Source organism: Mesorhizobium sp. (assembly GCF_017306585.1).
Taxonomy (GTDB): Bacteria; Pseudomonadota; Alphaproteobacteria; order Rhizobiales; family Rhizobiaceae; genus Mesorhizobium.
Genome location: NZ_JAFKIC010000108.1, coordinates 56477 through 104833 on the forward strand (window position 1 = coordinate 56477; position 48357 = coordinate 104833).

The window sequence follows — 48357 nt, forward strand, 5'->3', positions numbered from 1 at the left end:
TCGGCCTGCTCGTGCCCGACAACGCCAATCCCTTCTTCGCCAGCGTGGCGCGCCAGATCGAGGATGCGGGCTTCGTCGCCGGCTACACGGTGATCCTGTGCAACTCCGACGGCAGCGCCGAGAAGGAGGAACGTTATCTCCAGGTGCTGATGGCCAAGCAGATCGATGGGCTGATCTTCGCCGGTTCGTCCGATCACGCTCGCGTGTTCTCGAGCCTGTTGCCCAACGTGCCGGCGGTGCTGCTCGACCGTGAGATCCACTCGGTCAACGTCGATTCGGTGCTCGTCGATCACGATCATGGCGGCTATCTCGCCGGACGGCATCTGGTTGGCCTTGGCCACAGAAAATTCGGCGTCATCGGCGGACCGCGGGATTCGAGCTCCAGCCCCGCCCGCCTGCAGGGCTTCGTCCGGGCGCTCGAAGAAGCCGGCCTCGACCTGCCAGGGTCGTCGGTGGTCGATTCCGACTATCATTTCGTCGGCGGCCGTGTCGCGATGGAGCAGTTGATGGCGCAGGCGCCCGATATCACTGCGCTTTTTGCCTGCAACGACCTGATGGCGATGGGCGCGCTGACGGTGCTGCGCGGCCGCGGGCTGCGCGTTCCCGATGAGATGTCTATCGTCGGCTTCGACGACATACCCTATGCCGTGACGACGTGGCCGCCATTGACGACGATCGCACAGCCGGTGGAGAAGATCGGTACGCTTGCGGTGAGCCTGCTCATGCAGCGTCTCGGAGAGCCGGAAGCGCCCTCGCGCCGCGAGATCCTGGCGCCCGCGCTTGTCGAACGCGAAAGCTGCGCGCCGGCACGCAAGTAACGTCACGCACGAGCGCAAATCCTTAACGCGATTTTTATCTCGCTGCCCTAACCACTATGCCATGGCACGGCATTTCGAGCTGCGGGTGGCAGGCTCCATTCTCGAGGGGCAGGGCGGAGCCGTCGAAGCCGGTATTCTGCGCGATCAACTGGCCGATCTGAGGAAGGGTGTCTTCATCTCCATGCCGATCGGCACGGTGCTGTCGGCGCTGATCCTGGCCGTGCAGATGCTGTCGGGTGGCGGTATCGCGGCGGTGTTATGGTTCGCGGCGGTCAGCACGCTGAATTGCGCGCGCATTGCGTTGGCCCTTGCCCGATTGGGCGCGCCCGACAGCAGGCCGAAGGCAGTCCGCAACCGGCTTTCTCTTTATGGAATGCTGGCCTTTGGCTCGGGCATCGCCTGGTCTTGCCTGGCCCTGCTGACGAACGGCTACACCACGCCCCAGGCATCGCTTTACCTGATCGTGCTTGCCGGCACGTCGGCGGGTTCGGTGACATACGGAACCTCCTACGCACCGGCTTCGATAAACTTCATAACGCTGCCGCTTCTGATCGCGGTCGGATGCATCGCGGCGAAGGGCGGCATTGAGAACTACGTCCTGGCCTTCACCGTACTCCTCTTTCTTGCCGGTATGGTGAGAAGCGCGATGCTCGGGCAATCCCGTTTCAGGGAAACGAGCCGCCTCAAATACGAGGCGAGGGCCTTCGCCGCCGAGATGGAACAAAACTCCAGGCGCGATCCGCTGACGAACCTGCTCAACAGGCACGGGCTCGAACACGCAATATCCCGGCTGGGCTCTTCCGACGGCCCGTTCGTGGCCATGCTCATCGACCTCGACGGCTTCAAATCCGTCAACGATACCTATGGCCACAACATTGGCGATGGCCTGCTGGTCAAGGTCGCGCTCAGAATAGAGGACCATGCGCCGAAGGGAGCCGTCATCGCGCGTATCGGCGGCGACGAGTTCGTCCTGCTTTTTCCAGCCGGCGCCTCTCTGCATTCACCCGAGGCACTTGCAGCCGCCATCATCGCGGCCATTGCGAACCCCGACCCGGACCTGGCTTCGGTGCGTGTCGGCGCATCGATCGGAATCTACCAGTCGGACAAGCCGAAACTGACCGACATGCTGCTCCGGGCGGACTTCGCGCTTTACGCGGCCAAGCGCAGCGGCAGGAACGAATACTGTCTCTTCGATGCAGAACTCGACGAAGCGCTCGAACGCAAGCACTGCATCGAACGGGATCTGCGCAGCGCTATCGAAGCCGGCACGCTTTGCTCATGGTTCCAGCCCCTGGTTCGGCTGGACAATTATGCGGTGGTAGGATTCGAGGCCCTGCTGCGCTGGCGGCACGCGATCCACGGAGCCATCTCCCCGCCCGAGATCGTCACCGCCGCACGCGAGACCGGTCTGCTGTCGCTGCTGACCGAGACGGTGTTCCGCAATAGCTGCGCCATGATCGAGGATCTGGCGAAGGCCGGACGTAACGATGTCCGGGTCGCCATGAACCTGTCGCCCCGCGAGCTCGAGGCCGGCAATGTCGACGACATGATACTGGACATCGTCAAGGCCAGGAACGTTCCCACGGCAATGCTCGAGATCGAGATCACCGAGGAAGCACCGGTCGATCGCGACAGGGTCGACGAGAAGGTCGGGCGTCTCGCGGATGCGGGCATATCGATCGTGCTCGATGATTTCGGCACCGGCTTCTCGACCCTGGTCTCGCTGAAGGACAGCCGCATCCGCAAGATCAAGATCGACAAGGACTTCGTGCGCGACCTCGCCAAGTCCGTGGAGGATCAGGCGCTGGTCAAGGCCGTGATCGATCTCGGGCGCACGCTGGGCATAGAAGTCATGGCGGAGGGCGTCGAGACGGACGCCGATCGCATGATCCTGCGATCGCTCGGCTGCACGGTCGCCCAGGGCTTTCTCTTCTCCGCCGCGCTTCCCAGGCATGAAGCGCTTGCCTTCGACGCGCGGCTTTCCAGCACGTCCGTCGCCGCGGAAGCCCTGTTCGATCCCGCGCAGATCGCGCTGCGCAATCCGCACAGCGGCAGCGCGGCTTGACCGCGGCCGCGATCGCTGCTCAGTCGGCTGCCCGATCGCCCACGGAACGCTTTCCGTCGATCCAGAGCGCAAGCAAGGTGCAGGCAGCGCCCGACAGCAGATAGGCGCCGGCGGCGATCAGGCCGAAATTGCCTGCCAGCAGGAGTGCCGCGAGCGGCGCGAAGCCGGCGCCGAACATCCAGGCCAGGTCCGAGGTTATCGCCGAGCCCGTATAGCGATGGTGCCGCGAGAAGCTCGACGCCACAACGCCTGACGATTGGCCGAAGCTCAGCCCCAGCAGGATGAAGCCCAGCACCATGAACAACGCTTCGCCCACCGTGCCGCCGTTCAGAAGCTGCGGGGCGAAGCCGCTGAATGTAGCGATGGCAATGGCCGAACCGCCGAGCAGGGCGCGGCGTCCAACGCGATCGGCCAGCGGGCCGGATGCGACGATGGCCGCGATGCCGAACAGGGCGCTCACCGCCTCGATCAGCAGGAAGCGCGCCGGCCCCTCATTGGTGAACAGGAACACCCAGGAGAGCGGAAACACCGTCACCATGTGGAACAGGGCGAAGCTTGCCAGCGGCGCGAAGGCGCCGATGACGACGTTGCGGCCCTCGGTCTTGACAGTTTCGCGGATGCGCGTCGGCTGCAGGTCGCCGCTCTCGTACAATTTCGAGAATTCCGGCGTCACCACGATGCGCAGCCTGGCGAACAGGGCCACCACATTGATGGCGAAGGCGACAAAGAAGGGATAGCGCCAGCCCCACGAGAAGAAGTCGTCGGCCGACAGGTTGGCGACGAAGAAGGCAAAGAGCAGGCTGGCCACGATGAGGCCGATCGGGGCGCCGAGCTGCGGGATCATGGCGTAGATGCCGCGCCGGTTATGCGGTGCGTTGAGCGCCAGCAGCGAGGGCAGGCCGTCCCAGGTGCCGCCGAGCGCCAGGCCCTGTCCGATACGGGCAAGCGCCAGAAGCCAGACCGCTACGGCGCCGATTTCTCCGGAGGCGGGAAGAAACGCGATGGCGACCGTCGATGTGCCGAGCAGGAACAGGGCGATCGTCAGCTTCGCCCCACGGCCATAGGCACGGTCGACCGCCATGAACAGAACCGTGCCGAACGGGCGCGCGATGAAGGCCAGCGCGAAGATGGCGAATGAGTAAAGCGTGCCGGCCAGCGGGTCGTGGGTGGGAAACACCAGCTTGGGGAAAACGATGACGGACGCGATCGCGTAGACGAAGAAGTCGAAGAACTCCGACGTCCTGCCGACGATCACGCCGACCGCGATGTCGCCCGCGCTGACCTGGCCATGATGCGAGCCGATCAGCTCGCTGTTCGTTTCGGCAGTCGAAGTCTGAGCCATCTTGTCCGTTGCCAACGCGTGGAATGAAATCTCCGGGACGCAATTCCAGCCATCCCATTGTGCGCTGCACACTGCGCCAAAGCCAGGCCGACTGGGCATTGGACAAATTGTCCAATGTCACCGCGCCGCCGGCGGCAGTAGCCCTTTGATCGATACCGCACTGCAACATTCACCATAGGGTTGCCGCGGTCGACCGAGGGCAGCGTCTGATGAAACGATTTGGAGCCTTGCTTCTGTTCCCCCTGGCCGGGCTGCTGAGCGGTTGCGACCTGGTCGTGCTCGCGCCGGCGGGCGACGTCGCGGCCCAGCAGCGTGACCTGCTCGTGGTCTCGACCCTCTTGATGCTGATCATCATCGTGCCGGTGATGGCGCTGACCGTCTTCTTCGCCTGGCGCTACCGGCAGTCCAATGCCTCCGCGACCTATGCGCCGGACTGGGACCATTCGACGAAACTGGAACTGGTGATCTGGGCTGCCCCCCTGCTCATCATCATCTGCCTTGGCGCGCTGACCTGGCTCGGCACGCACCTGCTCGATCCCTATCGCCGCATCGACCGCATCGAGCCCGGCCAGCCCGTCACCCAGAACCATAAGCCGCTCAGGGTCGAGGTCGTGGCGCTCGACTGGAAATGGCTCTTCATCTATCCCGACTACGGCATTGCGTCCGTCAACGAGCTCGCCGCTCCGGTCAACCAGCCGATCGATTTCCGCATCACCTCGTCGGCGGTGATGAATTCCTTCTACATTCCCGCCCTTGCCGGGCAGATCTACGCCATGCCCGGCATGGAAACGAAGCTGCACGCCGTCATCAATCAGGCTGGCACCTATAGTGGCTTCTCGGCCAACTACAGCGGCGCCGGTTTTTCCGGCATGCGCTTCGCCTTCCATGGCATGTCCGATGATGCCTTCGGCCAGTGGGTGGCGCAGACCAGGACCGCCTCGGCCAAGCTTGATCGCGACAGCTATCTCGACCTGGAAAAACCGAGCGAGAACGAACCCGTCCGCCACTATGCCTCCGTCGATCCCGACCTCTACGGCGCCATCCTCAATCTGTGCGTCGAGCGCGGCAAGATGTGCATGAGCGAGATGATGTCGATCGACGCCAAAGGCGGCCTCGGCCTGGCGGGTGTGCGCAACACGCTGCCGCTGCAATATGACAAGGTCGCCCGACGCGGCGCCATCTTCGGAAACGACCCGTCCTATGTCGCCAGCATCTGCACGGCGGAAGAGGCCGCCGCCGTTTCTCGCGCGTCGCGCGAGGACTGGCCGACATACTGGCCGGCCAAGAACCTGTCGCCGCTGCGCGGGGCGGGTTTGCTGCGGCCGGGAACAGACAGCCGGAGCGCCGAGGCGGATACGTCGCCGCTCGGCATGCTGCGGCGTGAATTGTGAGAGATAGCCGATGCCCGATACGCTGACCAAGTTCATTTTCGGCCGCCTCACGCTCGAGTCGCTGCCGCTGCACGAGCCGATCGTGGTGGCCACCTTCATCGCGGTGGCGCTCGGCGGCATCGCCCTGCTTGCCGCGATCACCTATTTCAAGCTCTGGACCTATCTCTGGCGCGAGTGGTTCACCAGCGTCGACCATAAGAAGATCGGCATCATGTACATGGTGCTGGGCCTCGTCATGCTTTTGCGCGGCTTCTCCGACGCCATCATGATGCGGCTCCAGCAGGCGATCGCCTTCAACGGCTCCGAGGGTTATCTCAACTCGCACCATTACGACCAGATCTTCACCGCGCATGGCGTGATCATGATCTTCTTCGTGGCGATGCCTTTCGTCACCGGCTTGATGAACTTCGTCGTGCCGCTGCAGATCGGGGCGCGCGACGTGTCGTTCCCCTTCCTCAACAATTTCTCCTTCTGGATGACGGTCGGCGGCGCCGTTCTGGTCATGGCCTCGCTGTTCGTGGGCGAGTTCGCCCGCACCGGCTGGCTCGCCTATCCGCCGCTCTCCGGCATCGGCTACAGTCCTGACGTCGGTGTCGATTATTACATCTGGGCGCTGCAGGTGGCGGGCGTCGGCACGACGCTGTCCGGCATCAACCTGATCTGTACCATCATCAAGATGCGCGCGCCCGGCATGACGATGATGCGCATGCCCGTCTTCACCTGGACATCGCTCTGCACCAACGTGCTGATCGTGGCGTCCTTCCCGGTGCTGACGGCCGTGCTCGCCATGCTGTCGCTCGACCGCTATGTCGGCACCAACTTCTTCACCAACGACTTCGGCGGCAACCCGATGATGTATGTGAACCTCATCTGGATATGGGGTCACCCGGAAGTCTACATCCTCATCCTGCCGCTGTTCGGCGTCTTTTCCGAGGTCACCTCGACCTTCTCCGGCAAGCGCCTGTTCGGCTACACCTCGATGGTCTACGCCACGGTGGTCATCACCATCCTGTCGTATCTGGTCTGGCTGCACCATTTCTTCACCATGGGCTCCGGCGCCAGCGTCAATTCCTTCTTCGGCATTACCACGATGATCATCTCGATCCCGACAGGGGCGAAGATATTCAACTGGCTGTTCACGATGTATCGCGGTCGCATCCGCTTCGAACTGCCGATGATGTGGACGGTGGCATTCATGCTGACCTTCACCGTCGGCGGCATGACCGGCGTGCTGCTTGCGGTGCCGCCGGCCGATTTCGTGCTGCACAACAGCCTGTTCCTGATCGCGCATTTCCACAATGTGATCATCGGCGGCGTGCTGTTCGGCCTGTTCGCCGGCATAGCCTACTGGTGGCCGAAAGCCTTCGGCTTCAAGCTCGATCCGTTCTGGGGCAAGGTCTCCTTCTGGTGCTGGGTGGTCGGCTTCTGGTTCGCCTTCATGCCGCTCTATATCCTCGGCCTGATGGGTGTGACGCGCCGCATGCGTGTCTTCGACGATCCCTCGCTGCAGATATGGTTCGTCATCGCCGCCTTCGGCGCGGTGCTGATCGCCGCCGGCATCGCCGCCTTCCTGATCCAGATCTTCGTCTCCATCCGCAAGCGCGAGGCCCTGACCGATCCGACCGGCGATCCCTGGGATGGCCGCACGCTCGAATGGGCCACCTCTTCGCCGCCGCCCGCCTACAACTTCGCCTTCACGCCGGTCGTGCGCGACAACGACGCCTGGTGGGACATGAAGAAGGCCGGCTACGTCAGGCCGCTCTCCGGCTTCAAGCCGATCCATATGCCCAGCAACACCGGCACCGGCATCATCCTGGCGGGCTTCAGCGTCGCGCTCGGCTTCGCCATGATCTGGTACATCTGGTGGCTGGCGGCGCTGAGCTTCGTCTGCCTCATCGCCACCGCCATCGGCCACACCTTCAACTATAACAGGGACTTCCACATTCCGGCGGCTGAAGTCACGCGCACCGAAGAGGCCAGGACCGCGCTCCTCGCCGCTCAGGGTTAGGGGTTGAGCATGGCATCGACGGCAACAATGGCCGGCACCGAACCGGTCTTCCACCTGGAAGAAGAGCATGCGCATGCCGAGGGCAGCAGCACCATGCTCGGCTTCTGGCTCTACCTGATGAGCGACTGCCTGATCTTCGCGATGCTGTTCGCCGCCTATGGCGTGCTCGGCGGCAATTACGCGGCCGGCCCCGCGCCCAAGGACCTGTTCGACCTCAATCTGGTGGCGGTCAACACCGCCATGCTGCTGTTCTCCTCGATTACCTATGGCTTTGCCATGCTGACCATGGACAAGGGCCGCGTGGCGGCAACGCAGGCCTGGCTTGCCGTGACCGGCCTGTTCGGCCTGGCGTTCCTGTCCATCGAGCTCTACGAATTCGCGCACATGATCCATGAGGGCGCCACGCCACAGCGCAGCGCCTTCCTGTCGTCCTTCTTCACCCTGGTCGGCACGCACGGCCTGCACGTCACCTTCGGCATCGTCTGGCTGGTGACGCTGATGGTGCAGGTCGCGAGATTCGGCCTGATCGAAGCGAACCGCCGCCGGCTGATGTGCCTCTCGATGTTCTGGCACTTCCTCGACGTCATCTGGATCGGCGTCTTCACCTTCGTCTATCTGATGGGAATGTTGCGATGAGCACTCACGATCATGCCGCCGATCACGGCCACGCGCATGGCGGCGCCGCGCACGGATCGCTGAAAACCTATCTGATCGGTTTCGTCCTGTCGGTAATCCTGACCGCCATTCCATTCTGGCTGGTCATGACCGGCGCCATCGACAACAAGCAGGCCACGGCGATCGTCGTCATGGCCTTCGCGGCGGTGCAGATCGTCGTTCACATGGTCTTCTTCCTGCACATGAACACCGCCTCGGAAGGCGGATGGTCGATGCTGGCGCTGATCTTCACGCTGATCCTGGTGGTCATCGTGCTGACCGGCTCGCTCTGGGTGATGTACCACCTCAACGCCAACATGATGCCGGGCCTTCACGACATGCGCGAAATGCCATGAGCCCCGCGCCGGGCACCGGGAGGATTGTCGCGGGAGAGATCGCGCAGGGTGCTTCCGCGTCGCCCAAGGATGCCGGCAGATCACCGGCAACGCGCCTTGCTTTCGTCCTGCTCGGGCTCTTCGGCGTGCTGGTCTTTGTCGGGCTCGGTATCTGGCAGTTGGAAAGGCGGATCTGGAAACTCGACCTGATCGCCCGTGTCGACCAACGCATCCATGCTCCGGTCGTCGATGCGCCGGGTCCGCGGGACTGGTCGGGCATCACCGCCGCCGGTTACGAATACAGCCATGTACGATTGGCCGGGCAGTTCATGGGCGGCGCCGACACTCTGGTGCAGGCGGTGACCGAGCTCGGCGGCGGCTATTGGGTGCTGACGCCGATGCGAACCGACCGCGGCTTTATCGTGCTGGTCAATCGCGGCTTCATTCCCCAGGAGCGCAAGGCGGAGTTCGAGCGCGGGAACGGCACTCCCGCCGTGCCGGTCGTCATCGACGGCCTGTTGCGGATCAGCGAGCCCGGCGGTGGCTTCCTGCGCAACAACTACGCCGCGGGCAATCGCTGGTATTCGCGCGACGTTGCCGCCATCGCGGCAGCGCGTGGCCTGACTGATATCGCGCCTTACTTTGTCGATGCCGAGGCCGCCGGTGTGGACAATTGGCCGCGCGGAGGCCTGACCGTCGTGACTTTCCGCAACAGCCACCTCGTCTATGCTTTGACCTGGTTCACGCTCGCTGCCATGCTCGCCATCGCCCTGGCCCGGCCGGCGATCGGTGGCCCCAGGCGGCAAGGACCGGCAGGATGAGCGTCTCGACGCCAACGCTTCACAACGAGAAATCCTTCGTCGCGGCATCCCTTGCGGCCAAGGGCGGCGCGGCGGCTGACCCGGACGCGGCGAACCGCAAGAACCTGCTCCTGCTCATCCAGCTGCGCTGGCTAGCGGTGGCCGGCCAGGTGTTCACCATCCTGGCGACGGAGTACTGGTTCGAAATTCCGCTGCCGCTGGCGGAAATGGCCGGCGTCGTGATTTTCCTCGTAGGGCTGAACATCTTCAGCCTGCTGGCCTTGCGCGGCCAGCGCCCGATCAGCAATGCGCAGTTGTTCGTCGCGCTCATCTTCGACATGGCGGCGCTGACGACGCAGCTTTACCTCAGCGGCGGCGCTTCCAACCCCTTCGTGTCGCTCTATCTCCTGCAGATCACACTGGGCGCCGCGCTGCTGACGCCGTGGTCCACCTGGATCCTGGTGGTGGCCGCGTCGGCCTGCTTTGTCTTCCTCATCTTCCAGTCCCTGCCGATCGCCATTCCGCACCACGGCGGCAGCGATCTTCTGGCCCTGCATATCCAGGGCATGTTCATCTGCTTCGTGCTGGCGGCGGGCCTGATCGTGATCTTCATGACGCGCATCAACCGCAATCTGCGCGAGCGCGATGCCTATCTCGCCGATTTGCGACAGCGCTCCGCCGAGGAGGACCATATCGTGCGCATGGGCCTTCTGGCGTCGGGCGCCGCGCATGAGCTGGGCACACCGCTTTCGACCATCTCCGTCATCCTGTCCGACTGGCGCCAGATGCGCTCCGTCACCCGCAACCGCGAACTGGCCGGCGACATGGCCGAAATGCAGGCGCAGATCGAGCGCTGCAAGAGCATCGTTTCGGGCATTCTCATGTCTTCGGGCCAGGCAAGGGGCGAAGGCACGATCCGCACCAGCATTCGCCATTTCCTCGACGATCTTGTCCAGGAGTGGCGTGTCAGCCGCCAGCCGGCCAATCTGGACTACAGGAACGGTTTCGATCCCGACGAACAGATCGTGTCCGACACGGCGCTGAAGCAGGTCATCTTCAACGTCTTCGACAATGCGCTTGAAGCATCGCAGCACTGGGTCGGCGTGTCAGCCGAAAGGCAGGGCGAGAAACTGGTGATTTCGGTGCGCGACCGCGGGCCGGGTTTTGATGCGGGTGTTCTGGCCGCGCTTGGCCAGCCCTATATGTCGAGCAAGGGACGGCCGGGCGGTGGCCTCGGCCTGTTCCTCGTTGTCAACGTCGTGCGGAAACTGGGAGGAGATTTTTCGGCACGCAACATGGAGCAGGGCGCCCGTGTTACCCTTTCGCTGCCTTTGGCGGCACTGACCGATGGAGATGATCATGAGACCTGATCGATCCCTGTTCATCGTCGAGGACGACGACACTTTCGCCCGAACGCTCAAACGTTCGTTCGAGAAGCGCGACTATGACGTTGTGGTCTGTCACGGCCGGGAAGAACTGCTCAGTGCCCTCGAGAGAGCCGTTCCGGCCTATGCTGTGGTCGATCTCAAACTTGGCGCCGGCGGATCCGGGCTGGAATGCGTCAAGTTGCTCAGCGCCCGCGATGCGTCCGTGAAGATCGTCGTGCTGACCGGCTTCGCCAGCATCGCCACCGCCGTCGAGGCGATCAAGCTCGGCGCGAGCCATTATCTGGCGAAGCCCGCCAACACAGACGACATCGAAGCCGCCTTCGGCCGCAGCGAGGGCGATGTTTCCGTGCCGGTCTCCAGCCGTCCGACCTCGATCAAGAACCTCGAATGGGAGCGTATCCACGAAACCCTGGTCGAGACCGGCTTCAACATTTCCGAAACCGCGCGCCGGCTCGGGCTGCACCGGCGCACCTTGGCGCGCAAGCTCGAGAAGCGCGTGATCAGGTAGCCGGCGGCATCGCGAACCTATCGGATCGGCCTTGCCGCTTGCTGGCTCGGCACCTGAGCATTCGAAGGCTTTCCCAGGCGGCCCCGGATGCCTATCTGTCTGGGCAGGCACGGGAACAGGAAACAGGCGTGGCGCAACGATCGGGCAGTGCTGATCTCCCCCTTCATGGCGGGCGCGTGCCGAAATGGCTGGGCGAACGCATGACGCGTCTTGGCGCCGTCATGTGCGAGGCTGTTATCCACCACTATGGCCGCGACGAATTGCTGCGGCGGCTGGCGCATCCGTTCTGGTTCCAGTCCTTCGGCTCCGTCATGGGTATGGACTGGCATTCTTCCGGCATCACCACCAGCGTCATCGGCGCTCTGAAGCGCGGGCTGACGCCGCTCTCCGGCGAACTCGGCATCCATGTCTGCGGCGGCCGTGGCGCGCATTCGCGCCGGACGCCGCACGAACTGACGGCGATCGGCGAGCGCATCGGCTTCGACGGAGCGCGGCTGGCGACCGTCAGCAGGCTTGTCGCCAAGGTCGACAGCGCCGCCGTGCAGGACGGGTTCGACCTCTATCTGCATGGCTTCATCGTTACCGACGACGGCGACTGGGTCGTGGTGCAGCAGGGCATGAACGGTGACAGCAAGGTGGCCCGCCGCTACCACTGGCTGTCCGAAGGCCTGAAGAGCTTCGTCGACCAGCCTCACGCCGCGATCGAGGGCGCCAACCAGGGCGAGATCGTCAACCTGACCGATCACCGCGCCGAGGCTTCGAGACAGGGACAGTTGAGCCTGCTGCAGGACCTTGGCCCCGACCGCATCCTGCGGGAGTTCGCCGCGCTGGATGCCGATGGAGCCGCACCGGCGCCCGCGCAGCCCTTGCTGCCGCATCTCGTCATGCCGGCTCACCATGATGTGCGCGAAAGCGATATCGTCATGCGCCGCCTGCACGGAAACATGGCGGCTGCCGCCGAACGCGGTCCGGAGGATTTCTCGGACCTGCTGCTGGTGCCAGGGGTTGGCGCTCGGACCGTGCGGGCGCTGGCGCTCGTCGCCGAGGTCGTCCATGGCGCGCCTTGCCGGTTCTCCGATCCCGGCCGTTTCTCGATCGCCCATGGCGGCAAGGACAGGCATCCCTTTCCGGTGCCGCTCAAGGTCTATGACGAGACAATCGGCGTCATGAAGTCGGCCGTGCGGAAGGCAAAGCTTGGCCGCGAGGAGGAAATCGGCGCCTTGAAACGCCTCGACGATCAATCGCGGCAGGTCGAGAAATACGTCACCGGCCCGAGCCTGAAGGAAATCGTCGCCGGCGAATTCGACCAGTCGCATCTGCTCGGCGGCCGCAGCGTCTTCGGTTGGGAGCCGCCGCCGGATCAGGCGGCGGGCGCGCAAGGCAAGAAGGCCTGAGAGTTCGCTCAAGCCGGAGCCCGGTCTTCACGCTCTACTTCACGCCGATACCGGCGGTCAGGCCACCATCGATCCTGTAGTCCGCGCCGGTGCAGAAGCTGGCCTTCGACGAGCAGAGGAACGCGATCAGTTCGGCAACTTCCTCCGGTTCGCCGATGCGTCCCAGCGGATGCGCCGCGCCGAAGCGCCTGTATGCCTCCTCGATATCGACTTCACTGCCCCCGTCGCCACGTGCTGCCCTTTCGAGGATCGGCGTGCGGATCGAACCCGGACTGACCGAATTGACGCGGATGCCCGACGCCGCGTAATCGAGAGCCAGGGAGCGCGTGAGCGTGTGGATCGCGCCCTTGGTCGTCGCATAGGCCGCGACGTTCTGCTGGCAGGCGAAACCTTGCACCGAAGCGACGTTGACGATGGCTCCGCCGCCGCGCTTGATCATTTCCGGGATGCCGAAATGCGCGGTGAGGTAGATCGACCCGACATTCACGGTCATTGCCCGATTCCAGGTCTGCCAATCCGTCGTCGTTGCTGTTCCGTAGGGATGGACGGCCGCCGAATTGACGATGACGTCGATGCCGCCGAAACGCGCGACACCCGCCGCGACCGCATCACGCACCTGATCCGAAACCGAGACGTCGACCGTGCGCACCAAAGCGTCTGCTCCCGCTCTGGCCAGGCTTTCCTGCATCGCGGCGTTCGCCCCCTTGTCGATGCCGCAGGCGATGATCGCGGCGCCTCCGGCCGCAAGGCGGCTCGCGGTTGCCAGGCCAATGCCCGTGGTTCCCGTCACCAATGCCACCTTGCCTTCGAAATCCTTCATCGCGGCATCTCCTTCATTCGCCATCGCGGGCCTGCTCTTTGTTTGACACTCGTCTTGCTCGACCAATAAGTTGCCGGTCTTACGCAAAAAGGAAAGTGGTAATGGAACAGTGTTGGCGCTGGTATGGTCCGGATGATCCGGTCACCCTCGATCATGTCAGGCAGGCCGGCGCCACGGGCGTGGTCTCGGCTCTCCACCACATCTACGACGGCAGGGCCTGGCCGGAGGCCGACGTGCTCGAGCGCAAGCGGGTCATTGAAGACGCCGGCCTGACATGGTCCGTCGTCGAAAGCATACCGGTGCACAATTCATTCAAGATCGGAACGCCGGACCGCGAACGCTACGCCGGCTATTACCGCGACAGCATCCGCACGCTTGCCAAAGCGGGCATCCACACGGTCTGCTACAATTTCATGCCGGTCGTGGACTGGACGCGCACCGACCTGATGTATCGCCTCCCGACCACCGGCTATGCGTTGCGCTTCGATGCCGTCGATTTTGCCGCCTACGATCTCTTCGTGTTGAAGCGCAGGAACGGCGAGGCGAGCTATACACCCGCACGCGTTGCCGAGGCCGAGCAACGCTTCAAGGAATTGACGTCAGAGCAGGTCGAGCGGATCGAGCGCAATCTGATCGCCGGCCTGCCGGCGACCGAACGCACTTATGACAGGGACGGCTTTCGCGATGCGTTGGCCGACTATGACGCGATCGGACCGAAGGAGTTGCGCGACAACCTTGCGTGGTTCTTGCGAGAGATCATCCCGGCTGCCGAAGAGGCCGGCGTGCGCATGTGCATCCATCCCGACGATCCGCCTTTTTCGCTTTACGGCCTGCCGCGAGTCGTTTCGACAGCCGAGGATGCGCGTTTCATCCTGAGTGCTGTCGACAGCCAGGCCAACGGGCTAACCTTCTGCACCGGCTCCTACGGCACGCGCGCCGACAACGACATCGTCGCCATGGTCAAGGAATTCGCCAGCCGGATCCATTTCGTCCACCTGCGCAACATCACCATCGAGGACGACGGTTCTTTCTATGAAGCCGAGCATCTCGAAGGCGGCACCGACATGGCGCATGTCATCCTGGCCTTGATGCAGGAGGAGGCGCGACGCCGTGGCGAAGGGCGCGGGGATTGGCGCATTCCGATGCGTCCGGATCACGGGCATCTGCTGGCCGACGACATCGGCAAGAAGAAGATCAATCCGGGCTATTCGCTTATCGGGCGGCTGAAGGGCCTCGCCGAACTGCGCGGCATCATGCGCGCCGTGGAGCAGTTTGGATTGGCATGAGGAGATCGCCGAGGCAATCCGAATGGTGGGTCTCGGGGTTCTCATGGTCTTCCGCCGCTGTCCGCCCGCCAATCCGGCGATGGAAACCCGACAAAGCCAGGGCCATTCTTGTAGGCCGAAGTCGGTGCTTCCAAGGCGGCAAGTCGCCCCGTCACCACATCATGAACGAGGCGACATCCGCGTCTGAAACCTTGCCGGCATTCACGTCGGCGATCGCCTGGTCGACGATCGCGATGCCCTCGGCCACTTCGTCTTCGGTCAGCGTCAGCGGCGGCATGAATTCGAGCACGTTGGCTTTCAGCCCGACATAGGAAAAGGCCGCGCCGAGTTCATAGCCGCGATAGATGATCTTGGCCGTCGTCGTGGCCGGCACCGGCTCACGCGTCGCGCGGTCCTTGACCAGGTCGACGCCGATGGCGAGCCCGCGCCCGCGCACATCGCCGATGATCTCGTGTTTTTCACCGAGCGCCCGCAGTGCGTTGGAGAACAACGCGCCGGTCCGCGCCGAACGTTCGACAAGGCCTTCGCTCTCGATCGTCTTCAGCACCGCATTGCCGGCCGATGTCGCCACCGGGTTGCCTGCCGTGGTCTGCAGGGCGAAGGCGGGCGCGTGGTCCATGATCTCCCGCGGACCGACAACGGCCGACAGCGGCAGCCCGCCGCCAATGCCCTTGCCGAACACGACGAGGTCCGGTGCCAGCCCTTCATGCTGAAAGCAGTGCATCATGCCGCTGCGAGCGAGCCCGACCTTGACCTCATCGACGACGATCTTGATGCCATGCTTGCGGCAACGCTCCTGCAAGGCTTTCAGGAAACCCGGCGGCGGCACGATCAGCCCGCCGTCCGACATCAATGGCTCGATGAATATGGCGGCGACCTGATGCGGCGGACAGGTGGTCTCGAACTGGTAATCGAGCAGCGCGAGCACGTCCTCGCCGCTGAAGGTCGGACGGAACGGATCGGGGTAGGGCAGCAGCACCACGCCCGCGCGCGGCAGCGTATGCGTCATTGCCGTGTGGCCGCTTATGCCCATCGAGCCCGAAAGGTTGCCGTGATAGGAGCCGATGAAGGAGATGAAGCGCGAGCGGCCGGTCGAGGCCTGAAGCACACGCACCGCGCAATCATTGGCGTCCGAGCCGGAATGGCCGAACCAGACGCGCCGTTCGCCGTCTCCCGGCGTGATCGCGAGCAGCCGCTCGGCCAGCGACACGGCGGGTTCGTTCGGATAGAGCAGCAGGCTGGCGCCTGCCATGTCGCGGACCGAGGCTTCCACCGCCTCGACGATGGCCGGGTGGCCGTAGCCGAGCACCGCCGGGCCAGCCGAGCCCGACAGGTCGAGCAGCGAACGGCCGCCTTCCTCGATCAGCCGGTTGCCCTTGCCGCCGACGACGCTGAGCGGCGAGAAGCGCAGCTTGCCGATCTGCGCGATCGCCGCCGCATCGCGTTCGCGCAGGCTGAGGTTGCTCACCTGACCGCCTCCGTGTCGTGCACCGGCAGCGCGGCCGCCAGCCGGTCCGCCCATTCCTCGATGCCCGCCCGGTTCGCCAGCAGGTCCTGCCTTATCTCGATGAGGACGGCGGGGATGCCGCGATCATCGCCGTGGATCGGTACGGCGTAATCGGCGTCGCGGCTGATCACATAGGGCACGTTGGCCGCGACGTTGAGCTCGGGATCCGTGCGCAGGCCCGACAGGATCGCCTCGGCAAGACCGACAGCATGGTCATGCAGAATGCCCGCATGCCACGGCCTGGCCACACCCAGGAAAACCGGCGTGAAGGAGTGGATCGTTACGATCCGCGTCGGCCTGTTCTCGGCGATGCGGCGATCGAGATGCGCCGCCACGCGGTCATGGAATGGCGAAAACATGATTTCGGCGCGCCGGTTGCGCTCCGCCGGGTCGATGCCGGAATTGCCGGGAATCTCGGTTGCTTCCGACAGCACCGGAATGCTGCCCGCGCTGCCCAGAGGCCGGTTGAGGTCGATCAGCAGCCGAGAGTAGCCGCTGAGAAAGGCGGCCGCGTCGAGCCGTGCCGACAGAAGCCGTGTCACCTCGGCGGCGCCGATATCCCAGGCGATGTGGCGCTGCAGATGAGCAGCATCCAGGCCGAGCCGGCCATACTCGGCCGGCATGTGGTTGGACGCATGCTCACACAACAGGACGATATCGGAACGGCCATGCTCGTTGAGGGCCTCGACCGCGTCCGGCCAGTCCTTTTCAGGAGGCAAGTCTTTTTCAGGCTGGGCGGTCATCAATAGAGCGTCCGGTAGAGATCGCAGATGGCGGCTGGATCGAGGCCGGCCAGACGCCCGGCTTCATGGCGCTTCAGGCCGACGAAGGTCTCGATGAAGACAGGCGCGAACCATCCCGTGACGGTCTTGTCGGCGAGAAGCGCGTCCAGCGCCGCCGGCAAGGTTTCCGGCAGCCGCACAAGGCCAAGCTTTGCCCGTTCTTCGTCGCTCATCAGCGTCGGGTCGCCGGTCACCAGCGGCGGCGATGGCATGTCCGCCTTCAGCCCTTCCAGTCCCGCGCGGATGATCGCCGCCAGCGACAGGTAGGGATTGCCGGTGGCGTCGGCGGCGCGGTATTCGACATTGTACTGGCGTGCAGGGTCGCGACCGCCGATGGTCACTGTCGGACAGATGCGCAGCGATGCCTCGCGGTCACGGTCGGCGAGCCAGGTGTAGGACGAGCTCCAGCTGTGCGGCTTCAGCCGGTAGAAGGACGACACGCTCGACGCCGTCATGGCGGTGATCGCGGGCAGGTGGCGAAGCACGCCGGCACAGAAGGCGCCGGCCTTGGCGGACAGCCCGCCGGGCTTTGCCGCGTCGTAGGTCACCGGCTTGCCGTCCTGGTCGACGAAGCTAAAATGAATGTGCACGCCATTGCCGACGGCATCGGGGGCGATCTTGGGCGCGAAGCTCGCGCGCCAGCCCGCGTTGCGCGCCACCTCGCGCGTTATTTCGCGGATGGCGACGGCGCGGTCGGCCGCCGTCAGCGCATCGGCCGGCTCGTGCGTCACCTCGAACTGCTCGTTGCCGAATTCCGCTATGACCACTTCGGGTCCGACGCCAGCTTCCTCGAGCGCCGCCATCAGATTGGGGGCGAACGGGTCGGTGCGGCGCAAGGCAGCGAAGGACATCGAGTGCGCCGGCGCGAAGCTGCCGTCGGCGATGTGGAATTCATGCTCGAAGGCGGCGATGACGGAGAGGCCGGTCGCGGCTTTCAGTTCCGCCAGCGCGTCCTTGAGCATCGTGCGCGTGCAGCCGAGCCAGGGGCTGCCGTCGAGTTCGACGATGTCGCCGGCCACCATGTCGAAGGGCGTCGCCGTTCCGGTTTGCGTGGTACGGAACCGCGCCTTGGGATCAGGGATCAGCCGCAGGTCGCCCGACGAGCCCCATGGATTGGGATCGACGATGGAGTTGAACGGCGTCATCGACAGATTGGCCTGCAGCCAGCCGACACCGGTCGCGGCGGTTTTCTGCAGCCTGCTTTCGACGACGAAGCGTCCGCGCGTGACGGCGGAGAGATCCGTCGTGACGACGGCGACGAGAGACTCGACAGCAGATGTCATGCCGTTTTTCCCAAGGCGTTGAAGCGGTCGACAACAGTGTCGGTATCCGCGACCCAGCAATAACCGCCGAAGGCCTTCAGCGCGATGTCATGGCGTTCCTGGGTAATGGTGGCGCAGGCATCCGAGACGCAAGTGACGAGATAGCCGCGGTCGGCGCCGTCGCGCACCGTCATGTCGACGCATTGGTCGGTAAGCACGCCGACCACGACGAGATAGCGGATGCCGAGATTCTTCAGGAGATAATCGACATTGGTCGAGTTGAAGAGGCCAGACGATGTCTTCGGCAGCATGATCTCGTCGCCGACCGGCGCCAGCGATGCAACCGGCAGGCCCTCGGGAAGGCTTGGCGCGACATGGATCGGCGTCAGCTTGTGGTCGAGCGAACGGTCGCGTCCGTCCTCGGTCAGGCTCTGGATGATGGTATGCAGCACTTCCACGCCATTGGCGCGCGCCGCAGCCAGCAGGCGCTCCTGGTTGGGGATCGTCTGCGAGGATGTCTGACGGTAGAAATAATGGTCGGGACCACGCTCCGGATGCGAGGGATCCGCACCCGGTTCCAGCCAGATGCGCTGCATGTCTACCAGCAGCAATGCCGTCTCGCCGGCACGGAAGGCTTCGTCTCGCTTGGGTAGAGGCTGGGTCATGCTTTGTCGTCCTGCTTTGCTGATTTGGGTCCAGGTATCTTGCGGGGTCCGGAGACAGGACGTCCGCTGTCGTCTTGCGGATCGCTGTCCAGCGTCACCGAATTGGCGTGCCGCACCTTCTCGATCCTCTCGATGCGGGCGCGGGCGTCGTCGCCCAGCGTCGAAACGATATGGGCGGTCAGCGCTTCCATCTGCGCGATGGCCGGCGCCAGCGTGTCATAGGGCGAGGCGACCTCGAGCGGACTGACGATGGTGACCTCGGCGAGATCCGATATCGGCGACAGCCATTGGTCGGTGAAAAGCAGGATGCGCACATCGAGCGCGGCCGCCTGCCTCGCATAGGCCATGACGTCGAGCTGGTAGCGGCGATAGTCGAACACGACCAGCACGTCGCGGCGGCCGAGATCGGCCAGCGTGTCGAATGTCTGCGGCGAGAGTACGCCGAGATCGCGCACCCCCGAACGGAACTGCACGAGGTATCCGGCCAGCATGCCGGCGATGTGGCGGCTGAACCGGCCGCCGAGCAGCACGATCTCGCCCTTGGCCTCCATAAGCAGGCGGGCGGCCCGCTCATAGGTCTGGACCGGGGTCGCGGCGGTGGCCTTCTGCAGCGCCGCGGTGACGGAATCGAGATAGGTCAGCACGGCGCTGTCGCTGGAGCCGCTCTGACGCTTGGCCTCCATCATCAACAGCGGCGAATGCAGCCTGGCTTCTACCTCGGCCAGCAGCTTCGCCTGGAAATCGGGAAAGCCCTCATAGCCGAGCTTGACGACCAATCTGACCACGGTCGGGTCGCTGACGCCGGCGCGCCGGGCAAGCGAGGAGGCGGTGCCGAGGCCGGAGGTCGGATAGTCGGTCAGGAGCAGCCGGACGATCTTCTCTTCCGACGGCGTCAGCGCCAGATCCCCGCGCATCAGAACATCGCGTATCGCCATTGGCCTCCCCGAAAATGCGTGTTGGGCTCTCAGCCTCGTTGTGTTGAGTTTATTACAGGGATTTTAATTCAGGTCAACAATGAAGAGATGTTGACATAGCTGGAAGAGTAGCCTTAGCTTGTCGGAAAGCAGCCAAGAGACTGTGGGGAACAACCATGCGAAACGGAAACGACGTCCTCGTCGTTGGTGCCGGTATTGTTGGGTCGAGCACCGCCTACCATCTGGCCAAGGCCGGTGCGAACGTCACGCTGATCGAGCAGACCCATCCCGCCGGCGGGCCTTCGGGCAAGTCGTCGGCGCTGCTGCACGCTTTCTACCTGATGCCGGAACTTTCGCAGCTTTCCATCCGCGGCCGCGAGATACTGGTGTCGTTGCCGGAGATCGCGGGCGAGGGGTCCTTCGTCACCGAAATCGGCATGATGTGGGTCTGTGGCAGGGATAACGAGGCCAGCTGGAAGGCGGCGGCCGAACGCATCCGCGGCGAAGGCGCGCGCATCGAGACCTTGTCGCCGCAGGCCTTCGCCGACGCGGCGCCGGACTTCGCGCTGGACAATGTGGCGCTGGCGCTGTGGGAGCCCGAATACGGCTATGCCGACGCCTTCGGCGCCACCAACGCCATTGCCCGGGCCGCGCGGGCGCATGGCGCGAAAATCCTGCAGAACACGCTTGTCGAGGGGCTTCGGCGACAGGGAGACCGCATCACCGGCGTCACCCTGACCGATGGGACGGTGCTGGAGGCCGATACGGTCGTGCTGGCCGCAGGGCCATGGACGCGCCGCCTGCTGGCGACGGTGAATCTCGATCTGCCCCTGCATGTCGAGCGTCATCCGATGGCCGTTCTCGATGCCGCCGGCCAGGCGCGCAAGGTCATGCCCTTCGCCTGGTGCGACGACATCTCCTGCAACTACGCGCGGCCTGACAATGACGGTGTCATCCTGGCCGGCACCTGGGCCGGCGGCGGCACCGGCTTGCGTCACGAACATGCCGGCCGCCCGCGTTTCGTCGAGAATCCGGACAGCTACATGGAGGGCGTCGAAGAGTCCGAATCCGTCGAAATCCTGGAAACCTTCGCCACCCGCGTGCCGGCCATGGCCGAACTCGGCATCCGCCCCGGCTATGCGGGGCTCTACGATATGAGCCCCGACGACCTGCCGGTGATCGGCGCCATGCCTGGGGTTGACGGCCTTGTGGTGTCGGCCGGCTCCTCCGGCCACGGCTTCAAGACCGGGCCGGCGGTTGGCGAGGCGATCGCCAAACTCGTTACCGAGGGCGCTCAACCGATCCTGGCGCCGTTTTCGCCCGACCGTTTCAGGGCCGCGTGATGGCGTCCGTGGCGATGACCGAGAGCAAGCCGCGCGGCTTCATGCCAACCGCCTTCCGCAACGCCACCGCCGACGCCTTGTGCATGGTGGCCGTACTGCTGCTGGTGGCGCTTGCCGCCTTCCTCTTCGGCGGCGTCGCCATGCAGCGCGTCGTCACCTATGCCGCGATCATGCTGACGGCGGTGCTTGGCCTGCAGATATTCTCCGGCAACAGCGGTATCGTCTCCTTCGGCCAGGCCGCCTTTGTCGGCCTCGGCGCCTACGCCACCGGCATTCTCACCATGCCCGCCGCTCTGCAGCGGACGGCGCTGCGCGACCTGCCGCAGTTCCTTGCCGGGCATGAACTCTCCTTCTTCGCGGCACTCGCGGTGGTGCTCGCGCTGGCTGTTGTCATCGGGCTGTTGACCGGCACGCCCCTGCTCAGGCTCACGGGGTCGAGCGCTTCGATCGCGACACTCGCCATGTTGATCATCGTCTATACGCTGCTGGTCGCGGGCCGCGAGATTACGCGCGGCAGCCAGCCATTCTACGGCGTGCCGCGCGAGGTCGGGCTGTGGACGGCGGCCATCGTCGCCTCGGTTGCGCTGGTCGCGGCAAGACTGTTTCGTGAAACCTCTTTCGGTCTCGCCAGCCGCGCGGCGGCAAATGACGAGCGCGGCGCCGCCGCCGTCGGCGTCGACCAGCGCACGGCGCGGCTCGCCGCCTGGGTGGTGGGCGTGGTCGCGGCGATGGCCGCCGGCGCCATGATGGCGCAGTTCCTCGGCGCGTTCTCGCCACGCGATTTCTATTTCGACCTGGGCTTCACCATGCTCGCCATGCTGATCGTCGGCGGCATGACCTCGTCGCTCGGCGCCTTTGCCGGCGTCATCGTCACCATCGTGGTGATCGAGATCGTGCGCCGTTTCGAGGGCGGCGGCGAAATGCTCGGCCTGCATCTGCCTGTGCTGTTCGGCCTGACCCAGGGCGTGCTCGCCATCGCCATGATCCTCGTCATCTGGCGCCGGCCAACCGGGCTTTTCGGCGAGCGCGAGCTCAATCTTCTGCGCCGGTCCGGGCGGGCACCGGAAATGGCTTCGGCCCCGCCGCCCCAGCAGGTCGGCGCCGACCGGCTGGTGGCCGATCATCTGTCGCGCCGCTATGCCGGTGTGGTCGCGGTGGACGACGTCAGCCTGACTTTCGAGACTGACAGCATATCAGGCATTATCGGCCCCAACGGCGCCGGCAAGACGACCCTGCTCAACATGCTGGCTGGCGATGTCCAGCCAAGCGCGGGGACGGTGTCCCTCGGCGGCGTGCAGCGGCAGGCCTCCGCGTTCGCCTTCGCCCGGTCCGGCATCGCCCGCACGTTCCAGAACATCCGCGTCTTCCCCAGCATGACCGTCCTGGAGAATGTCGTGGTCGCGGCAAGGCAGGTCGAACCAGACCTTACGCACGCCGAGGCCGCGGCGATGCGCGAACTGTCGCGCATGGGTCTCGACAAGTTCGCCGACCAGCCTGCGGCCCGGCTGGCCTACGGCCAGCGCCGGCGTCTGGAAGTCGCGCGTGCGCTGGCGCTGAAGCCGCGCTTCCTGCTGCTCGACGAGCCGGCGGCTGGCATGAACGCCGTCGAAACGGCCGAACTGGTTTCGATCCTCTCGGCGGTGCGTACCGAGCGCCGCATCGGCGTGGTGTTGATCGAACACGACATGCGGCTGGTGATGAACCTTTGCGAGCGCATCGTCGTCATCGACCATGGCCGCGTCATCGCCGACGGCACGCCGGCCGATGTCCAGAACAACCCGGCCGTCATCGCCGCCTATCTCGGCAGCCGCACCGCCCGCGCCAAGACAGCGCACCCGAACACGCAAGATCAGACCGCATAGCCCGCAACGACCAACGATAAAGATCCAGAAGGAGAACCGACATGCCAAGCCTTCATCGCCTTCATCGCGCCGCTCTGTACGCCGCGGTGTTCGGCACGACGATCGTCGCCATCTCGACCGCTTCCGCCGAGGAGATCATCATCGGCGCAGCCACCGCGCAGACCGGCGTGCTCGCGCCCTATGACCAGCCGGCCCTTGCCGGCCTGCGCATGGCGCTCGACGAACTCAACGCCAAGGGCGGGCTCGCGGGCAAGTACACCGTCAAGCTGATGATCAAGGATACGCGCTCCGACACGGCGCAGACCGCCACCGTCGCCCAGGAACTGATCGATGCCGGCGCCAAGATCATGATCACGCCCTGCGACGCCGATCCCTCGATTTCCGCCGGCCAGCTGACCCAGCCGCTCGGCATCCCGACCCTGACGCTGTGCGGCTCCGCGCCCGTGCTGACCGGTGCGGTCGGCGACGTGATGTTCGGCACCTATCCGGCCGACAATGTCCAGGCGACGGCGGTTGCCGACTTCGCCGTCTCCGAAGGCAAGAAGAAGGTCTTCCTGCTGACCTCGCCTGACACCACCTACACCGCCAACCTGCCGGAGTATTTCGGCAAGGTGTTCGAAAAGAAGGGTGGCGCGATCGTCGGACGCGGCACCTTCACCATGGGCCAGCCTGACTTTTCGGCCGAGATCACCAACATCAAGGGCCTGGCCGACAAGCCGGACCTGATCATGACGGCGGCCTATGAGCCCGATTTCCCGGCCTTCATCCAGCAATTGCGCGGCGCCGGCGTCACCATTCCGGTCTATGGCGCCGACGCCATCGGCACGCCGACCATCAAGGCGCTCGGCAAGCTCGTCGACGGCGTCGTCTACACGGCCGCCGGCTACGCCGAGCCGGGCAGCAAGCTGGAGGCCTTCAACGCCGCCTTCACCAAATATGCCGGCCACGCGCCGGAATCGACCTACGAGGTCAATGGCTACGAGATCGGGCTGATCCTCGACCAGGCGGTGAAGACCGCCGGCTCGGACGATCCCAAGGCCATCCGCGACGCCATCGCCAACCTCAAGGATTTCAAAGGCATCACCGGCAAGATCACCTATGCCGGCACCAACCGGATGCCGCTGCGGCCGGTGGCGCTGATGCGCTACGAAGGCGGTGAGGGCAAGCATGTCGAGACCCTGATCCCCGACGCATCAGACGTTCCGGCGCCGTGATGTCATGCTGAGCGTCGAGGCCCTCAAGATACGCTACGGCGAGGTCGAGGCGGTCCGCCGCGTCGACCTTACCGTGGACAGCGGCGAGATCATCGCCCTGGTCGGCGCCAATGGCGCCGGCAAGAGCTCGACGCTCGGCGCCATCGCCGGGCTGGTGCCGGCGGCCTCCGGCAAGGTGGTTTTCGACGGCGTCGCCATTACCGGCCTGGCGCCAGAAGCGATCGCCCGCAAGGGCGTCGCGCTGGTTCCCGAGGGCCGGCGCATCTTCGCCAGCCTCACTGTGGCAGACAATCTGCGCCTGGGCGGTGCCGTGCACCAGCCAGCCGCCGAGGCGAAGCTGCGCGAGGAGGAGATGCTCGAGCTGTTCCCGATCCTGCGCCGCTATCATCGCGTCAAGGGCGGCAACCTGTCGGGTGGCGAGCAGCAGATGCTGGCGATCGCCCGCGCGCTGATGAGCAAGCCGCGCATGATCCTGCTCGACGAGCCCTCGCTGGGCCTTGCTCCGCAGCTGATCGATACCGTCTTCGACCTGATCGCTGAGCTGCGCCGCAAGGGCCTGACAATCCTGCTGGTCGAGCAGAATGTCGCGCTGGCGCTGGAAATCGCAGACCGCGCCGTCGTGCTCGCCAATGGCGAGGTTGTGCTGTCGGGCACGGCAAAAGAACTTGCCTCCTCGGACCTCGTCCGCCAGGCCTATCTGGGAGCTTGAGAAGCATGATCGCGCAGCAGATCATCAATGCGGTGAGCCTCGGTGGCGTCTATGCGCTGCTGGCGCTCGGGCTGGCGATCGTCTTTTCCATCGTCGGATTGATCAATTTCGCCCATGGCGAGTTGATGACCCTGTCGGGCTATGCGCTGCTGGCCGCGCTGGTCTTCGGCCTGCCGTTCCCGGTGGCGGTGCTGGTCGCCGTTTCCTGCGGCGCGCTCGCCGCCGTGGCCATGGAACGCGTTGCCTTCCGCCCGATGCGGGGCGCCAGCGTTACAAGCCTGCTGCTGACCAGCTTCGCCGTGTCCAGCCTTTTGAAAGTCGTCTTCCAGAACGGCATCTCGGCCCGGCCGCAGGCTGTCGCCATGCCGGGCTGGATGACAGGCGCCTTCTCCTTTGGCGATTTCACCATCGGCGTCGGCCCCAGCATCTCCATCGTCGTCTCGGCGCTGGCGCTGATTGCGCTGGAAGTCTTTCTGCGCCGGTCCGTCACCGGCACGGCGATGCGCGCCGCCGCGGAGGATTTCAACGTCGTGCGGCTGATGGGCATTCCGGCCAGCCGCATCATCGCCACAGCTTTCCTGCTCTCGGGACTGCTCGCCGGTCTTGCGGCGATGCTGTGGGTGGCGCAGCGCGCTTCCGTCGATCCGCTGATGGGCTTCACGCCCGTGTTGAAGGCCTTCATCGCCGCGGTCGTCGGTGGTCTCGGCAGCCTGCCGGGCGCTGTCGCCGGCGGCTTCCTGCTCGGCATCATCGAGGTGCTTCTGCAGGCGACGCTCCCGGCGGCGATCGCGCCTTATCGCGACGCGATCGTCTTGTCGGGCGTCATCGCCGTGCTGCTGTTGCGCCCGCAAGGCCTGATCCCGGCCGTCCGCGTCCAGCGAAGCTGATCCGCGACTGCCATGTACAGCAAGCCAGAGTTTGAACCGCTGTCGCGTGACGACGTCTTCGGCCTGATCGAGGCAGCAGCTTTCGCAACGGTGGTGACGGCGGGGCCGCAAGGGCTGGCCGTTTCGCATCTGCCGTTCGTGCTCGATCGGGGAAGGGGGAAGAACGGCACGCTGGTGTCGCATCTCGCCAGGGCCAACCCGCACAGCGACCTGATTGCGCAGGGCCGCGAGACGGTTGCGGTCTTTCAGGGACCGCACGGCTATATCTCGTCCTCCTGGTATCCCCGCAATCCGGTGCGCGACAGCGCCCCGACATGGAACTTCGCCGTCGTGCATTGCCACGGCCATCCCGTGCCGCTCGACGACCACGGCACTGCGCGGCATCTTCTGCAACTGGTCGACGTCCTGGAAAAGGATCGGCCTGACCGCTGGCGCATGCGCGAACTCGGCCCCGGCGGCATGGAGCGGCGGATACCGCACGTCGTCAGCTTCGACATGCCGATCGAGCGCCTGGAGGCCAAGTTCAAGATGGGGCAGGACGAACGCCTCTACGACACATCAGGCGCGATCGAGGCGTTGGAGGAAAGCGATCCGGCGCTCGCCGCGATGATGAAGGCGCACAACGCGCATCGCAAGGACTGACGGCGCAAGGAAACGGAATGATACCCAATCTCAACATCGTGCCCTTCGTCAGTGTCGACCACATGATGAAGCTGGTGCTGACCATCGGCGTCGAGCGTTTCCTGGTCGAACTCGCAGCCTATATTGAGGACGATTTCGGACGTTGGGAGCTGTTCGACAAGACACCGCGCGTTGCCTCGCACAGCGCCGAAGGCGTCATCGAACTGATGCCGACCAGCGACGGCGAGGTCTACGGCTTCAAATATGTCAACGGCCATCCCAAGAACATGCGCGAGGGCCGCCAGACGGTCACCGCTTTCGGCATGCTCGCCGACGTGCACAACGGCTATCCTGTCCTGCTGTCCGAGATGACCATCCTGACCGCGCTGCGCACGGCCTCCATGTCGGCGCTCGCGGCCAAATACCTGGCGCCAAGGGGCAGCACCTGCATGGCGCTGATCGGCAACGGTGCCCAGGCCGAATTCCAGGCGCTGGCCTTCAAGGCCCTGCTCGGCGTCGACAAATTGAGGCTCCATGACATCGACCCGTCGGCAACCCGCAAATGCATGCGCAATCTCGCCGGCCTGGGCTTCGACATGACAGCCTGTGCCACCGCGCAGGAGGCGGTCGAGGGCGCCGAGATCATCACCACCGTCACCGCCGACAAGCAGTATGCCACCATCCTGACCGACAACATGGTCGGGTCGGGCGTGCACATCAACGCGGTGGGCGGCGATTGTCCGGGGAAGACCGAACTCCACCGCGACATCCTGCTGCGCTCCGACATCTTCGTCGAATATCCGCCCCAGACGCGGATCGAGGGCGAGATCCAGCAGCTCGCGCCGGACCATGCCGTGACCGAGCTTTGGCAGGTCATGTCGGGCGCGGTGCGAGGCCGGCGCGATGCCGGCCAGATCACGCTGTTCGATTCCGTCGGCTTCGCCATCGAGGACTTCTCGGCCCTGCGCTATGTCAGGGACCAGCTCCAATCGACCGGCCTCTATCAGGAACTCGACATGCTGGCCGACCCCGACGAGCCGCGGGACCTGTTCGGCATGCTGTTGAGGGCCGCCAAGCAGGGCTGAGGGCGCCGGCGGACATTAGCCACTGCCCGGGCATGATCGCGGTCATCATCCGCTTTCCCGCGTGCGTGGAAAAATTGTTCGTCGTGGCCGCGACGAAGGGCCGATCGTTCCTTTTCCGATGATCCGAAGTCGATGAGACTTGCAAGCATCGATAGCGACTCCGGTCGTTCACGGTGCCTGCATGGTCAATCGGCTGGGTTTTCCGGTGGCGATTTCAAGCAATATCCGGAAAGGCCCAGGAAAGGAGCTTGATATGCCCAGAATAGTGCCAGTGCTTGATCTCAGCCGTCTTGAGCAAGGTGCGTCGGAGCGCCGGACGTTTCTGGCGGATTTGCGTTCGGCTTCGCGCGATATCGGCTTTTTCTATCTTGCCGGGCATGGCATTTCCTGGGCCGAGATCAGCGAGGTGCTCACCGCCTCACGCCGCTTCTTTGCCTTGCCGGAGGCCGACAAGCTCGCGATCGAGATGGTCAAGTCCTCGCAGTTTCGCGGCTATACGCGCGCCGGCGGTGAACTGACCAAGGGCAAGGAGGACTGGCGCGAACAGCTCGACATCGGTGTCGAGCGCCAGCCCATAGCGCAGGGGCCGGGCATTCCGCCGTGGACAAGGCTGCAGGGACCGAACCAGTGGCCGGCGGCATTGCCTGATCTGAAATCGGTGCTCATTGCATGGCAGGAGAAGGTCACTGCCGTGGCGATCCGCCTGCTGAAGGCCTTCGCCCAGTCGCTCGACCAGCCGGAAGACGCGTTCGATGCGATCTATCGCGGCGAGCCCAACCATCGCATGAAAATCGTGCGCTATCCCGGCCGGGACGCGACCAGCAGCGACCAGGGTGTCGGCGCGCACAAGGATGGCGGCTTCCTGACGTTGCTGCTCCAGGATGACAATAAGGGGCTGCAGGTCGACTATGACGGCAGCTGGGTCGATGTGGACCCGATACCCGGCACGCTCGTCGTCAATATCGGCGAACTGCTCGAGCTCGCCTCGAACGGCTATCTGCGCGCGACCGTGCATCGCGTCGTCACGCCACCCGCCGGCGTCGAACGCATCTCGGTGCCGTTCTTCTTCAGCGCCAGGCTCGATGCGACGATCCCGCTGCTCGGCCTTTCCGAGGAACTGGCCGCGCAGGCGCGCGGGCCCGCCAGCGATCCGGACAATCCGCTGTTTCGCGATGTCGGAGCCAATGTGCTCAAAAGCCGGCTGCGCTCGCATCCCGATGTCGCACGGCGCCACTATGCGGACCTGCTCGAAAGGGAAAGCCGGGTCGGCTGAGTGTTGCGGGCGGGAAATGACAGGATTTTTGCTCTCTTACCCCGATCTTTAGAATGTCATTCGTCGTATTCAGACAGAAATCGGTTCAAAAGAGAAAAACCCGTTCGGTGTTCTCCTCCCATTTCGCTGAACGGTGTTCCCCTCTGAAGGTTATGACCTTCTTTTGGCCGGGCCGTTTTCGCGCCCGGCCATTTTTCTTTTCGCCCAGTGCGTTGTCCGCACCTTGCCGATCCGGCAAGCTTCGACACATGCTCAGCCATGGCCCACAGCCAACGGAGAGAAGGAAAATCCCATGACATCCAATGTCGCCGTCATTGCCGGCGCCGGTTCCGGCCTGAGCGCCTCGCTGGCGCGCCTTCTCGCCAGCGAGGGCTTCCAGGTTATCCTGGCTGCCCGCAACATCGAAAAACTGGGCGATCTGCAGGCCGAGACCGGCGCTCGGGCCGTGACGACGGATGTTTCCGACCCCGCTTCGGTCGAGCGTCTGTTCGAGGCTGCCGACAAGGCCGGCCCGCTTTCGCTGGTGGTTTTCAACGCCAGCGGCCGCGCCCGCGGTCCGATCGCCGAGCTCGATCCGGAGGCGGTGCGGCAGGCGCTGCTGGTCGGCGCCTATGGCGGTTTCCTGGTCGGCCAGCAGGCAACCCATCGGCTTCTCGCCCAGGGTTCGGGGTCGATCTTCTTCACCGGCGCGACGGCAAGCGTGAAGGGGTTCGCGGGCTCCGCCGGTTTCGCCATGCCCAAGTTCGGCTTGCGCGGGCTGGCCCAGTCCATGGCTCGGGAACTGGCGCCGAAAAACATCCACGTTGCGCATTTCATCATTGATGGAGCGATTGCCTCGGCCGCGTCCGGACAGCCGTCCGAGCCGCCGGATCGCCGCCTGTCGCCGGATGCGATCGCGCAGGCCTATCTCGATATCCATCGCCAGCATCGCAGCGCCTGGACATGGGAACTGGAGCTCAGGCCCTGGGTCGAGAACTTCTGATTTTGGCGGCTTTCACACAGCCCTGTGGGCGCGACAGCGAGGAGAGTCGACATTGCATGAGGATATCACTATATAGCGGCGGCCTCGATGGCGGATGTCCGCGAACGGTGACGTCGTCAGGCAGCTGTCGTAACAGCCAGTGAGATGCAAACGGACTGAAAGCCGTAAGAAGCAATTAGAAGCAGCCTCTCTCCGCGGGATAGGATTCCCGCAACGGTATCAGTCTCTTAGAATCAGAAAATGTTCTCTCATCCTCGATTTCCTTCGGCTCTGTGGACCTTGGACGGCGTCGGCTTGCGAGCCGGTGACGACTCGGCTGGAATGGGAACATGCATCCTTCGCGGGATGTCGACGTTTATGATTACCAACCGGCTTTGCCGCCAGGGAACAAAAGTATGAGTGAACATGCGATCGAGTTCTTGCGCGGATGGATTGGCGAGAAGGTTCACTGCCAGTCGCACGCCAGGATCGAAAAGCAGGCCGAGACACTGGCCCGCGAATGCGCCGCCAAGGCGGCCGAGGTCGGCATTCCGCTGGAAGACATCCAGGAAGAGGTCGGCGACATCCAGGAACTGATCGCTTCCCGGCTAGAGGAAGCAGCCGAGGCCGATGAACAGCAGGCATCAGGCGGCGCGACGAAATAGCGGCCGGCCAACCCATCTGATACGAAAAAGCGGGCTGTTCGGCCCGCTTTTTCGTTACTGCCTGCGACCGGCCTTGTTCAGCCGAATTTTTCTCTCAACCACGCCTTCGGCAATGCCGGCACGAAATTGCCGTCGCGCCCGGTCATGTCGTCATTGGCGACCAGGGCATTGAGGATCGATTCCTCGACGGTCTGGATCACGGCGTCGAAAAACGGATCGATGTCGCTGTCTGGGATGAAATCGGCATTGGCCATGCGGCCTGGCTGGGCCAGCGCGGCGGCGGGATTGGCGGTCGAGAAGGCGAGGAAGATATCGCCCGAGCTATGGTAACCGAAGCCGCCGGTCATGGCGACGCCGAGTGGCACGCGGCGCGCGAGCCGCTTCATCTGGTGCGGCAGGAACGGCGCGTCGGTGGCGATGACGGCGATGATCGAGCCCTTTTCCGCGCGCGACGTGGCTTCGCGGATTGCCGGTTCGGTGAGTTCGGATTCGGCGCGCAGGCCACGGATGGTGAAATTGTGCCGCTTGCCGAAATTCGACTGCACGAAGGCGCCGACCGTGTAGGTGCGCCCTTGCCATGCGACGACCCTTGACGCGGTGCCGGAGCCGGCCTTGAAGCCGAAGGTGATCATGCCGGTGCCGCCGCCGACGCTGCCTTCCTCGAGCGCACCGCCGGCGGCGGCATCGAGAGCGTCCGCGACGTGCCCAAACGTCAGATGATGGCCGTTGATGTCATTGAGAAACCCGTCATAGGTCTCCGCCGCCACGGGCAGGCCCCAGGCGCTGTCGACGGCTTCCGGCAGCACCTTGCTCATCCAGCGCAGCGTGCCGTCACGCGATACACCGCAGGAGTGGGTGTTGGTGATGGTGATCGGGAAATTGAAGGCGCCGGTTTCCTCGATGATATGGGTGCCGGTCAACTCGCCATTGCCGTTCTGGCTGAAAACCCCGGCAAAGACCGGCGTCGCAAGGTCGGTGAGCGGCCTGGGCAGGATCGCGGTGACGCCGGTGCGCACAGGCCCCTTGCCGACGACAAGGGCACCATCGCCCGAGATCAACGTCTTATAGCCGACTGCGACGCCGCCCACGTCGGTGATCGCGTTGAACGGGCCCGGCGTGCCGTCGAAGCCGATGCCGAAGCTTCGGGCGCGGGGCTTGCCCGATGGTGTCGCCAGATGGTGCGGATTGTCGGTCATGATCAGAACAGCGATCCCTGATTGCCTGGTTCCCTTGTCTTGGTAACTGGGGTCTTGGCGACTGGGGTCTTGGCTGCTGGCGCCTTGGCAGCGGGCCTGATGGCCGGCCTAGGCTCTCCCGCGCCGCTCGTTGCCACCGCATCCACCGTCCCGTCGGCGAACTCCAGCGTAAGCGCCATCCCCGATGCCACGTCGGCCGCCTGCTTGATGACCGCCCCGTCGGCATCCTTCACCAGGGCGAAACCGCGCGCCAGAACGGCCTTGTGCGAAAGCGTGGTCAGCAGGCGTTCGGCCTGGCTCAACTGGCCGCGCAGGCGTTCGAGCCGCAGCGAGATCACCCTGTCTTGCCGCCTTGCCAATGTGGCCAGCGTGTCGGCCTGCAGTTTCTGCCGGCGGGAGATCGGCGCCGGCGACAGCCGCGTCGCCGTGCGCGAAAAGCGCGCCCGCCGTTCGCGCACGATGGCGAAGAACGCTGCCTGCGCGCGTGCGAGGTCGCGTCCGGTCAAGGTGCGGGCCTCGTTCATGCGCCGCGACAGCGTGGCCGGCGTCAGCCTTTGTCCCTGGAGGCGCGCCCGCTTGCGATCGACACTGACCGAGAGCGCCCGGCCGAGCCTGGATGTCGCCTCGTCGAGACGCCGGCGCGGCAGCGCCAGCAACTGATCGGGCGAGGGCAATGCGCGCGCCGCCGCACGGGCCGCCTGCCGCTTGCGTTCGAAGTTGCGCAGCACCGCGGCCTTGAGCCGTGCGCCGAGGCTGGCCAGCGTCGCCTCCAAGTCTGCCTTAACCGGCACGGCGAATTCGGCCGCCCCCGTCGGTGTCGGCGCCCGCACATCGGCGACGAGGTCGATCAGCGTCCAGTCGGTCTCGTGGCCGACGGCCGAGATTACCGGGATGCCGGAGGCGGCGACGGCGCGGGCCAGCGCCTCGTCGTTGAAACCCCAGAGATCCTCGAGACTGCCGCCGCCGCGCGCCACGATCAGCAGGTCCGGGCGCGCGATGGGGCCGTCCCAGGTCAGCGCGTTGAACCCGCTGACGGCATTGGTCACTTCCGCCCCCGCCGTCTCGCCCTGCACGCGCACCGGCCAGACCAGGACGTGCAGCGGGAAGCGGTCCTTGATGCGATGGATGATGTCGCGGATGACTGACCCGGTCGGTGAGGTGACCACCCCGATGACGCGCGGCATGAACGGCAGCCGGCGTTTGCGGCCCGCATCGAAAAGCCCTTCCGCCTGCAGCCGGCGCTTGCGCTCCTCCAGCAACGCCATCAGCGCGCCAGCGCCGGCCGGCTCCAGATTGTCGATGACGATCTGGTAATTGGACTTGCCGGGATAGGTGGTGAGCTTGCCGGTGGCGATAACCTCCATCCCTTCCTCGGGACGGAACTTCAGCCGGCTCATCGTGCCTTTCCACACCACGGCGTCGAGCCGCGCGCGGTCGTCCTTCAGCGCGAAATAGGCGTGGCCGGACGAATGCGGGCCGCGATAGCCCGATATTTCGCCGCGCACCCGCACATTGCCGAAGACGTCCTCGACCGTGCGCTTCAGCGCGCCTGAGATCTCGCTCACCGTGTATTCGGTGGCGTTGGTGCGTGATTCGGATGCTGCTTCGCTCATCGGTCGATTGGGGGCCGGTTGGCGCCTCGCGTCAAGGCGCTCTGTCGGGTCTGCCCCCCGATCTGTCCTACCAGCCAGGCAGGATCTGGTTCGGCCTCGTCCGTTTCATCTTGGCAAAGGCGAGTGCGGCGAAGTCGAATGTTCCCGTCTCCTCGCCGAGCGGCACCGAGATGTTGTCGAGGCTTTCCGAGATATGGCGGGCCAGCGCGTCGACGATCTCGGGCCGCGAGGTCTGGCCGCGCATGATGCCGATGCGGCAGTCGGGCAGCGTTCCAAAACCGTCGGCTTCGCCCAGCACCCGCATGCCGGGCCTCAGCGCGCATTCTGGCAGCACCGAGATCGCCAGGCCGGACAGCACGGCCGCGGTAATGACGGTCGCCGAGAAACTGGTGAACAGGATGCGGTAGTCGCGGTTCTGCTGGTCCAGCACGTCGACGGCGGCGCGCCGCCAGATGCAGTTCGGCCGGCCGAAGGCCATGGGCAGGATTTCCTGCTCATGCGTCGCGTGGTTGGCTGAGGAGACCCAAAGCAGCGGCTCACGCCGCACCACTTCCGACTGGCCACGCACATCATTGTGCGTCACCAGCGCCAGGTCGAGATTGCCGCGTTTGATGTGCTCGACCAGTCCGGGCGTCGGCTCGCAGATGACGGTCAGTTCGACGCGCGGATTGGAGCGCGTGAAGCGGGCCATGATCTCGGGCAGGAACCGGTCGGCGTAATCATCCGGCGTGCCGATGCGGATGGTGCCTTCGAGCCGCTGGTCGTCGAAGGCCGCCAGCGTCTCGCGGTTGAGATAGAGCAGCCGCCTTGCGTAGGAAAGCAGCTTGTCGCCTTCCTCGGTCAGCTTGTTGCTGCGCCCGTCTTTCTCGAACAGCGGCTTGCCGATCCGCTCCTCCAGCCGGCGCATCTGCATCGACACCGCCGACTGGGTGCGGTGCACTTCTTCCGCCGCGCGGGTGAAGCTGCCGGTGTCGGCGATCGAGATGAAGGTCTGCAACTGATCGAGATCGAGCGGCGCTTTCATCGGAATGATCCATCATTGATGTTGATGCTAAAGATTAGAAACATTCGTTGGATTAATCAATCGGCCGATGGCAGATTGGCAGCATCCACATGAAGGCATGTGAATCGGAACCGGAACGGCGCTTCTCCCAGGCGCCGATTGCCTGGTTGCGTCCGCTCTGCTCCGAAGGAGAGATTGCCATGACCACGATCGAATTCGCCTCCGAGACCTCGCGCATCACCTCGCGTCCGGCCGTCGCGACGCGCGTGGCCAACACCGCCGTCAATTTCTACCGCGCCTGGAAAAATCGCCGCGCCTTCTATCGCCTGGGCGAAATGTCGGATGCCGAACTGGCCGATATCGGCCTGACGCGTGCCGACCTGCATGTCGCCATCGATGTGCCCTTCGGCCGCGATCCGACGGCGATGCTGCGTGAGATCGCCAGCGATCGCGTCGAAACGATCGAGGATTTTGCCCGCAAGGTAGCCTGATCGTCTGGATTTTGGGTGCCGTTGAACCTTTTCAGGATTCAGCGCGACCAAGGTTCATGCAGGCTCCCCACTCCCTGCCGGTTCCCCGCCGGCCAGCCTGCACATTGCCCGGTCCCTCTCCAGGACCGGGCTTTTCTTTTTTGACTTAGAACTGATCGATTAACTCTGCCAGCCATTTATCGGCGAAAATGACAATCCCGAAAGCCAACGAGCATACGGCAAATATTCCATAGCCGGCGCGATTGCTCTCGTCTAAGCGCTTCCATTGTGACGGAAGCGGTTTGCCATATTTCAAGGCGTCGCGAATGTCCCTGTAGCCTGGAGCATCGCGTGGATTAAGGAAGTCATATCGAAAAACTGAGTAGACAGCTCCGAGCAATGATGCACCCATCAAGCCGTTGACGACTATTTCACCTAAAGTCATTGCTGGAACTACCGCCGGTCCATATCCCGCTTGAACTGGTCGAAGATGGTTTCGACGCCCTTCTGGTACTCGTCGCGTTGTTGCGCGCCGGTTTCGAACATCCTGCCGAACAGGTCGTCGAACGGGTTACGGGGCCTCCCGCTCGGATTGGTTTGCGGCTGCGGCGCCTGGCGTTGTTGTGATGGCTGTGGCGCCGGCTGGCCGCCGGGCAGGCCGAAGCCGCCGCCCTGGCGCAGCATGTCCTCGAAGATCTTTCCCAGCGGATTGTCGCCATAGGGGCTCTGTGTCTGCTGCGGTTGCGGCTGTGCACGGCCTTGCGGCTGCTGTTGCGCGCCACCGCCGAACATATCCTGCAGCACCTTGCCGAGCGGATTGTCGCCATAGGGATTGGGAGCCTGCTGCGGCTGGCTTTGCGGCTGCGACGTTCCACCCCCGAACATGTCCTGCAGGACCTTGCCCAGTGGATTGTCCATCGGGTTCTGCTGAGGCGGCGCCTGGCGCTGTTGCGGCGCCTGCATGCCTCCGCCTTGGCGCATCATCTGTTCGATGATTTCGCCCAGCGGATTGTTGCCGCCGCCGAAGCCGCCCGCGGCCTGCATCTGGTTGTTTGTCTGCTGGAACAGCCCGCCCATCATCATCGAGGCCATGGCCGGCAACATCTGCTGCAGGATTTGCTGGTTCAAGCCCGTCGCCTGCGCGGCTTGCGCGGCCACGGCGCGCGACAGGTCTTTCGAGCCGAACAGATGGCCCAGAATGCCATTGCCCTCATCGATGCCTTGCGGCGAAAAGGCCCGGGTCGCGTCGTCGAAGTATTTGGCGTGCTGGCCGCTCGCCATCGCCGTCATGAAAGCGCCGAGCCCGTAGGGATCGGCGGTGTTGCGCTGCAGTCCCTGCGAGAAGGCGGGTAGAAGCGCCTGGACCGCTGCCTGCGTCTGCTGCATCGAAAGCCCGTATTGTTGGGCAAGCGCCTGCATGCCATTGCCGTTCTGGGCCTGCGCCAGCATGTCGAACAGGGTGGGCATCGGCTTCTCCTCCGGAAGTATCCTCTTCGGAGAAACCTAGTTCCTTTCAATCGCCGATTGAAGCGGCTTTCTCATGCGAGCGGCCGCGACGATCTGGGTCGCTCAATAGGCGTATTCCATGAACACCGGCTCGATCGAACCGCCCCAGCGCGTATGGTAGGCCGAAAGCATCTCCTCGGCGCTGGTCGTGCCGCGCGCCACGACTTCGTCCAAAGTGTTGAGGAAGGAGGTCTCGTCATAGCCGTCGCGGTTCTTCCTGCCGCGGTTCTTCAGCCCTGTGCGCGAGATGGCCAGGACGTCGCGCGCGATCTCGCGCAGCGTGGTGTTGCGGAAGGGGGCGGAAATGCCGAGCTCAGGCACGGCATTGCGCATGGCCAGCACTTCCCCATAGGTCCAGCTCGAGGTCAGCGCCTCGGCCGCGTCGAGTGCCGCCTCGTCATAGAGCAGGCCGACCCAGAAGGCCGGCAGCGCGCAGATGCGCCGCCAGGGGCCCCCATCGGCGCCGCGCATTTCGAGGAAACGCTTCAGCCGCACATCGGGGAACAGCGTCGAAAGATGGTTCGCCCAGTCGCCCATCGTCGGCAGCCCGTCGGGCACTTCGTTGCGGGCGGCACCGGCCATGAACTGGCGGAAGGTGTGGTGCGTCATGTCGTGATACTGGCCGTCGCGAATGACGAAATACATCGGCACGTCGAGCGCCCATTCGACATAGTCGGCAAAACCGAAATCGGGCGAGAAGCAGAACTCCAGCAGGCCCGAGCGCTGGTTGTCGGTGTCGCGCCAGATGTCGCCGCGCCAGCTTTGCAGGCCGTTCGGCCGGGCCTCGGTGAAGGGCGAATTGGCAAACAGCGCCGTCGACAGCGGCTGCAGCTTCAGCGACACCTGCATCTTGCGGCGCATGTCCGCCTCGCTCTCGAAGTCGAGATTAACCTGGATCGTGCAGGTGCGGTACATCATGTCGAGGCCCTTGGTGCCGACCTTGGGCATGTAGCGCGTCATGATCTCGTAGCGCGACTTCGGCATTTTCGGCGTCTCGGCCAAAGACCATTTCGGGCTGCCGCCGAGACCGAGGAAGCGGATTCCCAAAGGTTCGGCGATCTCGCGCACCTGCGCCAGATGCGCGTTGCCCTCGCGGCAGGTCTGGTGGATCGTCTCCAGCGGAGCGCCGGAAAGTTCGAACTGACCGCCGGGTTCCAGCGAGATCGCGCCCTGGCCGGTCGGCTCGACCAGACCGATGATGCGGCCGTCATCGACGATCGGATCCCAGCCGAGCTTGTGCTGCATGCCTTCGAGGATGGCGCGGATGCCGCGTTCGCCGCCATAGGGCACCGGCTCGTTGCCATCGACATAAAAGGGGAACTTCTCGTGCTCGGTGCCGATGCGCCACTTGTCGCGTGGCTTGTTGCCCTCGGCCAGGTGCGCGACGAGTTCGTCGAAGTCTTCGATCGGCCGGAAATCGGTTGTATCGCGCGCCATGCCTGTGCCCTCCGCACATGACCCCGAAAATCGATCTTCGATTTTCGGAAGGGATCATGGGCCAAATAAAAATGCTACAGCGTCCTTTGCGCCTCCGAAAGGACGCGCGGCGCTGTAGGACGGTCGAGCGACCGCCGGGCGGTAAATGGACGAAATGTCAGCAGCCGATCAAGCGAAAAATCCTGAGCCACAGGTCAAGAGGAATTGAAGATGACGACCGCTCTTCCTTCTCCCGCAAGGGGAGAAGGGAAGACCTCTACCAGTCTCCAATGGTAGCCTGCATCACGGCAAGCGCGGCCACCGCCGCCGTGTCGGCGCGCAGGATGCGCGGTCCGAGCGGAATGGCGGTAACGAAGGGGAGCGCGCGCAGCGTCTTGCGCTCGTCATCGGAAAAGCCGCCTTCCGGCCCGACCAGCAGTGCGAGCTTCTTCTCCTTCACCGCTTGCAAGGCCGGCAACGGATTGTTGGTCGAGGCATCCTCGTCGCAGAAGACCAGCCGGCGCTCCTTGTCCCAGCCGGTCAGCATGCGCTCGAATTTTTCCGCTTCACGGACTTCCGGCACGGCCAGTATGCCGCATTGTTCCGCGGCCTCGACGACATTGGCGCGCAGCTTGTCGATCGAGGGTTTCGGCACTTGCGTGTGCTGGGTGACGACCGGCTGCAAGACGCCGGCGCCCATTTCGACCGCCTTCTGCACGAGATAATCGAGCCTTCCCTGCTTCAGCGGCGCGAAACAATAGATGAGGTCGGGCAGGGGCGGCTGCGGCCTTTGCCGAACCAACACTTTCAGCCGAACCGAGCGCTTCGATTTCGCCGCTATGGCCGCCGACCACTCGCCGTCACGGCCGTTGAAGACAAGGATCTCGGCGCCTTCATCGAGCCGCAGCACATGCATGAGATAATGGCTCTGCTGCTGGCCGGGTTCGAATTCGATGTCGAGCCCCAGATCATCGGGGACGAACAGGCGTTGCATCTTGTAATTTGCGCGCATCGCCGAGGAATGGTCGAGGCGGTCGTTGCCGTCAAGTCTTCGCTGATGGATGCCACACGGGCTGAAAACCATGGCGCAGGACGCCAAGCGTCGTTTGCGGCGTCAGCACGACAAGCGGCTTGTCCTCGAATTGATCAAGCCTAAAAGGCGGACCATATCCGGCAAAGGACCATGCCGACGCCTTGCCACCGCGCAAGGCATAAGCGTTGCCGCCATCGGCAACCATAGCGCCATCCGGCAGGAGGCTAAGCTCATCCTTTGTCACCCCTTGCGGTTTGTCGCCCGACGCCAGCCGCTCCCTGTGCAGCCGCTTGTCCACCTGCGGCGCGCGCGGTTCTGCGATGCCGAACGCTTGGCCGAAGCGGCCGACAAATTCCTTGGCTCGCTCCCGCTGGCAGAAGAAGCAGGGCCGGTGCCCGGCGGCCAATGCCGTCACCTCGTCGAGGAAAAACAGTTCGGTCCAGCCGGCTTTCCCGCCCGGCCGGTTGCGGCCCATCGGCTCGCGCCGGACATTGCGGAACTGGCAGACGCAGATGATCCAGGCCTGAAGCGCCCAGCGCTTTTTTAACAGCGTCTTGGTCGCGGGATCGTGGATGATGCCGCGATTGCCGGTGAACAGACCGCGCTCGGGCACCGCGTGGATGGCGCCGAACGGATCGACCCGGTTCTGCAGTGGCATAGTTCTCTCCTGGGATACGCATCTTGGCTGGAATACAGGCGCCATGATATCGCTCCTGGCATCATTTTCATGTCAGCAGGGTTTTGCGATGCGGGTGCTGGTGGTCCAGAACTACGACAATACCGGCCTCGGCCAGGTCGGTGCCGCACTGGTGGAAGCCGGTGCCGATCTCGACGTGCGCTCTCCCTATAAGGGTGATCCGCTGCCGGCCGACGCCGCCGGCCACGATGCCATGGTGGTGCTCGGCGGCGGGCAGAATGCATTGGCCGATGAGGAATATCCCTATTTCCCGGCACTCCTCGAACTGACCCGCGATTTCGCCGGCAAGGATCGCTCCGTCCTCGGCATCTGTCTCGGCAGCCAGCTCGTTGCCCGCGCCTTCGGTGGCGAGAACCGCATCGGCGCCGCCAATGAGTTCGGTTGGCGCGGCGTGTCGCTGACACCGGATGCGAAGGCCGATCCGGTGCTGGCTGATCTGCCGGAGAAGTTCCCGATCTTCCAATGGCACGATGACACGTTCGAGCTGCCGGAAAATGCCGTGCGGCTCGCCGGCAACGATGTCGCCGCGAACCAGGCGTTTCGCGTCGGCCGCGCCGTCTACGGCTTCCAGTTCCATTTCGAGGCCGACCGCCCGATGGTGAAGGATTGGAGCTCTTCCTTCGCGCCGACCATCGCCGCGCGCCATCCCGACTGGGCCGGCAAGCTCGATGGCGAGATGGCCCGCAACGGGCCGGACGCCGATGCCGCCGGTCTGGCGATCGCCCGCGCCTGGGTGGCGACGATCTGAGCGACCTGTCCCCGGAGTTCCGCGTGGCATAATTGGCACGCAGCCGTGAAACCGGCTGGGGAAAACACCTTTCATGCTTGGCTTGTGTCCGCCCGCCATCCTAGAAGGCGCGCGCTCTGCATTGGCTGTGCAACCGGGATGAACCTTTTGTGTGACCCGTGCGACACACCGTCGATACAGAACACGCTTAGAAGCGCGAAATCGTCGAAACTTTGAGACGTATTTTTCGTTTCAACGCATTGGTAACCGTCCCATGCACAGATGCAGAAAGCTCAACAAGAGATGACTTCCGTGAAAGCAGCGCTTCTGTCCTTTGCCATGCTGTCCGCCATCGTGCTCTGCGGTCTGGGTATCTATGCCGCTGACGCAGCCAATAACCACAACGCCGTCGACGGCTACGGCGTCACCGCTTCCCTCCGCTGAGGCCGGCTTGCCCGCTTAGGGCGCGTCGAGGCTTACTTTATCGATATTTCCAGTATGCGTTTGTCCGCCCCGTCCACGACGAGGGCGGTAAGCATGCCGGACTGCCAGGCAAGCGTGTCGACATTGACGCGGTTGGCCATGACTTCCGCTTCCGCTACCGGAGTGTGGCCGTGCACCACGATCTTAGGGAAGAGGCCGGTGTGGTCGTGGAAAACGTCGCGGATCCAGATCAGGTCCTGCGGATTCTGCTTGTCAAATGGAATGCCTGGTCTGATGCCGGCATGGCAGAAGAAGAAGTCGCCTGATGTCACCGAGAACGGCAGCGAGCGCAGGAAATCGACATGGCTTTGCGGCATGGCTTCGAGCAGGGCGGCGTGCCCGCGTCTGAGCGTCTCAGGTTTGCCGAACCAGCTGGCGTCGGCGGTCAGGGAAATTCCGTAGGACTCGGCGGTCTGAACGCCGCCATACCGCATGAAAAGCCCTTCCGGGTCCGGCGTGCGCAGAAAGTCCAGAAAGCCGACATCATGGTTGCCGGCAATCATGAGATTGCGCGGGTCGCGTTCTCGCGCCTCGATCAGAAAGTCGATGACGCCCCTGGAGTCGGGGCCACGGTCCACATAGTCACCGAGATGGATTATCCGCCAGTCGGGGACCGGCTTCCACTGCAATTCGCTTTCGATCCGCTGGTGCATGGCGGCGAGCAGGTCGAGCCGGCCATGCACGTCGCCGATCGCATAGAGGCGAACGCCCTCCGGCCCGTGCGCGTCGAGGAAATGGATGCCGGGTTCCGCCAACGTCTCGGTATCTCCGTGGTCAAGTGTCAGGGGCTAGCGCCGGAGCTGGTCCTTGCCCATGTCGGTGACCAGACGCTTTCCGCATAGAGCCAGCGTGATGTCCATCTCCTTGCGGATGATTTCCAACGCTTTGGTAACCCCTTCCTTGCCGAGCGCGCCCAGGCCGTAAAGGAATGGCCGGCCGATATAGGTGCCCTTGGCGCCGAGGCAAAGCGCCTTCAGCACGTCCTGGCCGGAGCGGATGCCGCCATCCATATGCACTTCTATCTGATCGCCGACCGCATCGGCGATCTCTTCCAGCGCCATGATCGAGGACGATGCGCCATCGAGCTGGCGCCCGCCATGGTTGGAAACCACGATCGCGTCGGCGCCGGTCTTGGCCGCCATCAGCGCATCCTCCTTGTCGAGTATGCCTTTCAGGATCAGCTTGCCGCCCCAGCGTTCCTTGATCCAGGCCACATCCTTCCACGAAAGTTGCGGGTCGAACTGCTCCGTCGTCCAGGACGCCAGCGAAGAGACGTCGCCGACGCCCTTGGCATGGCCGACGATGTTGCGGAACGTACGGCGCTTGGTGCCGGCTATGCCAAGACACCAGCGCGGCTTCAAGGCCAGGTCCATGATGTTGGCCAGCGTCATCTTGGGTGGCGCCGACAGCCCGTTGCGGACGTCCTTGTGGCGCTGCCCAAGGATTTGCAGGTCGAGCGTCAGCACGAGCGCCGAACACTTGGCCGCTTTCGCCCGGTCGATCAGATTGAGCACGAAATCCTTGTCGCGCAGCACATAGAGCTGGAACCAGAACGGCTTCTTGGTCGCCGAGGCGACATCCTCGATGGAACAGATGCTCATCGTCGACAGCGTGAACGGCACGCCGAACTCCTCCGCCGCCTGTGCGGCCAGCATCTCGCCATCGGCATGCTGCATGCCGGTGAGGCCGGTTGGCGCCAGCGCCACCGGCATCGACACTTTCTGGCCGATCATGCTCGATTCCAGCGAGCGGTTGCTCATATCGACCAGCACACGCTGGCGGAACTTGATCTTCTGGAAGTCCTCCTCGTTGGCCCGGTAGGTGCTCTCGGTCCAGGCGCCTGAATCGGCATAGTCGAAGAACATCTTCGGCACGCGCCGCCGCGCGAGGTCCTTGAGGTCTGCGATGGTGAGAATGTCGCTCATGAGGGTTCCCCGCTGGATCAGTTGATTAGGAGCGTCGGCGTGCCGGTTCGGTTTCACCGGCTTCCGATCGTTGCCGCAGCCGCAGACGCGAGACGCGCTGCCAGTCGCCGCTGCGCTCGGCTTCCGCCATCGATCGCTCGACATAGGTGATGTGGTCCATGGCCGCCTGCCGTGCGCCGGCCGGATCGCCGGCCTTGACCGCGGCATGGATTGCCCGGTGCTGCGCCAGCAGCGCCTCGCGCGCGCCGGGCACGGTGAACACCAGCAACCGGTTCTGGAACACGCCTTCCGACAGCAGCCGGTAGCAGGAGCGCAGCGTGTGGAGCAGCAATATGTTGTGCGCGCATTCGCAGATCGCGTGGTGGAATTCGACATCGATCTCGGCCTCGTCGTCGAAATCGCCGGTGCGGTGCGCCTCGTCCATGCGCGCCATGATGCGGTCGAGCAGGGCCAGATCCTCCGGCGTCGCGCGGCGCGCGGCGTATTCGGCGGCGATACCTTCGACCTCGCGGCGATATTCCAGATAGTCGGTCACCGCCTTGCGATGCATCGAGATCAGGTCTGCCACCGGCTTGGTGAACAACTGGCCGATGATATCGGCGACATGGGTGCCCCCACCCGGCCGCGTACTCAGCAGCCCGCGCCCTTCGAGCGCCTTCAGCGCATCGCGCAGGATCGGCCGCGACACATCGAACTGGCGCGCCAGCTCACGTTCGCCCGGCAGCCGGTCGCCCGTGCGCAGCACGCCCTCGAGGATGAGGCTCTCGATCTGCTGCACCACCTCGTCGGCGGTGCGCGAATGCTCGATCCTTGAAAAAATATCGCTCAACGGACATGCCTGGAAGGTGAACCGGTGTCCCGTAGAATAAAGCCTGCGTCGTCAACTGGTCAAATTATTTATCCAATTCGTCGGGCCCAGCCGCTTCCCGAATTCCGGACACGGATAATTCCCGGCTAAAGTCGCCGTTTGCGTCGTCTTGTGTTTCGCCCTAGAGGGACGCGATTGCACGCGAGGTCGAGAACAGGGGGACCAGCCGTGTCGGACGAGACGTCCAATCTTGAATTCCAGCCGCGCACCCAGGGCAGCGTCATGGGCTTTCCGGCACATGAGGGACGTCCGGGCGCGCTTGGCGAGGTCCATGCTCGTCCGCATCCGCTGGTCGAGAAGCCGCGCGTGCTCGTCCAGCTCTCCTTCATGACCGAAGGAGGCTCCGCGGTCGACCATGCCGTCCTTTCGGAACTGTCGCGCCGCCTGGGCATCGCCGCTCCCGAGCGGCATGCCCGCCACCACGCCATGAAATGGGGCAAGGGCTCGTTGCGCTGGGAGCGGCATACCGAGTTTTCGACCTATCTGTGGGAAGGGCCGCTTTCCGAGAATGGCAGGGCCCAGGAGGACTCGCCCTTCGGCAACGGCTTTTCGCCACCCGGAACCGTCATCTCCGGCATCCGGCTTGAAATCCGCAAATGGACGCAGGCCAGCGAGCGTCTGATCGCTGCTTTCGACCCGACCAGCCTCTGCTATTCGCTGGTCGAGCGGGGCGCGGCGGCCATCATCACCGACTTCCGCCAGGACGGCGACGGCATGACCCGCATGCTGGTGCTCGATCGCGGCCTGACACCGGCCAGCACGGGCGCCCTGTCGCAGCGGCTGATCGACATCGAGACTTATCGCACGCTTGCCATGCTGGGGCTGCCGCTGGCGCTGACCTTGTCCGGCCGCGCCCGCCGCATCGAGGACAGGCTGGCCCAGACAACGCTGGAAATGAAGGTAGCCCAGACCCGCGACAGCCAGACCTTGCTTGCCGACCTGACCGAACTGGCGGCCGAGCTGGAGGCCGACGCTGCCTCCAGCCTCTACCGTTTCGGCGCCAGCCGTGCCTATGACGGCATCGTCACGGAACGGCTGGAAGCGCTGGAGGAGGAGGCCGTTCAGGGCTATGACACCTGGGCGGGGTTTCTGCTGCGGCGCATGGCGCCGGCCATGCGCACCTGCCGCTCGGTCGAGGAGCGCCAGGCCAATCTGTCGCGCAAGCTCACCCGCGCCACCACGCTGCTGCGTACCTGGGTCGATGTCGAGGTCGAGAAGCAGAATCGCGACCTGCTCGCTTCCATGAACAACCGCGCCCGGCTGCAGCTGCGCCTGCAGCAGACCGTCGAGGGGCTCTCGGTCGCCGCTGTCTCCTATTATGTTGTCGGGCTGATCGGCTACGTCGCCAAGGGTGTCTCGGTGTTCGGCCATGCTTTCGCGCCTGAGGTCGTCACCGCTGCCTCGGTGCCGGTCGCCATCCTGCTCGTCTGGTGGGGCGTGCGCCGGGTGCGCAAGATGCATTCCGAGCCGGCCAGGCACCCGGGCGAGTAGCGGCAGATTGCCGCTGCGGAAGCTTGTCCCAAGTTTGATCGCGTAGTCCGCCCCGCGTCGGCATTTGCAACGGACGCGCTTCACTGGTAAAAGATTTTGACCAGTCAAGCGAGAGGAGGCTGCCGATGTCCGGTCTTGCCATGCCGAAGCCAGACGACGCCACGATGCGCCGGCGCGACGAGATCGTCGCCGACATGCGCATCATTGTGCCGGGTGAGGGCGTGGTCGACGCGGCAAACGCCATGCGCGCCTTCGAGAGCGACGGCCTGACCGCTTATCGCCAACTGCCGCTGGTCGTGGTTCTGCCTGAAACCGTGGCCCAGGTTTCCCGCGTGCTGAAATATTGCAACGACCGCAACATCCGCGTCGTGCCGCGGGGGTCGGGCACCTCGCTGTCTGGCGGCGCGCTGCCGCTGGAAGATGCGGTGCTGCTGGTCATGAGCCGCTTCAACCGCATCCTCCAGGTCGATTACCCCAACCGCATTGTCGTCGCTCAGCCCGGCGTCACCAATCTCGGCATCACCGTCGCCGTCGAGCAGGAGGGCTTCTACTACGCTCCCGATCCATCCTCCCAGATCGCCTGCTCGATCGGCGGCAACGTCGCGGAGAACTCCGGCGGCGTGCACTGCCTGAAATACGGCCTGACCGCCAACAATGTGCTGGGCATCGAGATGGTGCTGATGAATGGTGAGGTGATGCGGCTCGGGGGAAACCACCTCGACGCAGAAGGCTACGACCTGCTCGGCGTCATGACCGGGTCCGAAGGCCTTCTCGGTGTCGTTACCGAAGTTACGGTGCGCATCCTGAAGAAGCCGGAGACAGCCCGCGCGCTTCTGATCGGCTTTCCGACCAGCGAGCAGGGCGGCCAGTGCGTGGCCGATATCATCGGCGCCGGCATCATTCCGGGCGGCATGGAAATGATGGACCGGCCGGCAATCCACGCGGCCGAGGATTTCGTCCATGCCGGCTATCCCCTGGATGTCGAGGCGCTGCTGATCGTCGAGCTCGATGGCCCCGGCGTCGAGGTCGACCATCTCATCACCGCGGTCGAGGCGATCGCCATCCGCAACGGCTCGACCACCTGCCGCATCTCGCAGTCCGAACAGGAGCGGCTGAGCTTCTGGGCCGGGCGCAAGGCGGCCTTCCCGGCGGTCGGCCGTATCTCGCCCGACTATTACTGCATGGACGGCACCATCCCGCGCAAGGAACTGCCGCGCGTGCTGGCCGGCATGCGCGAACTGTCGGAGAAATACGGCCTCGGCGTCGCCAATGTCTTCCACGCCGGCGACGGCAATCTGCATCCGCTCATCCTCTACGACGCCAACGTGCCGGGCGAACTCGACAAAGCCGAGAGTTTCGGTGCCGACATATTGCGGCTTTGCGTCAAGGTCGGCGGCGTCTTGACGGGCGAGCACGGCGTCGGTGTCGAAAAACGCGACCTGATGCCGGAGATGTTCAGCCAGGTCGATCTCGACCAGCAGATGCGCGTCAAATGCGCCTTCGATCCCAACCACCTGCTCAACCCCGGAAAAATGTTCCCGCAACTGCGCCGCTGCGCCGAACTCGGCCGCATGCATGTGCATCGCGGGCAGTTGGCGTTTCCGGATATTCCGAGGTTTTGATGAGGGCATCTCGAAGCTTAGGTTCCTCGCCCCCGCAAAGCGGGGGAGAGGTGGCTCGGGCGAAGCCCGAGACGGAGAGGGGGGCGGCCTATCAGCCAAGCCGGCGCTCGCCAGAAAAGATAGCCCGTGCGAGAAAGTTGCGCCACGGTGAGAATCAAGCGGAAGCAACTCTCTGGAATGAATTAAAGGCGAAAAAACTGGGCGGCTACAAATTCGTTCGCCAGATGCCCATTGGTCCGTATTTCGCGGATTTCGCCTGCCGAAGCCAAAGGCTGATCATAGAGCTGGACGGCAGCCAGCATGCGGACAGTTCATACGACAGGCGACGAGATGAATTCATGCGTGGCGAAGGCTTTTCGGTTTTGCGGTTCTGGAACTTCGATGTTCTGAAGAACACGAGGAGCGTTTGCGAAACGATCCTTGCGGTGTTTGAAGGGCGGCTCGCTGAAGATGTTGCCGCTGCGGACCTCAGGTTCGTTTTCGCGGCCAGGAAAATAGGAGACGGCACTCTATGAGGCCCCCTCTCCGTCTCGGGCTTCGCCCGAGCCACCTCTCCCCCATTTCATGGGGGCGAGGAACCGATAATCGCAGAGGTCGCAGCCTTCACAAGCATGGTTTCCTCGCCCCCACAATATGGGGGAGAGGTGGCCGCGTAGCGGACGGAGAGGGGGCAGCGCCGGCCTCTGTGGGGAAAGGCGCCAACCGATGACCACCTTCACCCCAACCACTTCAGCCGAAGTTCTCTCCACCGTCCAATGGGCGGCGGCTGAGGAATCCCCTGTCGAAATCCTCGGCCACGGCTCCAAGCGCGGCATTGGCCGTCCGCTTCAGACGGAGCACACGCTCGACCTGTCGAAACTCTCCGGCGTCACCCTCTACGAGCCGGCCGAACTTGTACTGTCGGCGAAGGCCGGCACGCCGCTGGCCGAAATCGAAAGACTGCTGGCGGACAACGGTCAGCAGTTCGCGTTCGAGCCGATGGACTACGGTCCACTGCTCGGCGGCGAACCGGGCAAAGGTACCATCGGCGGTGTGCTTGGCGCCAACCTCTCCGGTCCGCGCCGGCTGAAGGCGGGTGCCGCGCGCGATCACGTCCTGGGCATCAACGTCGTGTCCGGACGCGGCGAGGCCTTCAAGTCCGGCGGCCGCGTGGTCAAGAATGTCACCGGCTATGACCTGTCCAAGCTGATGGCCAACAGCTGGGGCACGCTGGCCGTGTTCACCGACGTCACCTTCAAGGTGCTGCCTTCGGCCGAGACCGAGGTGACGCTTGCGGTCCGCGGCCTGCTCGACGATGCCGCGGCGAGCGCCATGGCCCTGGCGCTCGGCTCCAGCGCCGAAGTCTCCAGCGCTGCCCATCTGCCGGAGCGCGTCGCGGCGCGCGTGGCCGACGGTGCGCTCGGCAGCGATGCCGCCACGCTGCTGCGCGTCGAGGGCTTTGGTCCCTCCGTCGCCTATCGTGTCGGCGCGCTGAAGGGGCTGCTTGGCGGCGCCGGCGCTCTGGAAGAAATTTCGGGCGAGACCTCGCAGCGTGTCTGGCGAGATGTGCGCGATTGTAGGCCTTTCGCCGACGGCAGTGAGAAGCCGGTCTGGCGCGTGTCGATGGCGCCTTCGCAGGCGCATCAGATGGTGCTGACGCTGCGCATGCAGGCCGCCGTCAGCGCCTTCTATGACTGGCAGGGCGGGCTGGTGTGGCTGCGCATGGAGGAGGGCGATCCGGAGGCGGCCTTGCTGCGCGGGCTGTTGCG

Annotated in this window: 46 protein-coding genes (1 of these 46 running past the window's edge); 28 read left to right on the forward strand and 18 right to left on the reverse strand. The window is 64.4% G+C overall.

The features are described 5' to 3' along the window. Positions 1-818 carry the 3' portion of a substrate-binding domain-containing protein gene (locus J0I79_RS05095; protein WP_292855520.1) on the forward strand. The gene continues 184 nt to the left of window position 1, outside the view, so only the last 818 of its 1002 coding nucleotides appear in the window; its start codon lies beyond the left edge, outside the window; the stop codon is at positions 816-818. A gap of 85 nt (positions 819-903) precedes the next feature. Continuing rightward, positions 904-2883, forward strand: a complete 1980-nt coding sequence (locus tag J0I79_RS05100) for a GGDEF domain-containing phosphodiesterase (protein WP_292855521.1) — start codon at positions 904-906, stop codon at positions 2881-2883. A gap of 19 nt (positions 2884-2902) precedes the next feature. Here the strand turns inward: J0I79_RS05100 and J0I79_RS05105 are convergent, their stop codons facing one another. Next, the gene (locus J0I79_RS05105; protein WP_292855522.1) at positions 2903-4225 is read right to left on the reverse strand and encodes an MFS transporter; all 1323 of its coding nucleotides are present in this window, start codon (positions 4223-4225) and stop codon (positions 2903-2905) included. A 209-nt stretch (positions 4226-4434) separates the two neighbouring features. On the opposite strand from J0I79_RS05105, the gene cyoA reads away from it, so the two are divergent. From cyoA to J0I79_RS05145, 8 genes are all read left to right on the forward strand, one after another. Beyond that, complete coding sequence (gene cyoA, locus J0I79_RS05110) at positions 4435-5616, forward strand: ubiquinol oxidase subunit II (RefSeq protein WP_292855523.1); 1182 nt, start codon at positions 4435-4437, stop codon at positions 5614-5616. 10 nt (positions 5617-5626) lie between these two features. Continuing rightward, a complete protein-coding gene (gene cyoB, locus J0I79_RS05115; RefSeq protein ID WP_292855524.1) occupies positions 5627-7624 on the forward strand; it encodes a cytochrome o ubiquinol oxidase subunit I in 1998 nt (665 codons plus the stop codon). Between the two features lie 9 nt (positions 7625-7633). Then, entirely contained in the window at positions 7634-8260 is a 627-nt protein-coding gene (cyoC, locus tag J0I79_RS05120) for a cytochrome o ubiquinol oxidase subunit III (protein ID WP_292855525.1), read from the forward strand. Beyond that, entirely contained in the window at positions 8257-8634 is a 378-nt protein-coding gene (gene cyoD, locus J0I79_RS05125; RefSeq protein WP_292855526.1) for a cytochrome o ubiquinol oxidase subunit IV, read from the forward strand. Before cyoC ends, cyoD begins: the two co-directional genes overlap by 4 nt. Further along, positions 8631-9434, forward strand: coding sequence for an SURF1 family protein (locus tag J0I79_RS05130; protein ID WP_292855527.1), 804 nt, complete (start codon positions 8631-8633; stop codon positions 9432-9434). The genes cyoD and J0I79_RS05130 overlap by 4 nt, the downstream gene beginning before the upstream one ends. After that, positions 9431-10783 (forward strand): ATP-binding protein, encoded by a 1353-nt coding sequence (locus J0I79_RS05135; protein WP_292855528.1) that lies wholly within the window; start codon positions 9431-9433, stop codon positions 10781-10783. Before J0I79_RS05130 ends, J0I79_RS05135 begins: the two co-directional genes overlap by 4 nt. After that, positions 10773-11309 (forward strand): response regulator transcription factor, encoded by a 537-nt coding sequence (locus J0I79_RS05140; protein WP_292855529.1) that lies wholly within the window; start codon positions 10773-10775, stop codon positions 11307-11309. The genes J0I79_RS05135 and J0I79_RS05140 overlap by 11 nt, the downstream gene beginning before the upstream one ends. A gap of 128 nt (positions 11310-11437) precedes the next feature. Then, positions 11438-12703 (forward strand): DUF763 domain-containing protein, encoded by a 1266-nt coding sequence (locus J0I79_RS05145; RefSeq protein ID WP_292855530.1) that lies wholly within the window; start codon positions 11438-11440, stop codon positions 12701-12703. 34 nt (positions 12704-12737) lie between these two features. Here J0I79_RS05145 and J0I79_RS05150 read toward each other — a convergent pair whose 3' ends face one another. Then, positions 12738-13523 (reverse strand): SDR family oxidoreductase, encoded by a 786-nt coding sequence (locus tag J0I79_RS05150; protein WP_292855531.1) that lies wholly within the window; start codon positions 13521-13523, stop codon positions 12738-12740. A gap of 101 nt (positions 13524-13624) precedes the next feature. Here J0I79_RS05150 and uxuA point away from each other — a divergent pair, with 101 nt between their 5' ends. Beyond that, positions 13625-14809 carry a mannonate dehydratase gene (gene uxuA / locus J0I79_RS05155; protein ID WP_292855532.1) on the forward strand — a complete coding sequence of 395 codons (1185 nt, stop codon included), beginning with the start codon at positions 13625-13627 and terminating at the stop codon, positions 14807-14809. Positions 14810-14960: 151 nt separating this feature from the next. Here the strand turns inward: uxuA and J0I79_RS05160 are convergent, their stop codons facing one another. From J0I79_RS05160 to J0I79_RS05180, 5 genes are read right to left on the reverse strand one after another with little or no spacing between them, the layout of a single operon-like run. Then, positions 14961-16277: an aspartate aminotransferase family protein gene (locus J0I79_RS05160; RefSeq protein WP_292855533.1), complete on the reverse strand. Its 1317-nt coding sequence runs from the start codon at positions 16275-16277 to the stop codon at positions 14961-14963. Then, positions 16274-17059, reverse strand: coding sequence for an N-formylglutamate amidohydrolase (locus J0I79_RS05165; protein ID WP_292855534.1), 786 nt, complete (start codon positions 17057-17059; stop codon positions 16274-16276). The genes J0I79_RS05160 and J0I79_RS05165 overlap by 4 nt, the downstream gene beginning before the upstream one ends. Next, on the reverse strand, positions 17059-18381 hold the full coding sequence (locus J0I79_RS05170; RefSeq protein ID WP_292855535.1) for a glutamine synthetase: 1323 nt from the start codon (positions 18379-18381) through the stop codon (positions 17059-17061). The genes J0I79_RS05165 and J0I79_RS05170 overlap by 1 nt, the downstream gene beginning before the upstream one ends. Next, positions 18378-19025 (reverse strand): isochorismatase family cysteine hydrolase, encoded by a 648-nt coding sequence (locus J0I79_RS05175; RefSeq protein WP_292855536.1) that lies wholly within the window; start codon positions 19023-19025, stop codon positions 18378-18380. The genes J0I79_RS05170 and J0I79_RS05175 overlap by 4 nt, the downstream gene beginning before the upstream one ends. Beyond that, positions 19022-19960, reverse strand: coding sequence for a MurR/RpiR family transcriptional regulator (locus J0I79_RS05180; protein ID WP_292855537.1), 939 nt, complete (start codon positions 19958-19960; stop codon positions 19022-19024). Before J0I79_RS05180 ends, J0I79_RS05175 begins: the two co-directional genes overlap by 4 nt. Positions 19961-20115: 155 nt before the next feature. Between J0I79_RS05180 and J0I79_RS05185 the strand changes: the two genes are divergently transcribed. The 10 genes from J0I79_RS05185 to J0I79_RS05230 all read left to right on the forward strand — a co-directional run bounded on the left by J0I79_RS05185 (position 20116) and on the right by J0I79_RS05230 (position 30559). Then, entirely contained in the window at positions 20116-21282 is a 1167-nt protein-coding gene (locus J0I79_RS05185) for an FAD-binding oxidoreductase (protein ID WP_292855538.1), read from the forward strand. Beyond that, positions 21282-23144: a branched-chain amino acid ABC transporter ATP-binding protein/permease gene (locus tag J0I79_RS05190; RefSeq protein ID WP_292855539.1), complete on the forward strand. Its 1863-nt coding sequence runs from the start codon at positions 21282-21284 to the stop codon at positions 23142-23144. Before J0I79_RS05185 ends, J0I79_RS05190 begins: the two co-directional genes overlap by 1 nt. Positions 23145-23185: 41 nt before the next feature. Next, positions 23186-24358 carry an ABC transporter substrate-binding protein gene (locus J0I79_RS05195; protein WP_292855540.1) on the forward strand — a complete coding sequence of 391 codons (1173 nt, stop codon included), beginning with the start codon at positions 23186-23188 and terminating at the stop codon, positions 24356-24358. A 4-nt stretch (positions 24359-24362) separates the two neighbouring features. Beyond that, a complete protein-coding gene (locus J0I79_RS05200) occupies positions 24363-25067 on the forward strand; it encodes an ABC transporter ATP-binding protein (protein WP_292855541.1) in 705 nt (234 codons plus the stop codon). Between the two features lie 5 nt (positions 25068-25072). Beyond that, positions 25073-25954, forward strand: coding sequence for a branched-chain amino acid ABC transporter permease (locus J0I79_RS05205; RefSeq protein WP_292855542.1), 882 nt, complete (start codon positions 25073-25075; stop codon positions 25952-25954). 12 nt (positions 25955-25966) lie between these two features. Then, a complete protein-coding gene (locus J0I79_RS05210) occupies positions 25967-26596 on the forward strand; it encodes an FMN-binding negative transcriptional regulator (protein ID WP_292855543.1) in 630 nt (209 codons plus the stop codon). Between the two features lie 17 nt (positions 26597-26613). Further along, positions 26614-27660 carry an ornithine cyclodeaminase gene (locus J0I79_RS05215; RefSeq protein ID WP_292855544.1) on the forward strand — a complete coding sequence of 349 codons (1047 nt, stop codon included), beginning with the start codon at positions 26614-26616 and terminating at the stop codon, positions 27658-27660. Between the two features lie 253 nt (positions 27661-27913). Further along, complete coding sequence (locus tag J0I79_RS05220; protein ID WP_292855545.1) at positions 27914-28933, forward strand: isopenicillin N synthase family oxygenase; 1020 nt, start codon at positions 27914-27916, stop codon at positions 28931-28933. 292 nt (positions 28934-29225) lie between these two features. Further along, positions 29226-29915, forward strand: coding sequence for an SDR family NAD(P)-dependent oxidoreductase (locus tag J0I79_RS05225; protein WP_292855546.1), 690 nt, complete (start codon positions 29226-29228; stop codon positions 29913-29915). A gap of 395 nt (positions 29916-30310) precedes the next feature. Then, positions 30311-30559 carry a hypothetical protein gene (locus tag J0I79_RS05230; protein ID WP_292855547.1) on the forward strand — a complete coding sequence of 83 codons (249 nt, stop codon included), beginning with the start codon at positions 30311-30313 and terminating at the stop codon, positions 30557-30559. Positions 30560-30636: 77 nt separating this feature from the next. On the opposite strand, the gene J0I79_RS05235 is transcribed toward J0I79_RS05230, so the two are convergent. The 3 genes from J0I79_RS05235 to J0I79_RS05245 form a co-directional block, all read right to left on the reverse strand. Then, on the reverse strand, positions 30637-31755 hold the full coding sequence (locus J0I79_RS05235; RefSeq protein ID WP_292855548.1) for a P1 family peptidase: 1119 nt from the start codon (positions 31753-31755) through the stop codon (positions 30637-30639). A gap of 2 nt (positions 31756-31757) precedes the next feature. Beyond that, entirely contained in the window at positions 31758-33368 is a 1611-nt protein-coding gene (xseA, locus tag J0I79_RS05240; RefSeq protein ID WP_292855549.1) for an exodeoxyribonuclease VII large subunit, read from the reverse strand. A 67-nt stretch (positions 33369-33435) separates the two neighbouring features. After that, positions 33436-34392, reverse strand: a complete 957-nt coding sequence (locus J0I79_RS05245; protein WP_292855550.1) for a LysR substrate-binding domain-containing protein — start codon at positions 34390-34392, stop codon at positions 33436-33438. Between the two features lie 179 nt (positions 34393-34571). On the opposite strand from J0I79_RS05245, the gene J0I79_RS05250 reads away from it, so the two are divergent. Then, a complete protein-coding gene (locus J0I79_RS05250; RefSeq protein WP_292855551.1) occupies positions 34572-34862 on the forward strand; it encodes a DUF1127 domain-containing protein in 291 nt (96 codons plus the stop codon). Positions 34863-35007: 145 nt separating this feature from the next. Here the strand turns inward: J0I79_RS05250 and J0I79_RS05255 are convergent, their stop codons facing one another. From J0I79_RS05255 to J0I79_RS05275, 5 genes are all read right to left on the reverse strand, one after another. Continuing rightward, positions 35008-35286: a hypothetical protein gene (locus J0I79_RS05255; protein WP_292855552.1), complete on the reverse strand. Its 279-nt coding sequence runs from the start codon at positions 35284-35286 to the stop codon at positions 35008-35010. 8 nt (positions 35287-35294) lie between these two features. Further along, a complete protein-coding gene (locus J0I79_RS05260; RefSeq protein WP_292855553.1) occupies positions 35295-36308 on the reverse strand; it encodes a DUF937 domain-containing protein in 1014 nt (337 codons plus the stop codon). Between the two features lie 102 nt (positions 36309-36410). Then, positions 36411-37784 carry a glutamate--cysteine ligase gene (locus J0I79_RS05265; RefSeq protein WP_292855554.1) on the reverse strand — a complete coding sequence of 458 codons (1374 nt, stop codon included), beginning with the start codon at positions 37782-37784 and terminating at the stop codon, positions 36411-36413. A 256-nt stretch (positions 37785-38040) separates the two neighbouring features. Then, positions 38041-38775 (reverse strand): 16S rRNA (uracil(1498)-N(3))-methyltransferase, encoded by a 735-nt coding sequence (locus tag J0I79_RS05270; RefSeq protein WP_292855566.1) that lies wholly within the window; start codon positions 38773-38775, stop codon positions 38041-38043. A gap of 31 nt (positions 38776-38806) precedes the next feature. Further along, the gene (locus tag J0I79_RS05275; protein WP_292855555.1) at positions 38807-39454 is read right to left on the reverse strand and encodes a hypothetical protein; all 648 of its coding nucleotides are present in this window, start codon (positions 39452-39454) and stop codon (positions 38807-38809) included. Between the two features lie 88 nt (positions 39455-39542). Between J0I79_RS05275 and J0I79_RS05280 the strand changes: the two genes are divergently transcribed. Beyond that, positions 39543-40241 (forward strand): type 1 glutamine amidotransferase, encoded by a 699-nt coding sequence (locus tag J0I79_RS05280; RefSeq protein ID WP_292855556.1) that lies wholly within the window; start codon positions 39543-39545, stop codon positions 40239-40241. Positions 40242-40532: 291 nt separating this feature from the next. Continuing rightward, a complete protein-coding gene (locus tag J0I79_RS05285; RefSeq protein ID WP_013893872.1) occupies positions 40533-40664 on the forward strand; it encodes a hypothetical protein in 132 nt (43 codons plus the stop codon). Between the two features lie 32 nt (positions 40665-40696). Here J0I79_RS05285 and J0I79_RS05290 read toward each other — a convergent pair whose 3' ends face one another. From J0I79_RS05290 to J0I79_RS05300, 3 genes are read right to left on the reverse strand one after another with little or no spacing between them, the layout of a single operon-like run. Further along, entirely contained in the window at positions 40697-41458 is a 762-nt protein-coding gene (locus J0I79_RS05290) for a metallophosphoesterase (protein ID WP_292855557.1), read from the reverse strand. Between the two features lie 33 nt (positions 41459-41491). Next, a complete protein-coding gene (locus J0I79_RS05295; RefSeq protein WP_292855558.1) occupies positions 41492-42628 on the reverse strand; it encodes an alpha-hydroxy acid oxidase in 1137 nt (378 codons plus the stop codon). 25 nt (positions 42629-42653) lie between these two features. Then, positions 42654-43457 (reverse strand): FCD domain-containing protein, encoded by an 804-nt coding sequence (locus tag J0I79_RS05300; protein WP_292855559.1) that lies wholly within the window; start codon positions 43455-43457, stop codon positions 42654-42656. A gap of 207 nt (positions 43458-43664) precedes the next feature. Between J0I79_RS05300 and J0I79_RS05305 the strand changes: the two genes are divergently transcribed. The 4 genes from J0I79_RS05305 to J0I79_RS05320 form a co-directional block, all read left to right on the forward strand. Next, positions 43665-44987, forward strand: a complete 1323-nt coding sequence (locus J0I79_RS05305) for a DUF3422 family protein (RefSeq protein ID WP_292855560.1) — start codon at positions 43665-43667, stop codon at positions 44985-44987. Positions 44988-45112: 125 nt separating this feature from the next. Beyond that, on the forward strand, positions 45113-46609 hold the full coding sequence (locus J0I79_RS05310) for an FAD-linked oxidase C-terminal domain-containing protein (RefSeq protein ID WP_292855561.1): 1497 nt from the start codon (positions 45113-45115) through the stop codon (positions 46607-46609). Positions 46610-46659: 50 nt separating this feature from the next. Continuing rightward, the gene (locus tag J0I79_RS05315; protein WP_292855562.1) at positions 46660-47124 is read left to right on the forward strand and encodes a DUF559 domain-containing protein; all 465 of its coding nucleotides are present in this window, start codon (positions 46660-46662) and stop codon (positions 47122-47124) included. 190 nt (positions 47125-47314) lie between these two features. Then, a partial coding sequence (locus J0I79_RS05320; RefSeq protein WP_292855563.1) for an FAD-binding protein occupies positions 47315-48357 on the forward strand: 1043 nt, incomplete at its 3' end.

What these genes read in the sequence shown, in the direction of transcription:
- J0I79_RS05105 (WP_292855522.1), bottom strand. Translation starts at nt 4,225, where the DNA reads ATGGCTCAGACTTCGACTGCCGAAACGAACAGCGAGCTGATCGGCTCG.
- cyoA (WP_292855523.1), top strand. Translation starts at nt 4,435, where the DNA reads ATGAAACGATTTGGAGCCTTGCTTCTGTTCCCCCTGGCCGGGCTGCTG.
- cyoB (WP_292855524.1), top strand. Translation starts at nt 5,627, where the DNA reads ATGCCCGATACGCTGACCAAGTTCATTTTCGGCCGCCTCACGCTCGAG.
- cyoC (WP_292855525.1), top strand. Translation starts at nt 7,634, where the DNA reads ATGGCATCGACGGCAACAATGGCCGGCACCGAACCGGTCTTCCACCTG.
- cyoD (WP_292855526.1), top strand. Translation starts at nt 8,257, where the DNA reads ATGAGCACTCACGATCATGCCGCCGATCACGGCCACGCGCATGGCGGC.
- J0I79_RS05130 (WP_292855527.1), top strand. Translation starts at nt 8,631, where the DNA reads ATGAGCCCCGCGCCGGGCACCGGGAGGATTGTCGCGGGAGAGATCGCG.
- J0I79_RS05135 (WP_292855528.1), top strand. Translation starts at nt 9,431, where the DNA reads ATGAGCGTCTCGACGCCAACGCTTCACAACGAGAAATCCTTCGTCGCG.
- J0I79_RS05140 (WP_292855529.1), top strand. Translation starts at nt 10,773, where the DNA reads ATGAGACCTGATCGATCCCTGTTCATCGTCGAGGACGACGACACTTTC.
- J0I79_RS05150 (WP_292855531.1), bottom strand. Translation starts at nt 13,523, where the DNA reads ATGAAGGATTTCGAAGGCAAGGTGGCATTGGTGACGGGAACCACGGGC.
- uxuA (WP_292855532.1), top strand. Translation starts at nt 13,625, where the DNA reads ATGGAACAGTGTTGGCGCTGGTATGGTCCGGATGATCCGGTCACCCTC.
- J0I79_RS05165 (WP_292855534.1), bottom strand. Translation starts at nt 17,059, where the DNA reads ATGACCGCCCAGCCTGAAAAAGACTTGCCTCCTGAAAAGGACTGGCCG.
- J0I79_RS05170 (WP_292855535.1), bottom strand. Translation starts at nt 18,381, where the DNA reads ATGACATCTGCTGTCGAGTCTCTCGTCGCCGTCGTCACGACGGATCTC.
- J0I79_RS05175 (WP_292855536.1), bottom strand. Translation starts at nt 19,025, where the DNA reads ATGACCCAGCCTCTACCCAAGCGAGACGAAGCCTTCCGTGCCGGCGAG.
- J0I79_RS05180 (WP_292855537.1), bottom strand. Translation starts at nt 19,960, where the DNA reads ATGGCGATACGCGATGTTCTGATGCGCGGGGATCTGGCGCTGACGCCG.
- J0I79_RS05185 (WP_292855538.1), top strand. Translation starts at nt 20,116, where the DNA reads ATGCGAAACGGAAACGACGTCCTCGTCGTTGGTGCCGGTATTGTTGGG.
- J0I79_RS05190 (WP_292855539.1), top strand. Translation starts at nt 21,282, where the DNA reads ATGGCGTCCGTGGCGATGACCGAGAGCAAGCCGCGCGGCTTCATGCCA.
- J0I79_RS05195 (WP_292855540.1), top strand. Translation starts at nt 23,186, where the DNA reads ATGCCAAGCCTTCATCGCCTTCATCGCGCCGCTCTGTACGCCGCGGTG.
- J0I79_RS05200 (WP_292855541.1), top strand. Translation starts at nt 24,363, where the DNA reads ATGCTGAGCGTCGAGGCCCTCAAGATACGCTACGGCGAGGTCGAGGCG.
- J0I79_RS05205 (WP_292855542.1), top strand. Translation starts at nt 25,073, where the DNA reads ATGATCGCGCAGCAGATCATCAATGCGGTGAGCCTCGGTGGCGTCTAT.
- J0I79_RS05210 (WP_292855543.1), top strand. Translation starts at nt 25,967, where the DNA reads ATGTACAGCAAGCCAGAGTTTGAACCGCTGTCGCGTGACGACGTCTTC.
- J0I79_RS05215 (WP_292855544.1), top strand. Translation starts at nt 26,614, where the DNA reads ATGATACCCAATCTCAACATCGTGCCCTTCGTCAGTGTCGACCACATG.
- J0I79_RS05220 (WP_292855545.1), top strand. Translation starts at nt 27,914, where the DNA reads ATGCCCAGAATAGTGCCAGTGCTTGATCTCAGCCGTCTTGAGCAAGGT.
- J0I79_RS05225 (WP_292855546.1), top strand. Translation starts at nt 29,226, where the DNA reads ATGACATCCAATGTCGCCGTCATTGCCGGCGCCGGTTCCGGCCTGAGC.
- J0I79_RS05230 (WP_292855547.1), top strand. Translation starts at nt 30,311, where the DNA reads ATGAGTGAACATGCGATCGAGTTCTTGCGCGGATGGATTGGCGAGAAG.
- J0I79_RS05235 (WP_292855548.1), bottom strand. Translation starts at nt 31,755, where the DNA reads ATGACCGACAATCCGCACCATCTGGCGACACCATCGGGCAAGCCCCGC.
- xseA (WP_292855549.1), bottom strand. Translation starts at nt 33,368, where the DNA reads ATGAGCGAAGCAGCATCCGAATCACGCACCAACGCCACCGAATACACG.
- J0I79_RS05245 (WP_292855550.1), bottom strand. Translation starts at nt 34,392, where the DNA reads ATGAAAGCGCCGCTCGATCTCGATCAGTTGCAGACCTTCATCTCGATC.
- J0I79_RS05250 (WP_292855551.1), top strand. Translation starts at nt 34,572, where the DNA reads ATGACCACGATCGAATTCGCCTCCGAGACCTCGCGCATCACCTCGCGT.
- J0I79_RS05255 (WP_292855552.1), bottom strand. Translation starts at nt 35,286, where the DNA reads ATGACTTTAGGTGAAATAGTCGTCAACGGCTTGATGGGTGCATCATTG.
- J0I79_RS05260 (WP_292855553.1), bottom strand. Translation starts at nt 36,308, where the DNA reads ATGCCCACCCTGTTCGACATGCTGGCGCAGGCCCAGAACGGCAATGGC.
- J0I79_RS05265 (WP_292855554.1), bottom strand. Translation starts at nt 37,784, where the DNA reads ATGGCGCGCGATACAACCGATTTCCGGCCGATCGAAGACTTCGACGAA.
- J0I79_RS05270 (WP_292855566.1), bottom strand. Translation starts at nt 38,775, where the DNA reads ATGCGCGCAAATTACAAGATGCAACGCCTGTTCGTCCCCGATGATCTG.
- J0I79_RS05275 (WP_292855555.1), bottom strand. Translation starts at nt 39,454, where the DNA reads ATGCCACTGCAGAACCGGGTCGATCCGTTCGGCGCCATCCACGCGGTG.
- J0I79_RS05280 (WP_292855556.1), top strand. Translation starts at nt 39,543, where the DNA reads ATGCGGGTGCTGGTGGTCCAGAACTACGACAATACCGGCCTCGGCCAG.
- J0I79_RS05295 (WP_292855558.1), bottom strand. Translation starts at nt 42,628, where the DNA reads ATGAGCGACATTCTCACCATCGCAGACCTCAAGGACCTCGCGCGGCGG.
- J0I79_RS05310 (WP_292855561.1), top strand. Translation starts at nt 45,113, where the DNA reads ATGTCCGGTCTTGCCATGCCGAAGCCAGACGACGCCACGATGCGCCGG.